The organism is Streptomyces sp. NPDC059080, from assembly GCF_042739975.1.
GTDB classification, from domain to species: domain Bacteria; phylum Actinomycetota; class Actinomycetes; order Streptomycetales; family Streptomycetaceae; genus Streptomyces; species Streptomyces benahoarensis.
The window spans coordinates 23,153-78,419 of the sequence record NZ_JBHYGX010000002.1 but is presented as its reverse complement, the minus strand read 5'-3'; the positions used below and the strand labels follow the sequence as shown (position 1 = coordinate 78,419).

General features: G+C 70.4%; 55 protein-coding genes and 4 pseudogenes (1 of these 59 only partly in view). 27 read left to right on the top strand and 32 right to left on the bottom strand.

The features are described from left to right. The 6 genes from ACFWWQ_RS01695 to hypE all read left to right on the top strand — a co-directional run. On the top strand, nt 1-361 hold the 3' portion of the coding sequence (locus tag ACFWWQ_RS01695; protein WP_384588381.1) for a hydrogenase maturation nickel metallochaperone HypA. Its footprint begins 77 nt before the window's first position; the window shows 361 of its 438 coding nt (coding positions 78-438); the start codon falls outside the window, past its left edge; the stop codon is at nt 359-361. 4 nt (nt 362-365) lie between these two features. Next, nucleotides 366-1,115 carry a hydrogenase nickel incorporation protein HypB gene (gene hypB / locus ACFWWQ_RS01690; protein WP_384588378.1) on the top strand — a complete coding sequence of 250 codons (750 nt, stop codon included), beginning with the start codon at nt 366-368 and terminating at the stop codon, nt 1,113-1,115. Then, the gene (hypF, locus tag ACFWWQ_RS01685) at nt 1,112-3,505 is read left to right on the top strand and encodes a carbamoyltransferase HypF (RefSeq protein ID WP_384588375.1); all 2,394 of its coding nucleotides are present in this window, start codon (nt 1,112-1,114) and stop codon (nt 3,503-3,505) included. Before hypB ends, hypF begins: the two co-directional genes overlap by 4 nt. Before the next feature lie 32 nt (nt 3,506-3,537). Continuing rightward, nucleotides 3,538-3,897 (top strand): HypC/HybG/HupF family hydrogenase formation chaperone, encoded by a 360-nt coding sequence (locus tag ACFWWQ_RS01680; protein ID WP_384588372.1) that lies wholly within the window; start codon nt 3,538-3,540, stop codon nt 3,895-3,897. Then, nucleotides 3,894-5,021, top strand: coding sequence for a hydrogenase formation protein HypD (gene hypD, locus ACFWWQ_RS01675; protein WP_384588369.1), 1,128 nt, complete (start codon nt 3,894-3,896; stop codon nt 5,019-5,021). The genes ACFWWQ_RS01680 and hypD overlap by 4 nt, the downstream gene beginning before the upstream one ends. 88 nt (nt 5,022-5,109) lie before the next feature. Further along, on the top strand, nt 5,110-6,099 hold the full coding sequence (hypE, locus tag ACFWWQ_RS01670; RefSeq protein WP_384588852.1) for a hydrogenase expression/formation protein HypE: 990 nt from the start codon (nt 5,110-5,112) through the stop codon (nt 6,097-6,099). A 393-nt stretch (nt 6,100-6,492) separates the two neighbouring features. Here the strand turns inward: hypE and ACFWWQ_RS01665 are convergent, their stop codons facing one another. Genes ACFWWQ_RS01665 through ACFWWQ_RS01645 form a run of 5 tightly spaced genes read right to left on the bottom strand, consistent with a single transcriptional unit; the run spans nt 6,493 to nt 10,302 of the window. Then, nucleotides 6,493-6,849: a hypothetical protein gene (locus tag ACFWWQ_RS01665; protein WP_384588367.1), complete on the bottom strand. Its 357-nt coding sequence runs from the start codon at nt 6,847-6,849 to the stop codon at nt 6,493-6,495. Then, nucleotides 6,846-8,054: an MFS transporter gene (locus tag ACFWWQ_RS01660; protein ID WP_384588364.1), complete on the bottom strand. Its 1,209-nt coding sequence runs from the start codon at nt 8,052-8,054 to the stop codon at nt 6,846-6,848. The genes ACFWWQ_RS01665 and ACFWWQ_RS01660 overlap by 4 nt, the downstream gene beginning before the upstream one ends. Before the next feature lie 12 nt (nt 8,055-8,066). After that, nucleotides 8,067-9,380: a peptide ligase PGM1-related protein gene (locus ACFWWQ_RS01655; protein ID WP_384588361.1), complete on the bottom strand. Its 1,314-nt coding sequence runs from the start codon at nt 9,378-9,380 to the stop codon at nt 8,067-8,069. Next, entirely contained in the window at nt 9,380-9,523 is a 144-nt protein-coding gene (locus ACFWWQ_RS01650; protein WP_384588358.1) for a hypothetical protein, read from the bottom strand. The genes ACFWWQ_RS01655 and ACFWWQ_RS01650 overlap by 1 nt, the downstream gene beginning before the upstream one ends. Then, nucleotides 9,517-10,302 carry a radical SAM protein gene (locus ACFWWQ_RS01645; protein ID WP_384588355.1) on the bottom strand — a complete coding sequence of 262 codons (786 nt, stop codon included), beginning with the start codon at nt 10,300-10,302 and terminating at the stop codon, nt 9,517-9,519. Before ACFWWQ_RS01645 ends, ACFWWQ_RS01650 begins: the two co-directional genes overlap by 7 nt. 325 nt (nt 10,303-10,627) lie before the next feature. Between ACFWWQ_RS01645 and ACFWWQ_RS01640 the strand changes: the two genes are divergently transcribed. The 4 genes and pseudogenes from ACFWWQ_RS01640 to ACFWWQ_RS01625 all read left to right on the top strand — a co-directional run bounded on the left by ACFWWQ_RS01640 (nt 10,628) and on the right by ACFWWQ_RS01625 (nt 13,465). Beyond that, entirely contained in the window at nt 10,628-11,167 is a 540-nt protein-coding gene (locus ACFWWQ_RS01640; protein WP_384588352.1) for a winged helix-turn-helix domain-containing protein, read from the top strand. Beyond that, a pseudogene (locus ACFWWQ_RS01635) lies at nt 11,164-11,550 on the top strand (transposase); the annotation flags it as partial. The gene ACFWWQ_RS01640 and the pseudogene ACFWWQ_RS01635, both read left to right, overlap by 4 nt. 687 nt (nt 11,551-12,237) lie before the next feature. Continuing rightward, complete coding sequence (locus tag ACFWWQ_RS01630; protein WP_384588349.1) at nt 12,238-12,648, top strand: hypothetical protein; 411 nt, start codon at nt 12,238-12,240, stop codon at nt 12,646-12,648. A gap of 136 nt (nt 12,649-12,784) precedes the next feature. Beyond that, complete coding sequence (locus ACFWWQ_RS01625) at nt 12,785-13,465, top strand: hypothetical protein (RefSeq protein ID WP_384588346.1); 681 nt, start codon at nt 12,785-12,787, stop codon at nt 13,463-13,465. Between the two features lie 89 nt (nt 13,466-13,554). On the opposite strand, the gene ACFWWQ_RS01620 is transcribed toward ACFWWQ_RS01625, so the two are convergent. The 3 genes and pseudogenes from ACFWWQ_RS01620 to ACFWWQ_RS01610 all read right to left on the bottom strand — a co-directional run bounded on the left by ACFWWQ_RS01620 (nt 13,555) and on the right by ACFWWQ_RS01610 (nt 15,676). After that, on the bottom strand, nt 13,555-14,046 hold the full coding sequence (locus ACFWWQ_RS01620; RefSeq protein WP_384588343.1) for a hypothetical protein: 492 nt from the start codon (nt 14,044-14,046) through the stop codon (nt 13,555-13,557). Nucleotides 14,047-14,086: 40 nt separating this feature from the next. Next, nucleotides 14,087-15,346, bottom strand: a pseudogene (locus ACFWWQ_RS01615) (putative T7SS-secreted protein); the annotation flags it as partial. A gap of 27 nt (nt 15,347-15,373) precedes the next feature. Then, nucleotides 15,374-15,676: a hypothetical protein gene (locus tag ACFWWQ_RS01610; RefSeq protein WP_384588340.1), complete on the bottom strand. Its 303-nt coding sequence runs from the start codon at nt 15,674-15,676 to the stop codon at nt 15,374-15,376. Nucleotides 15,677-16,198: 522 nt separating this feature from the next. Between ACFWWQ_RS01610 and ACFWWQ_RS01605 the strand changes: the two genes are divergently transcribed. After that, nucleotides 16,199-17,203: an SDR family NAD(P)-dependent oxidoreductase gene (locus ACFWWQ_RS01605; protein ID WP_384588338.1), complete on the top strand. Its 1,005-nt coding sequence runs from the start codon at nt 16,199-16,201 to the stop codon at nt 17,201-17,203. A gap of 548 nt (nt 17,204-17,751) precedes the next feature. Here ACFWWQ_RS01605 and ACFWWQ_RS01600 read toward each other — a convergent pair. The 12 genes from ACFWWQ_RS01600 to ACFWWQ_RS01545 all read right to left on the bottom strand — a co-directional run bounded on the left by ACFWWQ_RS01600 (nt 17,752) and on the right by ACFWWQ_RS01545 (nt 30,532). Continuing rightward, the gene (locus ACFWWQ_RS01600; RefSeq protein ID WP_384588335.1) at nt 17,752-18,579 is read right to left on the bottom strand and encodes an alpha/beta fold hydrolase; all 828 of its coding nucleotides are present in this window, start codon (nt 18,577-18,579) and stop codon (nt 17,752-17,754) included. Nucleotides 18,580-18,742: 163 nt separating this feature from the next. Continuing rightward, nucleotides 18,743-19,771 (bottom strand): SDR family oxidoreductase, encoded by a 1,029-nt coding sequence (locus tag ACFWWQ_RS01595; protein ID WP_384588332.1) that lies wholly within the window; start codon nt 19,769-19,771, stop codon nt 18,743-18,745. Nucleotides 19,772-19,802: 31 nt separating this feature from the next. After that, nucleotides 19,803-21,053, bottom strand: coding sequence for a beta-ketoacyl-[acyl-carrier-protein] synthase family protein (locus tag ACFWWQ_RS01590; RefSeq protein WP_384588329.1), 1,251 nt, complete (start codon nt 21,051-21,053; stop codon nt 19,803-19,805). Further along, nucleotides 21,050-21,328, bottom strand: coding sequence for an acyl carrier protein (locus ACFWWQ_RS01585; protein WP_384588326.1), 279 nt, complete (start codon nt 21,326-21,328; stop codon nt 21,050-21,052). The genes ACFWWQ_RS01590 and ACFWWQ_RS01585 overlap by 4 nt, the downstream gene beginning before the upstream one ends. A gap of 20 nt (nt 21,329-21,348) precedes the next feature. Then, the gene (locus ACFWWQ_RS01580; RefSeq protein WP_384588324.1) at nt 21,349-22,596 is read right to left on the bottom strand and encodes an aspartate aminotransferase family protein; all 1,248 of its coding nucleotides are present in this window, start codon (nt 22,594-22,596) and stop codon (nt 21,349-21,351) included. Nucleotides 22,597-22,637: 41 nt separating this feature from the next. After that, nucleotides 22,638-23,084: a type II toxin-antitoxin system RatA family toxin gene (locus tag ACFWWQ_RS01575; RefSeq protein WP_384588321.1), complete on the bottom strand. Its 447-nt coding sequence runs from the start codon at nt 23,082-23,084 to the stop codon at nt 22,638-22,640. Between the two features lie 42 nt (nt 23,085-23,126). Beyond that, nucleotides 23,127-24,266, bottom strand: coding sequence for a GNAT family N-acetyltransferase (locus ACFWWQ_RS01570; RefSeq protein WP_384588318.1), 1,140 nt, complete (start codon nt 24,264-24,266; stop codon nt 23,127-23,129). Between the two features lie 4 nt (nt 24,267-24,270). Further along, the gene (locus ACFWWQ_RS01565) at nt 24,271-25,404 is read right to left on the bottom strand and encodes an acyl-CoA dehydrogenase family protein (RefSeq protein WP_384588315.1); all 1,134 of its coding nucleotides are present in this window, start codon (nt 25,402-25,404) and stop codon (nt 24,271-24,273) included. Then, complete coding sequence (locus ACFWWQ_RS01560) at nt 25,401-26,666, bottom strand: cytochrome P450 (RefSeq protein ID WP_384588312.1); 1,266 nt, start codon at nt 26,664-26,666, stop codon at nt 25,401-25,403. The genes ACFWWQ_RS01565 and ACFWWQ_RS01560 overlap by 4 nt, the downstream gene beginning before the upstream one ends. 472 nt (nt 26,667-27,138) lie before the next feature. Then, on the bottom strand, nt 27,139-28,860 hold the full coding sequence (locus ACFWWQ_RS01555; RefSeq protein ID WP_384588309.1) for a flavin reductase: 1,722 nt from the start codon (nt 28,858-28,860) through the stop codon (nt 27,139-27,141). A 65-nt stretch (nt 28,861-28,925) separates the two neighbouring features. Further along, nucleotides 28,926-30,146 carry a styrene monooxygenase/indole monooxygenase family protein gene (locus tag ACFWWQ_RS01550; RefSeq protein ID WP_384588306.1) on the bottom strand — a complete coding sequence of 407 codons (1,221 nt, stop codon included), beginning with the start codon at nt 30,144-30,146 and terminating at the stop codon, nt 28,926-28,928. Between the two features lie 206 nt (nt 30,147-30,352). After that, nucleotides 30,353-30,532, bottom strand: coding sequence for a hypothetical protein (locus tag ACFWWQ_RS01545; RefSeq protein ID WP_384588303.1), 180 nt, complete (start codon nt 30,530-30,532; stop codon nt 30,353-30,355). Nucleotides 30,533-30,663: 131 nt separating this feature from the next. Between ACFWWQ_RS01545 and ACFWWQ_RS01540 the strand changes: the two genes are divergently transcribed. The 5 genes and pseudogenes from ACFWWQ_RS01540 to ACFWWQ_RS01520 form a co-directional block, all read left to right on the top strand. Continuing rightward, nucleotides 30,664-31,644 carry an AraC family transcriptional regulator gene (locus ACFWWQ_RS01540; protein ID WP_384588300.1) on the top strand — a complete coding sequence of 327 codons (981 nt, stop codon included), beginning with the start codon at nt 30,664-30,666 and terminating at the stop codon, nt 31,642-31,644. 233 nt (nt 31,645-31,877) lie between these two features. Further along, entirely contained in the window at nt 31,878-33,422 is a 1,545-nt protein-coding gene (locus ACFWWQ_RS01535) for an FMN-binding glutamate synthase family protein (protein WP_384588297.1), read from the top strand. 364 nt (nt 33,423-33,786) lie between these two features. Next, nucleotides 33,787-34,191 carry a PucR family transcriptional regulator ligand-binding domain-containing protein gene (locus ACFWWQ_RS01530; protein WP_384588294.1) on the top strand — a complete coding sequence of 135 codons (405 nt, stop codon included), beginning with the start codon at nt 33,787-33,789 and terminating at the stop codon, nt 34,189-34,191. Next, nucleotides 34,187-35,152: pseudogene (locus ACFWWQ_RS01525) on the top strand (acyl-CoA dehydrogenase family protein); the annotation flags it as partial. The gene ACFWWQ_RS01530 and the pseudogene ACFWWQ_RS01525, both read left to right, overlap by 5 nt. A gap of 24 nt (nt 35,153-35,176) precedes the next feature. After that, nucleotides 35,177-35,293: pseudogene (locus ACFWWQ_RS01520) on the top strand (electron transfer flavoprotein subunit alpha/FixB family protein); the annotation flags it as partial. A gap of 27 nt (nt 35,294-35,320) precedes the next feature. On the opposite strand, the gene ACFWWQ_RS01515 reads toward ACFWWQ_RS01520, so the two are convergent. The 11 genes from ACFWWQ_RS01515 to ACFWWQ_RS01465 all read right to left on the bottom strand — a co-directional run bounded on the left by ACFWWQ_RS01515 (nt 35,321) and on the right by ACFWWQ_RS01465 (nt 41,930). Further along, the gene (locus ACFWWQ_RS01515; protein WP_384588291.1) at nt 35,321-36,226 is read right to left on the bottom strand and encodes a Rieske 2Fe-2S domain-containing protein; all 906 of its coding nucleotides are present in this window, start codon (nt 36,224-36,226) and stop codon (nt 35,321-35,323) included. 166 nt (nt 36,227-36,392) lie between these two features. Continuing rightward, a complete protein-coding gene (locus ACFWWQ_RS01510; protein WP_384588288.1) occupies nt 36,393-37,343 on the bottom strand; it encodes an SRPBCC family protein in 951 nt (316 codons plus the stop codon). A 5-nt stretch (nt 37,344-37,348) separates the two neighbouring features. Then, on the bottom strand, nt 37,349-37,930 hold the full coding sequence (locus ACFWWQ_RS01505) for a hypothetical protein (RefSeq protein ID WP_384588285.1): 582 nt from the start codon (nt 37,928-37,930) through the stop codon (nt 37,349-37,351). A 116-nt stretch (nt 37,931-38,046) separates the two neighbouring features. Continuing rightward, on the bottom strand, nt 38,047-38,454 hold the full coding sequence (locus ACFWWQ_RS01500; protein WP_384588849.1) for a gas vesicle protein K: 408 nt from the start codon (nt 38,452-38,454) through the stop codon (nt 38,047-38,049). Then, nucleotides 38,444-38,689, bottom strand: a complete 246-nt coding sequence (locus tag ACFWWQ_RS01495) for a gas vesicle protein (protein WP_384588282.1) — start codon at nt 38,687-38,689, stop codon at nt 38,444-38,446. Before ACFWWQ_RS01495 ends, ACFWWQ_RS01500 begins: the two co-directional genes overlap by 11 nt. Continuing rightward, nucleotides 38,686-39,501 (bottom strand): GvpL/GvpF family gas vesicle protein, encoded by an 816-nt coding sequence (locus ACFWWQ_RS01490; protein ID WP_384588279.1) that lies wholly within the window; start codon nt 39,499-39,501, stop codon nt 38,686-38,688. Before ACFWWQ_RS01490 ends, ACFWWQ_RS01495 begins: the two co-directional genes overlap by 4 nt. Beyond that, nucleotides 39,498-39,935: a gas vesicle protein gene (locus ACFWWQ_RS01485; protein WP_384588276.1), complete on the bottom strand. Its 438-nt coding sequence runs from the start codon at nt 39,933-39,935 to the stop codon at nt 39,498-39,500. Before ACFWWQ_RS01485 ends, ACFWWQ_RS01490 begins: the two co-directional genes overlap by 4 nt. A 31-nt stretch (nt 39,936-39,966) precedes the next feature. Beyond that, nucleotides 39,967-40,230 carry a gas vesicle protein GvpG gene (locus tag ACFWWQ_RS01480; RefSeq protein ID WP_143939554.1) on the bottom strand — a complete coding sequence of 88 codons (264 nt, stop codon included), beginning with the start codon at nt 40,228-40,230 and terminating at the stop codon, nt 39,967-39,969. 10 nt (nt 40,231-40,240) lie between these two features. After that, nucleotides 40,241-40,954, bottom strand: coding sequence for a GvpL/GvpF family gas vesicle protein (locus ACFWWQ_RS01475; protein ID WP_384588273.1), 714 nt, complete (start codon nt 40,952-40,954; stop codon nt 40,241-40,243). A 3-nt stretch (nt 40,955-40,957) separates the two neighbouring features. Further along, nucleotides 40,958-41,413 (bottom strand): gas vesicle structural protein GvpA, encoded by a 456-nt coding sequence (locus tag ACFWWQ_RS01470; protein ID WP_384588270.1) that lies wholly within the window; start codon nt 41,411-41,413, stop codon nt 40,958-40,960. Between the two features lie 127 nt (nt 41,414-41,540). Further along, nucleotides 41,541-41,930, bottom strand: a complete 390-nt coding sequence (locus ACFWWQ_RS01465) for a gas vesicle protein (protein WP_384588267.1) — start codon at nt 41,928-41,930, stop codon at nt 41,541-41,543. 220 nt (nt 41,931-42,150) lie between these two features. On the opposite strand from ACFWWQ_RS01465, the gene ACFWWQ_RS01460 reads away from it, so the two are divergent. Both ACFWWQ_RS01460 and ACFWWQ_RS01455 read left to right on the top strand, forming a co-directional pair. Continuing rightward, nucleotides 42,151-42,501: a 2,4'-dihydroxyacetophenone dioxygenase family protein gene (locus ACFWWQ_RS01460; protein ID WP_384588264.1), complete on the top strand. Its 351-nt coding sequence runs from the start codon at nt 42,151-42,153 to the stop codon at nt 42,499-42,501. A 73-nt stretch (nt 42,502-42,574) separates the two neighbouring features. Beyond that, nucleotides 42,575-42,871 (top strand): hypothetical protein, encoded by a 297-nt coding sequence (locus ACFWWQ_RS01455; protein WP_384588261.1) that lies wholly within the window; start codon nt 42,575-42,577, stop codon nt 42,869-42,871. A 375-nt stretch (nt 42,872-43,246) separates the two neighbouring features. On the opposite strand, the gene ACFWWQ_RS01450 is transcribed toward ACFWWQ_RS01455, so the two are convergent. After that, nucleotides 43,247-44,677 carry an aldehyde dehydrogenase family protein gene (locus ACFWWQ_RS01450; protein ID WP_384588258.1) on the bottom strand — a complete coding sequence of 477 codons (1,431 nt, stop codon included), beginning with the start codon at nt 44,675-44,677 and terminating at the stop codon, nt 43,247-43,249. Nucleotides 44,678-44,735: 58 nt separating this feature from the next. Here ACFWWQ_RS01450 and ACFWWQ_RS01445 point away from each other — a divergent pair, with 58 nt between their 5' ends. From ACFWWQ_RS01445 to ACFWWQ_RS01405, 9 genes are all read left to right on the top strand, one after another. Beyond that, complete coding sequence (locus ACFWWQ_RS01445; protein WP_384588255.1) at nt 44,736-45,392, top strand: TetR/AcrR family transcriptional regulator; 657 nt, start codon at nt 44,736-44,738, stop codon at nt 45,390-45,392. Between the two features lie 536 nt (nt 45,393-45,928). Further along, entirely contained in the window at nt 45,929-47,356 is a 1,428-nt protein-coding gene (gene lpdA / locus ACFWWQ_RS01440; protein WP_384588252.1) for a dihydrolipoyl dehydrogenase, read from the top strand. 651 nt (nt 47,357-48,007) lie between these two features. Then, on the top strand, nt 48,008-49,174 hold the full coding sequence (locus tag ACFWWQ_RS01435) for an NAD(P)/FAD-dependent oxidoreductase (protein ID WP_384588249.1): 1,167 nt from the start codon (nt 48,008-48,010) through the stop codon (nt 49,172-49,174). Nucleotides 49,175-49,341: 167 nt separating this feature from the next. Next, nucleotides 49,342-49,668, top strand: coding sequence for a (2Fe-2S)-binding protein (locus ACFWWQ_RS01430; RefSeq protein ID WP_384588246.1), 327 nt, complete (start codon nt 49,342-49,344; stop codon nt 49,666-49,668). Beyond that, complete coding sequence (locus ACFWWQ_RS01425) at nt 49,649-51,127, top strand: NAD(P)/FAD-dependent oxidoreductase (RefSeq protein ID WP_384588243.1); 1,479 nt, start codon at nt 49,649-49,651, stop codon at nt 51,125-51,127. The genes ACFWWQ_RS01430 and ACFWWQ_RS01425 overlap by 20 nt, the downstream gene beginning before the upstream one ends. 148 nt (nt 51,128-51,275) lie before the next feature. Then, nucleotides 51,276-52,184 (top strand): dihydrodipicolinate synthase family protein, encoded by a 909-nt coding sequence (locus ACFWWQ_RS01420; protein ID WP_384588240.1) that lies wholly within the window; start codon nt 51,276-51,278, stop codon nt 52,182-52,184. A 191-nt stretch (nt 52,185-52,375) separates the two neighbouring features. Beyond that, on the top strand, nt 52,376-53,377 hold the full coding sequence (locus ACFWWQ_RS01415; protein ID WP_384588237.1) for a proline racemase family protein: 1,002 nt from the start codon (nt 52,376-52,378) through the stop codon (nt 53,375-53,377). After that, nucleotides 53,374-54,318: an ornithine cyclodeaminase family protein gene (locus tag ACFWWQ_RS01410; protein ID WP_384588233.1), complete on the top strand. Its 945-nt coding sequence runs from the start codon at nt 53,374-53,376 to the stop codon at nt 54,316-54,318. Before ACFWWQ_RS01415 ends, ACFWWQ_RS01410 begins: the two co-directional genes overlap by 4 nt. Before the next feature lie 88 nt (nt 54,319-54,406). Beyond that, a complete protein-coding gene (locus tag ACFWWQ_RS01405; protein WP_384588231.1) occupies nt 54,407-55,135 on the top strand; it encodes a GntR family transcriptional regulator in 729 nt (242 codons plus the stop codon). The last annotated feature ends 132 nt before the right edge of the window (nt 55,136-55,267 follow it).

The following is a 55,267-nucleotide window of genomic DNA, read 5'->3' as shown; positions in this document are numbered from 1 at the left end:
CGACACCGTCCGCCTCCAGGTCGGCGAACTCGCCGGAGTCGTCGCCGACGCCCTGCACTTCTCCTTCACCCTCGCCTGCGAGGGAACCGCCCTCGAAGGCGCCGCCCTGCACATCGACACCGTGCCGGGACGCGCCCGCTGCACCCCGTGCGGACACGAATGGGCCACCGGCATGCCGCCCCACCTGCACTGCCCGGCCTGCCACGGCACCGCCGCCGCCCTCGTCGCGGGACGGGAGCTGCAGATCGTCAGCGTGCACCGCACCGACCACGGCGTCGTCCCCGCCCCCGCCCCCGCCCCCGCTCCCGCCCCCGCTCCCGCTCCCGCCCCCGCTCCCGCATCCGCATCCGAGGAGAACTGAAGCCATGTGCCGCGTCGTCGACCTCCAGCAGGCCGTGCTCGCCGAGAACGACCGGCGCGCCCGGGCACTCCGTACCGAACTCACCGCCCGCGGCACCACGGTGGTCAACCTGCTGTCCAGCCCGGGCAGCGGCAAGACCGCGCTGCTGGAGGCCGAACTCACCCTCGCCCGCTCGCGCGGCATCCCGGTCGCCGCCCTCACCGCCGACCTGGCCACCGAGAACGACGCCCGCCGTCTGGGCCGCTCCGGAGCGCCGGTGAAGCAGGTCCTCACCGACGGGCTGTGCCATCTGGAGGCGGACATGCTCCGGGGCCACCTCGACGGCTGGCTGCCGGACGGCACCCGCGTCCTGTTCGTCGAGAACGTCGGCAACCTCGTCTGCCCGGCCACCTATGACCTCGGCGAAACGCTGCGGGTGGCGCTCTGCTCGGTCACCGAGGGCGAGGACAAGCCGCTGAAGTACCCGACCGCCTTCGGCCTCGCCCACCTGGTCCTGGTCACGAAGAGCGACCTCGCCGACGCCGTCGGCTTCGACGAGGCCGCCTTCCGCGCCCATGTCCAGCAGATCAACCCCGGCGTCGAAACCGTCCTCACCTCCACCCGCACCGGCGAGGGCGCCGGAGTCCTGCTGGAGCACACGCTCGCCGCCCACGGCAACGCCCCCGCCCACCGGCCCGTCATGGCCCGGCAGGTCCTGCCCCGCGAACACGGCCACACCCACCACCACGACGGCGTCGCGCACAGCCACTCATGACCGTGCCCCGGGAAGCGGTCGCGGCGCCGCCCGCGGCCGAACGGCGCCGGGTCACCGTCCGCGGCGTCGTCCAGGGTGTCGGCTTCCGCCCGTTCGTCTTCACCCTCGCCGCGGAGCTGGGGCTGACCGGCCAGGTCGCCAACACCGGGGACGGCGTGGTCGCCGAGGTCGAGGGCGCGCCCCGCGCGGTCGCCGCGTTCTGCCGCCGGATCGGCACCGACGCGCCGCCCCTCGCCGTCGTCGAGTCCGTCGCCCACCACCCGCTCCCGCCGGGCGGCTCCACCGGCTTCCGCATCGCCGCCACCCGCACCGGCGACCGCGCCCGCACCCTCATCGCCCCCGACACGGCCACCTGCGCGGCATGCCTCGCCGAACTGACCGACCCCGGCGACCGCCGCCACCGGCACCCCTTCCTCACCTGCACCCACTGCGGGCCGCGCTTCACCATCGTCACCGCCCTGCCCTACGACCGGGCCGCCACCACCATGGCCGCGTTCCCGATGTGCGCCCGCTGCGCCCGCGAGTACGCCGACCCCGCCGACCGGCGCTTCCACGCCCAGCCCATCGCCTGCCACGACTGCGGCCCCCGGCTGACCCTGCGCCGCCACCCGGGAACCGCTGGTGCCGCTCCGGCCGATCCGGTCGCCGCGGCCCGGCGGATGCTCGCCGACGGCGCGATCCTCGCGGTCAAGGGCCTCGGCGGCTACCACCTGGCCTGCGACGCGTCCCGCGAGCGCAGCGTGCGGCTGCTGCGGGAGCGCAAGGCACGCGGCGGCAAACCGTTCGCCGTCATGGCCCGCGACCTCGCCGCCGTCGAAGGGCTCGTCCACCTCTCCGCCGCCGAACGCGACCTCCTCACCGGTGTCCGCCGCCCCATCGTGCTGCTCCGCAGGCGGGACGCGGCCGACCGCCCGCCGCCCGCCCCGGCCGTCGCCGACGCCGTCGCCCCCGGCAGCCCCGACCTGGGCGTCATGCTGCCCTACACCCCCCTGCACCACCTGCTGTTCGGGCTGCCGGGCGACCCGCCGGGGCCCGCGCTGCTCGTCATGACCAGCGGCAACCGCGGCGGGGAGCCCATCGTCACCGACGACGCGGACGCCTTCGCCACCCTCGCACCGCTCGTCGACGGCTGGCTCACCCACGACCGGCCCATCCATGTGCCGTGCGACGACTCGGTGGTCCGGATGATCGACGGCGCGCCGGTGCTGCTGCGCCGCTCCCGCGGCTACGCGCCCGACCCGCTGCCGCTGCCCGTGCCCGTCACCCCCGCGCTCGCCGTCGGCGGCGACCTCAAGAACGTCCTCTGCCTGGGAGAGGGCCGACGCGCCTGGCTGTCCGCGCACATCGGCGACATGGACGACCTGGCGACCCTCACCGCCTTCGACCGCGCCGCCGGCCGCCTCGCGGACCTCACCGGCGTCCGCCCCCGACGGGTCGTCGCCGACCGGCACCCCGGCTACCGCTCCCTGGGCCGCGCCCGCCGCGCCGCGGGCACCGACGACGTGCGGCGGGTCCAGCACCACCACGCCCATATCGCCTCCGCCATGGCCGAACACGGCCTCGACGGCAGCCGGAAGGTGATCGGCGTCGCCTTCGACGGCACCGGCTACGGCGACGACGGCGCCGTATGGGGCGGCGAATTCCTCCTCGCCGACTACGACGGCTTCCACCGCTTCGCCCACCTCGCCTACGTCCCGCAGCCCGGCGGCGACGCGGCCGTCCGCCACCCCTACCGCATGGCCCTCGCCCACCTGCACGCCGCCGGTCTGCCCCGCGACCCCGACCTGCCCTGCGTACGGGCCTGCCCGCCTGGCCAACTCCCGCTGCTGGAAAGGCAGTTGGCCCGCGGCGTGAACTGCGCCCCCACCTCCAGCATGGGCCGCCTCTTCGACGCCGTCGCCTCCCTCACCGGCGTCTGCCACACCGCCGGATACGAGGCCCAGGCCGCCGTCACGCTCGAAGCGGCGGCCTGCCGAGCCGAGGACCCCGCACCGCACGAGCCGCCGCCGGGCTACACCTTCACCCTGCGCGACACGGCGGCGGGCCCCGTGGCCGCCGACCCCGCGCCGCTCCTCGCCGCCCTCGCCGCCGAGGTGCGCGCGGGCGTCCCCGCCGGGCGGATCGCGGCGCACTTCCACCACGCCGTCGCCACGCTGGTCGGCCGGGTCTGCGCCGCCGCCCGCGACCGGCACGGGCTGGACACCGTCGCCCTGACCGGCGGCGTCTTCGCCAACCGGCTGCTCTCCGCCTCCTGCGCCCGCGCACTGCGCGCGGACGGCTTCACCGTGCTGCGCCACCGGCTGGTCCCGCCCGGCGACGGGGGACTGGCGCTCGGCCAGCTGATGGTCGCCGCCCGCACGGACCCCCGCGGCGCGACCACCGCCCCCTGACCCCCCCGATCCCGCAGAGCGAGGAGAACCCCATGTGTCTCGCGGTACCCGGCAAGGTGCTGGAGATCCGGCAGCGTGACGGCACACGCATGGCCACCGTCGACTTCGGCGGCGTACACAAAGACGTCTGCCTGGAATATCTGCCGGATCTCGCGGTCGGGGAGTACGCCATCGTGCACGTCGGCTTCGCCCTCCAACGGCTGGACGAGGAGTCGGCCCGGCAGACCCTCGCCCTCTTCGAGGACCTCGGCCTGCTGGAGGAGGAGTTCGGCGACCCGTGGGAAGCGGCCGCCGAGCAGGGGAACGCCGGGGGCGAAGCCCTCGGGAACGGCACCGGCGCGCCGCCCGGCGCCCGGTCCACCGCCGACGCGGCGCGGGAGGCACAGCGGTGAAGTACCTGGAGGAGTTCCGCAACCCTGACCTGGCGCGGCGGCTGCTGGACGACATCCACGCCACCGTCACCCGGCCGTGGGCCCTGATGGAGGTGTGCGGCGGCCAGACGCACACCATCATCCGTCACGGAATCGACCAACTCCTGCCCGACCAGGTCGAGTTGATCCACGGCCCCGGCTGCCCGGTCTGCGTCACGCCGCTGGAGACCATCGACAAGGCCCTGGAGATCGCCTCCCGCCCGGACGTGATCTTCTGCTCCTTCGGCGACATGCTGCGGGTCCCGGGCACCGACCGCGACCTCTTCCGCGTCCGCAGTGAGGGCGGCGACGTCCGCGTCGTCTACAGCCCGCTCGACGCCCTCAAGGTCGCCCGGGAGAACCCCCGCAAGGAAGTCGTCTTCTTCGGCATCGGCTTCGAGACCACCGCGCCGCCCAACGCCATGACCGTGCACCAGGCGCACCGACTGGGCATCCGCAACTTCAGCCTGCTCGTCTCGCACGTACGGGTGCCCCCGGCCATCGAGGCGATCATGCGCTCCGGCGACTGCCGCGTCCAGGGCTTCCTCGCCGCCGGACACGTGTGCAGCGTGATGGGCGTGGACGAGTACCCGGAGCTGGCCGCCCGCCACCGCGTGCCCATCGTCGTCACCGGCTTCGAACCGCTGGACATCCTCGAAGGCGTCCGCCGCGCCGTACAACAGCTGGAGCGCGGCGAGCACCGCGTCGACAACGCCTACGCCCGCGCCGTCCGCCCCCGGGGCAACCCCGCCGCCCAGGCGATGATCGCCGACATCTTCGAAGTCACCGACCGCTCCTGGCGCGGCATCGGCACGATCCCCGACAGCGGCTGGCGGCTCTCCGCCCGCTACCGCGACTACGACGCCGAGCACCGCTTCGCCGTCACCGGCATCACCACCGAGGAGCCCGCCGCCTGCCGCAGCGGCGATGTGCTCCAGGGCCTGATCAAGCCCCATGAATGCCCGGCGTTCGGCACCGACTGCACCCCGCGCACCCCGCTCGGCGCCACCATGGTCTCCAGCGAGGGCGCCTGCGCCGCCTACTACCTCTACCGCCGCCTCGGCACCCCCACCGCACCACCACTGGAGGCGACCCCCGTTGTCTGACACCACCCTGCACGAGGCCGCGCCACCGGCCCCGGACTTCGCCGGCTGGACCTGCCCCGCCCCGCTACGCGACCACCCCCGGATCGTCATGGGGCACGGCGGGGGAGGAGTGCTCTCCGCCGAACTCGTCGAGCATGTTTTCGCGCCCGCCTTCGGCGGCCCGGTGCTCTCCTCGCTCGCCGACTCCGCCGCGGTGACGCTGGGCGGCGCGCGGCTGGCCTTCTCCACCGACTCCTACGTGGTGCGGCCGCTGTTCTTCCCCGGCGGCAGCATCGGCGACCTCGCGGTCAACGGCACCGTCAACGACCTCGCCATGAGCGGCGCCCGCGCCGCCTACCTCTCCTGCGGCTTCATCCTGGAAGAGGGCGTGGAGACCGCGCTGGTCGCGCGGGTGGCCGAGGCACTGGGCGCCGCCGCGCGGGCCGCGGGCGTGGAGGTCGCCACCGGCGACACCAAGGTCGTCGAGGCCGGTCACGGCGACGGCATCTACCTCAACACCGCCGGTATCGGCCTCATCCCGGACGGCGTCGACATCCGCCCGCAGCGCGCCGCCCCCGGCGACGTCGTCCTCGTCAGCGGACCCATCGGCGCGCACGGTATCGCCGTGATGAGCGTGCGGGAGGGGCTGGAGTTCGACGTCGGTGTCGAGAGCGACTGCGCGGCGCTGGGCGGGCTCGTCGAGGCGATGCTCGCCGTCACCTTGGACCTGCACGTCCTCCGCGACCCCACCCGTGGCGGTCTGGCCACCGCCCTCGGCGAGATCGCGGCCGCCGCGTCGGTCGGCGTGGTGGTCGACGAACGGAACCTGCCGGTCCCGGAACCGGTGGCCAACGCCTGTGCGGTGCTGGGCCTCGACCCGATGTACGTGGCGAACGAGGGCAAGCTGGTCGCCTTCGTACCCCGCGACCGGGCCGACGCCGTACTGGAGGCGATGCGCGCCCACCCGCTGGGCACCGGCGCCACCGTCATCGGTGAATGCGTCACCGACCACCCCGGCATGGTCGTCGCCCGCACCGGACTCGGCGGGACCCGCGTGGTCGACCTCCCGCTCGGCGAGCAACTGCCCCGCATCTGCTGAACACTGCGGCCGCGCCCGGGACCCGTCGTCCGGAGGCGGGGCCCGGGCGCGCCGGCGTTCCGCCTTCCGTTTGCGCTCACCAGGACTGTGCGTTGCCGCGCGCCATCGGCGCCGCACATGCACGAGGCGTCACACTGCCCACGGTGGGGAGAGGCGCGGAGAAGGGACCGGAACCGGACGTCTTTCCCTTCTCACCGGGCGCCATGGGGCCTCATGGAGCGGGGGAATTCCCGCGAGGGGCGAGAGAAGAAGCCCGGGACCCCCTTGCTCCCACGGTATTCCGAGCGGCGCCGGAGAAGCGCCTTCCCGCCCCCGGATACGCCGGGGGAAGGGCATGGCCGGGGCCGGCATCCGCAGGCCGGTCGTGGCCTGCGGGGCGGGGTGGGAGCCGGGTCAGCTGCCGCAGGAGCATCCGGCGGCGCCGGCCGTGACCGTCTCGGCGTCGGCGGTCTGCTCGCCGCCGCCGACGGCGCTCTTGCCGAGCTGATCGGCGTCGGCCTTGACGACGTAGACCTCCCAGGGCTCCTTGCCGGGGCCGTGGACCCAGACCTTGTCCTGGAGGGCGTAACAGCAGGACCTGTCGTTCTCCTCGAACGTCGCCAGGCCGGCGTCCTTGAGACGGGTGGTCGCGGCGGTGACCTCCTTGGTGGACTTGACCTCGACGCCGAGGTGGTCCAGGCGGGTCTCCTCGCCGGGGCGCCCTCGATCAGGACGCGCTCGGCCTGTACGCGACTGGGGACGTACTCTCACCCTTCCTCAAGGAGAGGGGCGTCCTGCCGCTGGATATCCGCAGACCGCTGCTTGTCCTTCGGGGTCCTCCGCCTGAGCCACGTCGCTGCGGTCAGCAGGAACGTGGTGCCGGTGGCGACGAGGACGGCGGTGTCGGGAGTTGTGACGGTGAGGAGGAGACCAGTGGCGGCAGCGCTGATGCCGTAGCCGATGCCGCTGCCGGCGTACAGGACGGAGTAGCCGACGGGGTGAAGGTCGGCGGGCAGTTGTTCGCGCAGGGTGAGGTTACGGGTGATCAGTACGGCTGCCTGCAGAAGACCGGTGAGAGCGAGGAGAGCGGCGATCACGGCCCAGGTGGAGGCCAGTGCGGTGGCGGCGACGCCCGCGATCATGATGACGAGCAGAAGGGTGCTCTGACGTTGCACACTGCCGGGCCAGGTGCGCGCGCCGTAGACGAGGCCACCGAGGATACTCGCGAGGGCGAAGCCGGTGAGGATCGGGCCGCTGTAGGTAACGGGCAGCTTCCGGTGCTGGAGCAGGGCAGGCAGTGTGAGCTCGATGCTGGCCAGCAGGTACATGGCGGCGATGCTGGTCAGGTAGACGGGCCAGGCCGTCAGGGCTTGTTTGAGCGGGGCGCGCTGTCCGTCGTCCGTGGCGCCGGTTTTGTCGGGCAGCAGCCACAGCGCGGCGGTGGCGCCGAGCGTGGCGAGCGCGGCGAGGAGGAACGGGGTCTGCGGGGCGGACTGGAGCGCGAGTAAGGACACCAGGGCCGGTGAGGCGGCCCAGGCGGCCATGTTGAGCGTGGATTCCAGGCTGAGGGCGGCGTGGAGGCGCTTTTTGGGTGCGAGGTCCTCGGCCATGGTGCGCAGTGCGCCGGGTGCGGCGGCCGCGGCGGCGCCGGCGATCGCGGCGAGGATCACGGCGAGCACGGTGCCGGGGGTGGGAAGGAAAGCGAGCAGGGCGAAGGCGACGGCGGACAGTCCGAGTCCAGCGGTGATTTCCCGGCGGTAGGGGCGCGTGCGCAGGCGCATGCTGAGAAGCGGGGCGCCTACAGCTTCCGCGATGGCGTACGCGGCGGCCATGGCGGCGCCGCCGCTGTATCCGGCGTCCGTACCGCGCCCGTAGAAGAGGAAGGCGAGTGGCGCCATCGCCACCGGCAGGCGGCTGGCCGCGACGACCGCGGCCCAGATCGAGACGTGCTGGGTGAACAGGCCGCGGTACGCCACGCGTAGTGATCCTTAACTGTCGTGCTGGGCCAGGAGGCCGGTCAGTTGGTCTTCGAGGGCGCTGGCTTCTTGGTGGTTGTGCGCCAGGACGACGTACTCGAGGTTGCCGGTGGCGGCGGTGTCATCGGAGGCGATGACGATGCCATGACCGTGCCGGGAATCCCAAGCGAGCCCGTGTTCTCGCATGGCGCGCAGAAGATGGGCGAGCGCGGGTGCCCGGACGTTGAACCTGCTGATCAGGACATGGCTGTCCGTCCAGTCCGGGCCGACAAGAGTCTCGGCGATGTGATGCAGGTGGGTACTGCCGCCCAGCCGCGCGTTTACCTCGTTGAACCATACGTTGCCGGCCTGGTCGATCACGGCGTCGATGCTGGCCAGACCGCGATAACCGAGGCTCTGCATGAAGCGGGCCATCCGCAGGGCCTCGCTGGTGAAGTGCTCCCACGCCGGTCCGGGCACGCTCCGGGGCGGCAGTGCGAGTCCGGCGAGGACCGGAGGATGCTGGTCCGTACGAAGCTGTCCTCCATTGAGTACGACAGCTTCGCCGTGTTCGGGGCAGTTCACCTCCACGTACACGGACGTGCAGCCTGGGTGGAACACCTCCGGGACGATCTCTCCCTGCGGGGCATGGGTGGTGGTCAACCCGGCTTCTTTGAGCACCTGTTCGTCATGGGCCGGATCGTCGAGGACGATCGTGCGCTGGGCTCCTGCGCCTTCCAGGCCAGGGTCGGTGGTGATCACGGTGTTGCCGTGGCCGCCGACGGCGCGGTCACGTTTGAGGATGACGGCCGGGTGCGCGGCCAAGAGCCGATGCAGCGTGCGCAGCAGATCCTCAGTGGTGCGGCACGGTATGCCGTCGGGGACGGCGAACCCGGCCCCCGCGGCCAGGGCACGGAAGACGACTTTACTGTTGAGCAGTTCCGCACCTCCTTCCGCGACGAACCGTGATCCGGTGACAAGGCCGAGCTCACGCGCGAACACCTCGGCGCCCCGGTCGTGGATGTACGGACAGAACTCCCAGTCAGGAGTGACCAGTTCCCTCAGACGGCCGAGGATCCCCTTGGAGTGGAGCAAGTCCTGGGTGAGGAGGTCCGCGTCCGGCGCGATCACGTGGATGCGGTCCGGGGAGATACCCGTGTGCTGGGCGACGTGATGCAGGAAGTCGTCAGGCACCGGTCGGGGCAGGACGAGGGCATCGCCGTCCCGCATCAGCCACACCAGGCGCTTCATGGCGAACAGGATGCCGTCGAAGTCATTCTGCGTGAGCAGGTCCATGCGGTCGACCATGTGCTCGGTGCAGGCGTTGCCGAGCCAGAGGCGGGGCATCAGAACTCGGCCTTTCCGCCGATAGCGTCCAAGTACCACACCTGCAGAAACCCGTTGTCGTCGACGCGGGCATTTCCGGGAAGCTGCCAGCCGGGGACCCAGGACATCCTCTCCTCGTACCGGTAGGCGGTCTGTATCAGCATCCGGTTGTGCTCGTCCCGGCCGATGATCGACCCCCCCCGTACAGCGGCACCTTGCAGACATCCGTCATCAGCGTGAAGTGCGGGCGTATACGGCCGGACGTCAGCCCCGAGGCTCCCAGCTGGCGGTGCAGTTCGAGGCCCTCCTCGACGGACGTGCGATGGTGGTCCATGCCGCGGATCGGGACGCAGTGGAACAGGTAGTGCGCCTCGATTCCCATGTAGCGCAGCTCGTCGAAGAGCCCGACGAGGGTGTCGAGGCTATCGTTGAGCCCGCGCAGCAGGACCGTCTGGTCGTAGATGCGTGCCCCGGCCTCCTGCAGCGCCGTATACGCCTCCCTGACCTCGGGAAACAGCTCGCCTTTGTGGTTGATGTGCGTGGCGATCTCGACCCGGAACGTCGAACGGCGTCGCAGGGCGTGCTGCATACGGGCATCGACCCGGCGCGGGTCCTGGAGCGGCACCCGGGTAGCGATGCGCACGATCTCGACCTGGGGTGCGTGTTCTTCCAGCGCGTCCAGCAGCCATTCGATCCGGTCGACCAGGATCAGCGGGTCACCACCGGTTACGAGTACTTCACGAACATCCTGGTTCTCCGGATCCGTCCCGCAGTAGCGGGCAATGAGTTCCAGATCCTCACGCGAGAGCGTGGCGGTGTCGTACTGCCCGCGGATGCACCAGCGGCAGTGGGCGGCGCAGATCGTCGTGGGCTCGACCAGCAGGGTCCGCCGGTACAACTTTTCGATGCCACGCACTTCACGGCCCTCGAAGAGGGTGCTCATCTCCGACTGGTAGTGACGGGCGACCTCGGTCAAGGGCAAGACGTGCAGGCCCACTGAACCGGATTGGGTGGCCGGTTCGGCAGCCTGACTGTGCGGCAATCACCCTGCATGTCAGGTTGATGACAGGAAGTTACCGGCGGCCCATCAGAACACATGTCCGGTGCACCGGATATGGCGTACATCACGTTCGTAGCGTTGAGGAGTTGAGTGCAAGCAATAAGTGGCCGAGTGGGGGCGTTCAGGCTGCCCAGGCCCGGTTACTGAGGTTGAACTCGTGGTGTCGTAGGGGCTGTCGGGTGTCGGCTGCCTGGGGTACGACCGAGGTATGCGGTATCCACAGGGTGGCGGGCTGACCGCCGAACGGCGTCAGTTCCGCGAGGAGTTACGGGGGCAGGCCGCAGAGCGCTTCGCCCGGGGTGAGGCGAGTTTGGTGATTGCCAAGGATCTACGTGTCAGTGTCCGGTCGGTCCAGCGGTGGCGGCGGACGTGGGAGGAAGGCGGTCCGCGGGCCCTGCGCTCGCAGGGCCCGGCGTCGCTGCCCAGGTTGAGCGAGGAGCAGTTCGCGCAGTTGGAGGCGGAGCTGGTCAAGGGGCCGGCCGCGCACGGCTGGGAGGACCAACGCTGGACGCTGGCACGCGTCAAGACAGTGATCGGCCGACGCTTCCACCTGACCTACACGATCCAGGGTGTGCGCAAGCTCCTGGTGCGAGGCGGCTGGTCCTGCCGGACCCCGGCCCGACGCGCGATGGAGCGCAACGACGAGGCTGTCGCTGGGTGGGTCAAGGAGGTGTGGCCCTGCGCGGAAGCCTCGCGGCGGCCCATGGAGCCTGGCTCGTCTTCGAGGACGAAGCCGGCTTCTCCATGACGCCGCCGCAGGCCAAGACCTGGTCACCACGTGGCCGCACCCCGGTGGTGCGAGTCCGCGGTCGCTCGCGCAGACGGGTCTCCATCGCCGCGCTGACCTGCTACAAACCAGGCCAGCGGTCGAGGTTGATCTACCGGCCTCGCCGCGACGACGGCCGTCGCGACGGGCGCAAGAGCTTCTCCTGGCGTGACTACCGAGACCTGCTCATCTCCGCACACCAGCAACTCGGGGGCCCCATCGTCCTCGTCTGGGACAACCTCAACGTCCACAAGGCCACCGGCCTGCGGGAGTTCGCCGAGGCCCGGGACTGGCTGCCCCTCTACTACCTGCCGCCCTACGCACCCGACCTCAACCCCGTCGAGGGGATCTGGTCGCTCCTGCGTCACGCCCAGCCGACCGCAAAAGGAATCAGTAATCATTTTCAAGGCGCCTTCTGACCCGAGGCGCCAAAGGGGGAAATTAAGTAATGAAGCGTTTCGGTAAAGTTTCAATTGCCGCCGCTGTGGCGCTGGCATCGACGATTACGACAGTCACGCCGTCGGTGGCCGCCAACCGAAATGAAGATTCCTGTCTTAAGTCTTACGAAGTGTCAGTGTCGACCCGCAGCAATACCGAAACGCTCACGGGTGGAAAGGGTGGGGGGGTAAGCGCAAGCGGCTGGGACTGGGGCAGTGCGACCGTATTTTCTTTCGGCAACCCCAGTACCACAGCGGGCAGTCAGTACGGTCGATTCACGGGGCAAATTCATTAAGGGAGCAGTGTCAAGAAAACCTTCGCCTGGGGCTTCAAGCTGCACAAAACTACTGCCGCAGCAGCCAAGGGGATGATGTCTGAATCAGCAAGGCTCTATTTGAACGGAAAGGCCACAGGCTACAAAGATACTCACCCCGCGGTTGCGGCGAACTACCTGGTTCACTCGTCCACCAAGGTGGTCGTGAACAAGCCGTACACGCTAGTAATCGACGAGAAATTCCCGATCACCCGCGGAGGCACGCGGCACATCAGGACGGAATTTGATTTCATCGTCCACACGATGTGACGCGTTCCCAGGGTCGGCACGAATCGCTGATATGCTGCGTCTCACGCTCAAGAGTCAAAGCATGGGAGAATATGGGATGACACGGCTATCCGCGCTCGTGGCTCAGGTTCTGCATGACCTCGACCCTGGAGGAAAGATGTACGCCCCTACTGTCTCCTATCTTCCAGGTGACACCGAGAGCTATCTTGATGTCCTCATCGAAGATGACACAGGCATGAAGTGCGGCTTCAGTGTGGATGCTTCATGCAGCGACCATGAGGTACTTTACGAACTCGCCGATCGATTGCCTACAGCATTCGTGGAGCTCTACGCCGTCGGACTTCCGTTGGTGCCGGGAACGCAGCGGCCGGCGACACCAGAGATCATTGAAAATGCAGTGATCTGGAAGGACCCGGCTGGCCGTGTCGATTGGACATGTCCGGTAGGGCAATACACGGCATAACGCCATAGCGAGTCATCTGGTCACCTCAAGAGCGTCTGTCGTTTTTTTCACCGTGCACCGGGTGAAATGCGCGCGGCCTGACCGGGTTTGGTCCGGGGATTTGCTTCACGGTCCGGAGTCCGGCATGCTCAGGCGCATGAAGGTGTGGGAAATGCTTGTCACTGCTGGCGCGTACCTGTTCGCGGCCGGAATCTTCGGCCTTGCGGGCTATATGTGGTGGTGGGGGAAGAGAACATTCGAGCGAAGCGAACGGAATAAGGAGGAACTCGTCCAGCTCGTGGAACAGCGTGGATGGAGCTACACCCCGTCCACGCAGGGCAAGGGGGATGCATATTTCGCCGGAAATACCGTCAACGAGCCCATCTATGACTACGTTTCCGGTGAGTTCCGCGGACGTTCCTTCTGCTGCTTCGAGCACCGTTACCGCGGAGCCAACCCGTCGGAAAAACCGCATCTCACCGTCCTGTTCGCGGTGAACATACCGAGCTCCTTGCCCTATACAACCATCAAGCGGCGTCGCCCCCTGGACACGGTAGAGACTCGCCTGTTCCGCCACGGCAAAGTTGTCGAGCTGGGCATTCCCGCATTTGACGAGGCATTTCGCGTCATCAGCACCGATGAGACCGCTGCGCGGCACATACTGACCGATGGCCTGGTGCGCTTCCTCACCTCCGACCCCCGGGCCAAGGAGGAGCCGCTCCGCTTCCAGCGGAACGCCGTGGTCCTCTCGTACCAGGGGCGGCTGCGCCCGGAGCATATCGAGGCGAAACTGGATTACCTGTGCGACGTGTTGGACCGCCAAGGCACGATGCCGTGAGCGCGCGCCGGCCGGCGTACTCATGAGTGAGCTCCGCACCGATCAATTTCGGTGTGGAGCTCACTCATGAGCGCCGCGGCGCACGGAAATCATCCGGCGGAGGAATCCGCCGGGCGAAGTGACCGGACGAAGTCCTTGAAGTCCTCCTCGACCTGGTCGATCTGCGTCGACTTGGCCGTCAACACCAATTCGATCACCGCGTGTGAGGCCGGGTCGTGAACATCCTGTACCACCAGATAAACCTGGCTCTGGACCAGGTCCAGCAGCCGCCCGTGCAGCGAGGTGGAGATGCGCAGCGTCTGGGTGAGCGCAGGCGCCTCGGGGGTTCCCACCTCGGTGCGATTGGCGACGCTCACCGTCGCTGCCTCGCGCAGCCGCTGAACCGACTCGTCGCCGATTGCCGCTAGGTCGATGGTGTCCCGCATTTTTCCGGCGATGGTGATGTTTGCGGTGAATCCGTCGCGCGATGCCGGATGGAGTGCGATGAACGCGACTCCGGGCGCGCCCACCTCATCGGGGGGCGCCGGTTGCCAGCCGTCCGGCAGCGAAAATTCGATCTTTACCGGCAGAGTGGTCGCCATGGTGAAATCAACTCCCTGATGTATGGAACCGAGGCTACTGTCAGCCGAAGGGATTGAGCGATTTCAGACCGTCGCCCACCGCGTCGAGACCGTCGCCGATCGCGTCCGCGGCATCGCTGACCGTGTCAACGACCTTGTGCGGGTCGATCTCGATCTGTCCGCCGACCTTGCCGCCGACTCCGAGTCCGACACCCACCGAGCCGCCGATGACGAACTTGCCGTCCTTCATCCCGGCATCCACGTGGGCCTCGGCGCCGGCCCCGGCCCATCCTTCGGCGGTGACACCCGCCCCGATACCGCCGACGTCCGCATGCCCGCTCGCTGTCGCTTTGGCGCCCGCGAAAGCCTCGGCACCCAGGTGCGCGCCCTCCTTGCCCACGGCCGCCGTCGCCGATGCGTCCAGTCCGGCGAAAGCCGAGGCATCCCCCTTGGCCGCGAAGGGGCCGTTCTCGTAGCCGCCTTCGGCGGATGCTTTGGCGAGGTAGGCGGTCCCGCCGACTTTCGCCTCGAGATTGCCATCCTTGTAGGACGCCCCTACGGTTCCCTCGGCCCCGAGGAGCTTGAGCCCGGCCTTTCCGCTGAGCTTTCCGTCCCCGACCTGCTTCTCACCCTGGGCCTCGGCACCCCAGACGCTCGCTTCGCCCTTCCGCTCCCACAGCTTGACCTCTGGCTTGTGCTTATTGTCGACGGGTTGGTCAGGGCTTGTACCGAAGGGCCTGTTTCTGGCCCACCCCGTGCCGGGTTCAGTCACCGAATCGGTGCTCTTCTCCCAGGAGGTCTGGCTGCCTTTTCCCGATTCCTTCTGCTGCTCGGCGACTTCCCCGGCTTTGGTCAGCCAGACCGGTGCATCGGAGGCGCCACCGGCCAGATCGGCCAGCTTCTTCCCCGCAGTACCGGCCTCTTCCTTGAGGGATTGCCGAGCGGCGTTCAGGACGGTTCGGGCCTGGGCTTCGTCGCCGCTCTCCCAGAGGTCGATCGCTTCCGCTGCCTGCTGCTGCGCTCCACTGAGCGCTGAGGCGTACTTGCTCACCGCCGAGGCCGCATCGGACATGGCGTCGGCGGCGTAGAACCAGTTCTTCTTCTCAGTCGAGAATTTCTCCCAGAACTGATCACTGGCCTTTCCGGACCAGCCGGATATGCGTACGCCGCCCAGCCGGGTTCCGGTGTCCTCGAACTTCCCCGACGCTTTTCTCAGTGAATCTGCGACGTTTTCCAAGTCCCCTGTGTTGCCAGGAATAAGTTCCTTGGGGTCCTTGGTTTCCCCGAGTTCCGCCGCCACGCCTATCCCCGTTTCCTGCCCATTGTTCTTGCCCTTTTGTGTCGTGCCCTATGAGTGCAGGCGTCCGTTCGCGTAGGCATCCGTCTGCTCGTAGTTGCGGGCCATGGTCTTGAGATGTCCCGCAGCGTCGACCGAACGGTCACCGAGGCTCAGGTAGGCCACGGTCCATGTGCTGCAGAATTTTTGGAACTTCCCGGACAGGATCACGTCGCTCTGCCCGGAACCGTCGAAACCCTTGGACATCGCATCGAAGTCGACACCTTCTGCCGGTTTCAGGCATTTCAGGATCTCCGAGGCGCCACCCCTGAGCTCTTCCGGTTCGGCGCTGAAGCCGTCGCCATTGATAGTCACGCTTGAATCACTGCCCCTTGAACACAGGCCAACAGGAAGGGAGTTGGCGCTGCCGTCGAAGGACCGTATCACTTTCTGTGCATCGATCGAAGGCGTAGCGTGGTGGGGTGTTACCGGTGGCTTGTCTTAAATATCGGGAAAGCTGCGGAAGTCGATTATTGGCGGATGGGTCGGCCTGGTTGAGTTCCGCACTTGTGGAGGTCGGCGCAGCGGGAAATATCTGTTGCCTTTCGGCCGTGAAGCTCGGGCCGCACAGAGGCGCCGGGTGCCCCGGAGCGGCACGGTTGCCCGGCCGAGGGGCGTAGGTCCCGGCTCTCGTCCTCCGCGGAACAGGCGTGGGTCGCGCGTCGCCCGAACGGGAGGCGTCGAGGCCCTCCTTCACCCGGACTTGGGCAGGTTCGTCGGCAGGCAGAGCTGTCGGTGATCTGTAGGCGAGGTGTCGGTGGCCGCTGGAACCGTGGAGGCCGAGTTGCCCCGCGGAACAGCCGCAACCGCCTTCCACTGCAAGGGAGCCCCGCCGCCATGTCGTCCAAGCCCTCCACGTCCGCGCTGCCCTGGGATGTTCAACGGCTGCCGCGTGCCGATGACAGCATTTTCCTGGTCACCGGCGGCAATGCGGGCATCGGCTACTTCGCCGCGGAGCAGTTGTCCGGAACCGGAGCCGTTGTCGTGCTGGGCAGCCGGAATCCCGCGAGAGCCGAAGTCGCCGTGGCCTCGATCCGCTCGCGGGTTCCTGGCGCGCGGGTGCGGGCCGTACGGCTGGACCTCGCCGACCTCGCGTCGCTCAGAACCGCGGCGGAATCACTGGAGGTGGACCACCTCGACGCGGTGGTCCACAACGCCGGCGTCGCGCTCGACGACCTGCCGCGCAGGGAGACCGCGGACGGTCACGAGCTCATGTTCGGCACGAACCACCTCGGGCACTTCGCGCTGACGTACGGGCTGATGCCGTTGCTGTCGGCCGCACCGGCGGCCCGCGTCGTGACCATGGGCAGCTTCGCAGCGAAGTCCGAGCGACTCGACCTGGACGACCTGCAGTCCCGGAAGGACTACCGGCCCAAGCGCACCTACGGACGTTCCAAGCTGGCGCAGATGTACTTCGGCCTCGAACTCGACCGCCGCCTGCGCGCCGCCCGCAGCACGGTGGCGAGCGTAGTGGTCCATCCCGGCGGCGCACTGGACTCTCTGACCCCGTCACGGCCGGCGGTCCCTGCGCGGACCGCCGGCGCGCGGCTCTGCGGGGCACCAGCCGCTCTCCTCGTCCAGGGCAAACACGCCGGCGCATGGCCCGCGGTCCGGGCGGTGCTCGACCCGGATGTGCGCGGAGGACAACTATGGGGTCCGCGCGTCTTCGGCCTGCGCGGCAAGCCCCGACGGGAACCGGTGTGGAACCACTTGGCCGACACCGTGACCGCGACGCGGTTGTGGGACGCAAGTGGTGAGGTGACCGGAGCCGACCTCGGCGCCATCCCCGGACAGCCGCGGGCGCGCGATGGCGACAAGCGTGCTCAGGTGGGCCAACCGTGACGCTCAGTCACCGCTGGCAGGCTGCGTAGCCAGCGGATGGATCACGAACCGTCGGTCGGCGCCGTCGCCCTGCCGGGCTCCGGTACGGGCTCCTCGTCCGGCTCCGGGGACGGCTCGGGCACCGGATGCATCGGATCCTGCGGGCCCGGAGGCGGCGGGTGCGGCGCGTCCGGATCCGGCTGGAGGGGCGGCTCGCGGGGCGGTGTGGGCCACGGGGATGGCGCCGGTTGCGCAGGGCCCCCGGCGATCGGGACGGGCAAGGTGCGGCGCATCTCTCCTCCTGTCCGGGACGGGCGGCACCGTGTGCGGGGCACCGGACCGCGTACGGGCCGACGGGACGGCTGCCTCCGGTTGCACCGGGGCCCGGCCCTCTTCCCACTGTGCGGCACCCGGCCCGAGCACGCGACAAGGGCACCGGGCCCGGGCCCCGGCCCCGGCGAGGCCGCGCCGGGGCGGGGCGGGGGCGCACGGCCGGGGCGCACGGCCGGGCCGGTTCGGCCGGGACCGTTCAGCCGCCGAGGAAACCCATCAGCCGGTGCGGAAATCCGTCACCCGGCCAGGAAGTCCAGCAGATCCCCGGTGAACTTCTCCTTGTCCCCGGGCACGAGCGCGATGCCGTGGGAGCCGCCCTCGTAGACCTTGAGCGTGGCGGCCGGGACGAGCTGGGCCGTCTTGCGGCCGGTCGCGTCGAGGGGCACCACCTGGTCGTCGTCGCCGTGCACCACGAGCGTGGGGACGTCGAACTTCTTCAGGTCCTCGTGGAAGTCGGTGGCCGCGAAGGCGTCCACGCAGGCCACCCCGCCCTCGATGGTCGCCTGCATCGCCATGTACCAGAACGCGTCCTGATTGCCCTGGGTGACCTTGGTGCCCTGGCGGTTCGCGGAGAAGAAGCCGACGGCGGTGGACTGCCAGAACTGTGAGCGCTCGTGGAGGATGCCGTCCTTGATGCCGTCGAACACGCTCTGCGGGACGCCCTCGGGGTTCGCCGGCCCCTGGAGCATCAGCGGCGGGATCGCCGACAGCAGCACGGCGGACCGGATCCGGCCGGTGCCGTGACGGCCGATGTAGCGGGCGAGTTCGCCGCCGCCCATCGAATGCCCGACCAGCGTGACATCGCGCAGGCCGAGCCCGGTGATCAGGTCGTTGAGGTCATCGGCGAAGGTGTCGAAGTCGTAGCCGTCCCACACCGGGTCGGAGCGCCCGTGCCCCCGCCGGTCGTGGGCGATGCCCCGGAAACCGGCGTCGGCCACCGCCTTGAGCTGGTCCTGCCAGGCGTCGCCGTTGAGCGGCCAGCCGTGGAGGAAGACGACCGGGCGGCCCTGCCCCCAGTCCTTGTAGAAGATGTCGACACCGTCGCGCGTCGTGCAGACAGGCATGGTAGGTCCCCTCAGGTGGACGGGCCGGACGGGCGACGGCCACCGCCGTGGCTCGCCCCGGCACGGGAGGGCACACCCCTCCCTCCCGCCATACTGCGAGCCGGCCACCCGAGCGGCAAAAGGGGAGGAGCCCGGCCGCGGAACGCCCGGGCCACGTCCGGCCCTACGCCCCGACGAGCGTCCACGGGCTGGGGTCGGCCAGCGCCTGCCGGGGCCTGCTCCGGGCCCAGTGGCGTACGGACGCGGCCAACACCTCACCCGGATCGCGCACGGGCCGGGTGGGCGCGAAGGGCTCGGCCATGCCGGTGTAGCTCTGGAACATGGCGAGCAGGTTGACGGCCTGCTGCTGCACCGGCGAGAGCCACTGCTGTGCCAGCGGCAGGAAGAAACGGTTCCAGCTGTCGGTGGAGACCGTCGGGGGGACGGCGATGGGACCGGCGCCGTGGGCGGCCCGGAAGGCGTTGATGGTGTCGCAGCTGATCCGGACGAGGGCGCCCAGGCGCAGGCTGGCCGCACCGGCGGCGAGGGTTTCGGTGTGCGGGGCGGCCGGCGCGGGGCCCAGGGCCGCCGCCACGATCGCATCGGCGACCTCGTCGAGCGGGCTGATCTCGGCGTAGCCGTCCGGGTCGCCGACGACGACGGCGGCGAGGCCGGAGACCAGGGCCGGGAAGAGGGTGTAGGGCCCGGAGAAGCGGGAGATCCGGCCGTCGGCCCGGCTGCCCACGATCAGCGGCGGGCGGATCACGGTGACGGGCCCGGGATGCTCGGTGGTGACGATCTCCTCGCAGACGGCCTTGGACCACTCGTAGCCGTTGCGGTAGCCCTCGAATTCCGGGCCGCGCAGATCCTCGGGGTTGCGTACGCCCCCGACATAGGCGGTGGAGACATGGACGACATGGGTGTCGGGACCGGCCAGGTCCAAAACGGCGCGCAGGGGGCGGATGTTGGCGTCGGCGGCCTCGGCACGGGACAGGGTCCAGCGCGTCGACGCGGCGGTGTGCACGATGACATCCCAGGGGCCGGAAAGCTCCGACGGCACCGGTTCGGCGCCGATGTCCCAGCGGACCAGGGGGTTCGGGGCGCGGCGGCGTGCGACCCGGACGAGGTCGGTGCCGCGGGGCGCGGTGGTGCGCAGGCGGTCGGTGACTTCGGTGCCGACGATGCCGGTCGCCCCGGTGAGCAGGATGCGCATGACAGATCTCCTTGGCGAGGAGGCGGGTGGGTCAGTTCCCGGGGGTCAGCACGAGGCAGGCGTTCTGCCCGCCGAAGCCGAAGGAGTTGGACAGCACGGGGGCGAGGGCCACCTGCCGCGGCGCACCGGCGACCACATCGATGCGGTCGGCCTCGGCGCAGGTGGTGAGGTTGGCGACGGGCGGCACGGTGCGGCGCCCGGCGCAGACCAGGGCGACCGCGGCCTCCAACGCCCCGGAACCGCCGATGAGATGGCCGGTGACGCCCTTGACCGACGTCACCGGCGGTGCCTGACCGGCGAAGCAGCGGTGGAGGGCGACGGCTTCCGCGCGGTCGTTGAGCCGGGTGGCGGTGCCGTGCGCGTTGACCTGCCCGATATCGGTGGGGCGCAGCCCGGCGTCGGCGATCGCGTGGGCCATACAGGCGGCGGCAGCGGCGCCCTCCGGATGGGGCGCGGCGATGTGGAACGCGTCGGAGTTGGTCGCGTACCCGGCGACCTCCCCGTGGATCCGCGCGCCGCGGGCGAGTGCGGCGTCGCGCCGCTCCAGGACGAGGAGGGCGGCGCCCTCGCCCATGACGAAGCCGTCGCGGTCCGCGTCGAAGGGACGGCTGGCCCGGCCCGGGGCGTCGTTGCGGAGGGACAGGGCCCGCATCCGGGCGAAGCCGCTGAGCATGATGGCGGTGATCGCCGAGTCGAAGCCGCCGGTCACCGCCGCGTCCAGCTCACCGTGCTGGATCCTGCGCAGCGCCTCCCCGATGGCGTTGGTACCGCTGGCACACGCCGTGGTGTGGGTGAGGCAGGAGCCCCGGAAGCCGTGGCGCATCGCGATGCGGGCGGCCGCCGAGTTGGCCATGGTCCGGGGAACGGTGTGCACGGGCATGCCCATGGGATCGGCGCCGTGGTCGAGGGCGGTGGCCTCCATGGACGGCAGCCCGCCGATGCCGGTGCCGAGGTGGACGCCGACGCGGTCCGGGGGTATCGGCGGCAGTCCCGCATCGCGTACGGCGTCGACGGCGGCGCACAGGGCCAGTGCGGTGGGCCGGTCGATCTGCCGGAGTTCGCGGCGGGTGAGGTACGGCTCCAGGCCGAAGTCCGGCACCCGGCAGGCGAAGCGCACCGGCGCCTGCCGGTCGACCAGTTCGTCGACGAGGGCGGCGGCGGTGGACTCGGCCGACATGACCGCGGCGACCACCTCGTCGAGGGTGTTCCCGGCCGGGGTCTTGACACCGATGCCGGTCACGACGACGCGGGGGCGGTCTGCGGGGCGCGGGGGAGACGTCACCGGGCGGCCTTCCGCTCGGTCAGGAGGGCGATGGCGTGACCGACGTTCTCGGCGCGCATCAGGTCCTCGGGCGCGATCTGCACACCGAGGGCGCGTTCGAGCTGGGCGCCGATGGCCATCAGCTCCAAGCTGTCGATGCCGTGGTCGGCTTCCAGGTCGGTGCTGTCGGAGATGTCGTCGGGCGTGGTGCCCAGGACGTCGGCGATGGTCGCGCGGACGATGTCGGCCAGCGCCGGTCCGGTGGCGGGGCCCTGTGGGGCTGCGGGGTCGGTCACGTCGTTCTCCTGGGTCGGGGTCAGTCGGCGGTGAGGGCGCGGCCCGCGCCGTCGAGGGCGGCGTCGAGGATGCCCAGGGCCTCGTCCAGCTCGGCGGCCGTGGTGGTCAGCGAGGGCAGCAGCCGTACGGTCGTGGGGCGGCTCAGACAGGGCGAGACGAGCAGTCCGGCGTCGGCCAGGCCGACGACGACCTCACCGGCGGCCCCCGGCGAGGTGAAGTCGATGCCCCACAGCAGGCCCCGGCCGTGGAAACCGCTCATGACCTGCCCGTGGCGCGCGTGGAGGGCGCGCAGACCGGCGGTCAGCCGGTCGGTCAGCAGACGGCCGTGGCCGGTCAGCTCCTCCACGGCCGTCAGCGCGGCGGGCAGGGCGGCGCAGCTGAGCGGGTGCCCGCCGAAGGTCGCCGAGTGCAGGAACGGGTCGGCAGCCAGGGGCGCGTACAGCTCCTCCGAGCACACCATCGCGGACAGCGGCACGATGCCGCCGCCGAGCGGTTTGCCGACGAGCACCGCGTCGACGGGCAGCCCTTCAGCGAGGGCGACCGAACGTTCACCGCAGCGCCGCAGGCCGCACTGGATCTCGTCGGCGATCACGAAGGAACCCTGCGCGTGCGCGTCCCGCGTCCACCGCCGCAGCACCTCGGGGGAGAGCGGTACGGCGCCGTTCTCGCCCTGGACGGGCTCGAAGACCAGCGCGGCGACCGGGCCCCGGGCACATTCTCCGCGGACCGCGTCGGGGTCGTCGGGGTCGAGGTGGACGACGTCCGTGGTGCAGCCGCGCAGCCCCTTGCGGAACAAGGGGCTGTGGGTGAGCGCCAGCGCGCCGATCGTCTTGCCGTGGAAGCCGCCGCGCACCGCCAGCACCCGGTCCCGGCCGGAGGCGAGGCGGGCGAGCTTGACCGCGATCTCCACGGCGTCGGACCCGTTGAGCCCGAGGTGGACCTTGGGCAGGGCGCCGCCCAGATACTCGGCGAGGACAGCGGCAGCCTCGGCGCTGACGGGGTTGGCCAGGCTCCGGGTGGAGGTGGGCATCACCTCCAGCTGCCGCTGCACGGCGGCGGCGACACCGGGGTGGCGGTGGCCGAGCAGGGTGACCGCGTACGAGCCGAAGTCCAGGACCGAACGGCCGTCGGAGAGGGTGACCCGCGAGCCCGACGCGGCGGACTCCACGGCACCCCGTCCGGCGAACTTGCCGGTGAGGGCGAGCTTGGGCGACTGGTGGCGGCGCAACCGCTCGAACACCGCGGCGGCCTGGGACGGGTCGGTCATGTGCGGCCTCCTGGACAGGGACGGGCGAGGGGCGGTGCCGGTCAGACGGAGCCGGTCAGGCGGCGCTCCAGCGCGGTGAGCATCTGCTCGGCGTTCTCGCGCAGCGCGGTGGCCGCGACGGGGTTCAGCATCTCGGCGAGCAGCGGGATGCCGATGTCGAACTCGACATGCAGGGACACCAGGCTGCCGCCGTCCTCGGCCGGGCGGATGGCCCAGTGGCCGACGAAGTGCGCCAGGTCGCCGCTGACCTGATGGAAGTCGAAGCGGCGGGCCTCCTCGTCGATCCGCTCCGCCTCGGTCCATTCGAGGACCGACCCCTTGAGATGGACGGACCAGGCGGTGGTCCGCTCCCGCGGGCCGTTCCGCGCGACGACCGTGAGGGACCGGACGTTCTCCATGCAAGCGGGGTAGCTCTCGACGTCGACGACGGCGGCCCAGCTCCGGTCCGGCGGGGCGGCGATATGAAGCTCTACTTCGACGCGGGGCATGACGGCCTTTCCGTGAGGGGAATGGAGGATGCGGCGGCGTGCTCACGACCGGGGCGCGAGCGTCCGGGCGAGCGCCGTTTCGAGCGCGCGCGGGAGCAGTCGGCGCAGCACCGCGCGGGGCAGCGGGCGTACATGGGTCAGGGCGTAGCGCTGCTCGACCAGCGCGCAGCCCAGCTCCCGTTTGGGCTCGTAGGCGGTCTGCGCGAACCGGATGTGACGGCACCCGCGGCCGATCGCCAGCTCGATGGCCGCGTAGTGGACGTGGTGGTAGAGGTGCGCCTCGTGGGCCAGCCGGTAGTCGAGCCCGATACGTGCCCCGATCGCGCCCTCGCCGCGGAAGAGACAGAGCAGATAGGCGACGAGACGGTCCCCCTCGAAGCAGGCCACCAGCCGCTGGTCCGGGCCGCCGGGCCGGTGCAGCGCCCGGAGGAACGACGCGTCGAGGACGTCGAGCGTCTGGTCGGCCCGGTCCATCACCTGCCGGTACAGCCCCAGCATGGCGGGGACGAGGCCGGCGAAGTCGGCAAGCACCTCGATCCGCAGGTCGCCCCGGGCGTGGAACTTGCGCAGCTTGCTGCGGACGTTGCGGCGCGCCTTGGCGGGCAGTGCGGCGACGTACGCGTCGAACGAGTCGTACCCCAGGGCCAGTTCGGTGTCCGGCATGCTCGGCACCTGGAAGAAGCCCGCCGCCTCCAGGGCCGGTCGCAGGGTCGCCAGCTCGCCGGGGGCGAAGTCCTTGAGGACGACGGTGCCGAGCCGGTGGCGCCGCGCGTGGTCGAGCACCGTACGTACCAACAGCGCGGCGACCGGCCCCGGCAGCGGTTCCCGGCTCAGGACGTGCCCCTGGCCCAGGAAGTTGCCGCAGAACAGCATCGGCACGCGCAGCAGGCCGGGGCACAGCCGCCGCACGGGAGCCAGCAGCCGACGCTCCCGCTCCCCGACGACCTGGTCCAGGCGCAGCCCGCGGACGGCGGCCAGCGGCAGGACCGCGACGGTGCGGCCCGCCTCACGGACCACCGCGTAGGCGTAGCCGTCCGGACCGATGGCACCGTGCTCCATCGCCGCGAACACCTCCCGCCCCCACATGGGGTCGTGCGGCGGGGCCAGCTCGTCCCACGTCCCGGCGGGGAGGGCGTCGATGCCGGGCAGGATCTCGACGGTGGGGCCTGTCGCTGCGCTCATCCCGTCACCCGACCCGCAGCGCTTGGCCGTCCACGGCCGCGCACAGCGCCTCGGCCGTCCTGCCCCGGGACGGCGGATGGAAGGCGAGGCCGGCCGCGGCCGAGGCGAGGTAGGTGCCCTCGTCGGAGCCGATGAAGGACATCCCACCGAGCGCGGCCAGCGCGACCGGCGTGGCGCGGGCGATGGCGCCCTGCGCGGCGTAGCGCGCGGTCAACGCCCTGACCAGCAGGGCCTCGCCCCACTCGGTGGCCTCGCCCATCTCCCGGGCCACGGCCTCCACCGCCAGCATGGCGGCGTCGAGTTCGGTGATCAGCGTGGCCCGGTCGGCGGCCGAACCCCCGCCGCGTCGCAGCACCCGCTCCGCCAGGGCGCTGGCCGTGCCCAGATATCCGGCCGTCATCAGCAGCTCGAACCAGAGGAAGCCCGCGATGTGCAGCGCGTCCAGCGCGGATCCGGCGGTGACGTCGGTGGTGACGACCATCTGCGGGTCCAACGCGACGTCGGTGAGGACCACTTCCTCGCTCTCGGCACCGGCCAGCACGGAGTTTCTCCAGAAGGGCCGTACGGACACGCCGTCGGTCGTCGCGGGAACGATGGCCACCGCCAGGCGCTCGGTGCCGTCCCCGTCGGTCATCGTCACGGAGGCGGTGAGGACGTCCATGGAGCGGGCGAGACTGCACGGCTTCTTGCTGCCGTTGAGCACGATGTGGTCGCCGCGCCGTTCGGCGGTGATGGCCGGGCGCAGGACGGACTGGCCGGTGCGGCCCTCGGCGAAGCCGGACGCCAGCAGCAGCCGGTCGTTGACGACGGCCTCCAGCAGCATCCACGCGAAACCGCCCCCGTGCCGGGTGGCCTCCACCAGGCCGGCCACCGAGAAGTGGTGCATGGTGGTGGCGACGGCCAGCGAGGGGCAGCGGGCGCCCATGGCCCGCTGGAGCCGGACGGCCTCCAGTGGGCGCGCGCCGATGCCGGTGTTCTCCCCGGGCACCAGCAGGGCGGTTCCCCCGGCATCCCGGAACGCCGCGACGGCGGGGCTGCCGGGCCGCTCCAGCGTGGCCAGCGGGTGACCGGCGAGCGCGGCGTCGAGGCCGGGCAGCAGTCGTTCGAGCACCTCGCGCTCGGTGTCCAGAAAACTCATGCGGCGGCCTTTCCGGAGTGCGTGACGGTCGGTACGGCGGCGCCGTGGCGGACGGGCAGATCCTCGAAGACGCGCAGGCTGAAGGACTCCCGCCGCACCGGGTCCCCGGCAGGCGCCAGCCGGGGGAAGCGGGCGAACAACCGGCGCAGGGCGACCGCGCTCTCCATACGGGCCAGGGCGGCGCCCAGGCAGTAGTGCGGCCCGCCGCTGAAGCTGAGCACCTTGGTGCCGGTACGGGTCACATCGAAGCGGTGCGGGTCCGGGTGCTGTGCGGGGTCGCGGTTGGCGGCGGTCAGCACGATGGTGACGTTGGCGCCCTCCGGGACCGGCACCCCACCGATGACCCCGGCCCGGCCGGCGATGCGCTCGGTCATCTGGACGGGCGTGTCCCAGCGCAGCGACTCCTCGACGGCCTGCGGCACCAGGCGGGGGTCGGCCGCGACCAGGGCCAGCTGGCCGGGGTGGTTCAGCAGGGTGTGCACGGCCATCCCCAGCAGCCCGGTGGTGGTCTCGAACCCCGCGACGAACACCAGCAGCAGCATGTCGACGAGTTCGTGCTCCGTCAGCGTCCCCTCGCTCTCCAGGGCCAGCGCAGTGGCGAGATCACCGGCGGGCTCACGCCGACGCCGCCCGGCCAACTCCCGGAAATATTCACGCAGTTGCTCCACCGCCCCATCGGCCCGCGCCCAGTCCTCCGGAGTACGTACCGGCTCCAGCAGCCGACTGGCATCGCCGCCGAGCGACCGGAACCGGGCCTGGTCGGCCTCCGGCACACCGATCAGCTCACCGACCACGGCCACGGGGAGCGGGTAGCCGACAAGGTCCTGGAAATTGGCCGTGCCGCCGTCCGAGGTGGCGTCGGCGAGGTCGTCGAGCAGGCCATCGGTGATCTTCTCGATGGCCGCCTGCAGCGCGGCGACCCGGCGTGGCGTGAAGCCCTTTCCGGCGAGCCGCCGCAGCCGGGTGTGGTCGGCGCCACCGGCCCGCAGCATCGAGGAGTAGAAGAAGTCGGCCGCCGGGTGCTCACGCCAGTCCGGCAGATTCTCCTCGCACCAGGCCAGGTCGGGGGCGCGGTAGGCGGCGTCGGCGAGGACGGCCTGACAGTCCGCGAAGGTGGTCAGGAAGAACGTGTCCAGATCCGGGTCGTGGTACACGGGCGCGGTCTGCCGCAGAGCTTCCAGCGCGGGGTGCGGGTTCTCCCGCCCTTCCGCTGTGAACAGCGAGAAGAGCAGTGTCTGTGCCTGCGGTGTCGGCGAGTTCACGATGCGTACCTCGGCGGTCGACGGGTCCCGGCACGGCCGGACGGCGCTCACGCCGCCGATCCGCCGCCTCGGACGGACACGTTTCTCCCCGTGTCCTCAAGCGACGCTATGTCGCTAAATGACGGGGGTGCAAGAGCGCGAACCGGAACGGCGCGGGACTCCGGGGCGCCCGCTCCGGCGTGCCCGGCGGCGGAAGCCTTCCTGGCCCCTTCGTGGCGGGGATGGCAGCGGCCCGGCCCTCATCCGTGCCTGGTCAACCACCTCATGGCGACGCGCCACGAACCCACCAACGACTCGCCGACGTGAGGGATACGCCCTGGGTCCGGTCGTCTCCATCCGGCCGTCCGAAAGGGCAACTTCTCGTCATTCGAGGCGAGTGCGTTGGGGCGGCACCGTCCCGGACTGCGCCACGCGCCGCGCACAGCAGAAGGCGTGCGCCTCCGTGCGAGAGGAGCCGCGCCCGGCGGCCGTTTCACAGATCCGGGTGCTTCGTCGCCACGTGGTAGTACCCCGAGTGGAACACCAGCGGGGTGCCGCCGTCGGACTCGTACTGTTCGACCTCGCCGAGGAAGACGATGTGGTCACCGGCGTCGAGGCGCTGGACGGTCCGGCACTGGAATCGGGCGACCGCGCCGTCCAGGAGGGGAGTGCCGGCGATACCGGGGGTGGTCGGCGTACCGCGGAATTTGTCGTCGGACGGGGTGGCGAACTGGCGGGAGAGATGGTGCTGGTCGGCGGCGAGTACGTGGACGGCGAAGTGCGAGGCGTCGGTGAAGTCCGGCAGGCTCGGGCTGTTCTTACCGGGGCACCACAGGACGAGGGGCGGGTCCAGGGAGACGGAGGTGAAGGAGTTCGCCGTCATGCCGACGTTGCGGCCGTCGGGGGCGCGGGCCGTCACCACGGTCACGCCGGTGGCGTACTGGCCCAGCGCGCGGCGCAGTTCGCGGCCGTCGAAGCGGGCGGCGTGCTGGGCGCGCTTCTCGGCGAGGAAACGGTGGGCCTCCGCCTCCTCGAACCACCAGCGGTAGAGGGTGCGCGGATCGTCGAACCCGGCGGCGAGAGCGCCCGCGACCGAAGGGATCTCGGCCGCCGTCGTCAGGATCTCGCGGTGATGGGGACCCAGGTCGGTCAGCAGCGAGTTGGTCCAGCCGACGGCCCATTGCGCCCAGCCGCGCCAGAAGTTGTCGAAGGTGCGCTGCATCCACTGCGCGGTGAACTCCGCGGTGCCGTGGCGGAGGATGCTGTCGAGGTAGTGCGTCGCGGCCTGCGCCGCGTTGTTCGACCCCTGGCCGGTGATCGGGTCGTTGAGGACGACGGCGTCGGCCATGCCGAGGACGTGACGGCCGGAGGCCAGACGGGCGACGGGATGCCGGACGGTCGGGGTGACCCTGCCGCGCAACACGCCGCCGTTGTCGGTGAGCTGGGAGTGCCGGTGGCGCTCGAACTCGTCGGGGAAGAACCGGTGGAGGATCTCCAGGGACCGGGTGAGGTGGCCTTCGGGCGTGTGGACGTCGTCCCAGCAGTCCATCGGGCCGCCGGGGACGCCCTCGAAGACCATGATCTCGCAGGGCCCCGTCGTGGTGAGGGCGGGGAAGGAGAAGTACTCGCCGACGCCGGGAACCAGCCGGTAGTGGACGGCGGCCTCCCCCTCCCGTGGCGCCGCGCCCGTGACGTACGTCAGCGCCAGCGCCCGGCGCGGGAGGTCGTACGGGGAGAGTTCGGAGTTCCGCGGGAAGAGGCGGCTCAGCTCGCCCTTGCCCGTGGAGACCACGACGAGATCGTGCGTACGGGCGTACCACTCAAGGTCGTTGACGCCCGCCTCGTGCAGCACGATCTCGCCGTGGCCGTCCGCGAACTGCTCTATCCAGGCCGCGCACTTGACCCGCTGGTCGACGGAGTGCGCGGGGCCCTCCAGCGGCGCGCGCCAGGAGACGTCCGGAGTGCCGTGCGGACCGATGAGGGAGAACGCGATACCGGAGATGTCCGGGGCCTGCTCCTCCCAGTGGTGCAGGCCGAGTTCGCGCTCGTTCTGCAGCGCGGTGTCGAACATGCACTGGCTGGACATGACCGGACCGCGGCGTATCTCGTCGGGGCTGCGGTCGGTGACCAGGGTGACGTCGTAGCCGTGCGCCTGGAGCCCCAAGGCGAGTTGGGCGCCCGCCTGCCCGGCGCCGATCACCGCGATCCTTCTCATGTCCTGCTGTCCTGCTCTCGTGACGTGTGTATCGCTGAGGTGCCGTCAGATGTCCCGACGTGCGCTCAGGCGCTGACCTCGGCCAGGTAGTTCTGCGCGGCGGCCGGGTCCATGAACCAGTGGAAGAAGTCGCGCGGGTCGTCGAAGCCGTTGACGAAGCGGGCGGCGACACGGGGGTTGACGCTCGCCGCGCCGAACAGCTCCAGGACGTGCTGCGGCGGGGCGCCGAGCATCGCGTTGGTCCAGGTGGTGGCGGACTGCGCGGTGTCCCAGAAGCGGCCGAAGGCCAGCTCCATGAACGCCGCGTCGTACGGGCGGTCGCCGTGGTCCAGGATGCTGGCGAGGTAGGAGGCCGCGCACTTCGAGGCGTTGTTGGAACCCTGGCCGGTGACCGGGTCGTTGAGGACGACGACGTCGGCGAGGCCGAGGATCTGCGCGCCGGAGGGCAGCGTGGCGACGGGCTTGCGGACGGTCGGCGCGAAGCGGCCCGCGAGGGTGCCGTTCCAGTCGGTGAGCGCGACATCGGTGCAGCGCTCGGCCTCCCACGGGACGTACGTCCGCAGCAGCTCCAGGAACTTCGCCAGCTGCTGGTCGGGGGCGAGCCCGTCGAAGCAGTCGAGCGGACCGCCCGGGACGCCCTCGAAGAACATGATGTCGCAGGGGCCGGTGGTGGTGAGGCTGGGCATGGTGAAGTACTCGCCCGCACCGGGGATGACGTTGAAGCTGACGCCGGTGCGGTGCGGCAGCGGCGTCATGCCGGTGACGTACGCCAGGGCCAGCGCGCGCTGCGGGGCGTGGTACGGGGAACGCTGCGCGTCCCGCTCGAACAACCCGGCGATCTGGCCCTTTCCGGCCGCGACGATCACCAGGTCGGACTCGGCGGCGTAGCGCTCCAGGTCCCCGATCCCCGCCTCGCCGAAGTCGAGGCGGCCGCCGCGGCGCGCGAACTCACCCATCCAGAGCGGCATCTTGACGCGCTGGTCGATGGAGCGGGCGGTGGCCTCCAGACGGGCGTCGAAGGAGATCGCGCGGCCGCCCTGGCCGTCGGCGATGTTCACGCCGAGTCCGGCGATCGCGGGGCAGGCGTCGCCCCAGAAGTCGAGGCCGAGGTTGCGCTCGTGGGCCAGCGCGGTGCCGAACATGGCCTGGCTGGACATGACCCGGCCCTCACGGATCTGGTCTCCGGTGCGGTTGGAGACGATGGTGACGTCGTAACCGTGGTCGATCAGGCCGATACCGAGCTGGAGACCGGCCTGACCGGCTCCGACGATGGTGATTTTGCGCATGAAGGGGCCTCCGGGGTGCGGATGGTGTGCGGTAGGGAGCGGTGCCGTGCGCCGGTACAGCTTTTTTCGGCGACGCGGCGGCGTCAGCGGGTGAGCGTGCGGTGGTGCGGAAGGCGACTGCCCGCCGACGGGGGGATTCCGGCGGGCAGCCGAGGGAAGCCGGTTCACCCGGGGGCCAGAGGAGGGGTCCCGGGTCACCCGGCGGGCTACCGGGGCCCGGCCGGCCCGGCGAACCGGGGCAGCAGCGGCAAGGGCGCCGCGACGTGCGGGGGTACGGCCTCGGCGGCTCTCGCCGCGCCGGTCACGTGCGGCGAGCGGACGACGGACTGTCCGCTGGGCGGGACGCCGCCCTTGGCGAACGCGGTCCGGCCCGGCACTCCCTGCATCGTTGAATTCCCTGGTTTCCTTCTCGGGTCCGCGGCGGTCGGGGACCCACCTTGGTATGGCAAGATCATCTGCGCTATCCGGATCACGCGGGTCGCTGTCCCGATCGCGCATCTCGGCGGGGGAGGTTCCTATGTCCGCTGAAGAGCCCCTGCTCGCAAATCACCAGCTGTTCCATACAGCGGACATTTGGGAGGCGCGGGCCGAGGTCGGCCGCGCCTTCTGCCCGCACGACCTGCGCATCACGCAGCGCTCGGCGACACTCGACGCCCGGCTGCACGGCACCCCCTTCGACCGGACAGGTCTGTATTACCTCGATTACGGAACGGAAGTCCGGATCACGCCGGGCGACCTGGAGAGCTTCTTCCTGGTCCAGATACCGCTCGCCGGATACGCCGAGATCACCTGCGGCCGCGAGGAGATCATTTCCTCCCCCGAACTCGCCTCCGTCCCCTCTCCGACCGGAAAGCTGGACATGCGCTGGGGCGGCGGCAATCCGCAGCTGATCGTGTGGTTCGACCGCTCGTCCCTCGAAGCGCACCTGGGCAGCCTGCTCGGCCGCACCGTGCGCCGCCCGATCCGCTTCTCACTCGGTATGAACCTCACCACGCCGGGCTCCCGCTCCTGGCTGAACATCGTCGAGCTGATGCGCCGGGAAGCGGAGGACCCCGGCGGCATGACCAGCCGGCCCCTCGTCACCACCCAGCTCGAATCGCTCCTCATGACCCAGCTGTTGATGGCCCAGCCCCACACCTACACCCCGGCACTCCTCGGCGAGCAGCCGCGCGTCGCCCCGCTCGCGGTCCGCCGCGCCATGGAGGTCATCGAGGGGCACGCCGCCGAACCGCTCACCGTCGCGGAGATCGCGGAATGCGTCGGCGTCGGCGTACGGGCCCTCCAGGACGGCTTCCGCCGCCACCTCGACACGACACCCCTCGCCTACCTGCGCGAGGTCCGCCTGGACCGCGTCCGCACGGAACTCCTGGCCGCCGACCCGGGCGCCACGACCGTCACGGCCATCGCCTCCCGCTGGGGTTTTCTGCACCCGGGCCGCTTCTCCGTCGCGTACCGCCGGCAGTTCGGGGAATCGCCCTCGGAGACGTTGCGGTCATAAGCGGAGGCGTGAAGGCGGCGCGACCGGCACCGGGCGGAACAGTGCAGACCGGCGCGGAGGATCGCCCCCGACGACCCTGACCCCATGCCTCTTCGCGCGGGCCTCTAGTATCACTTCGCGTTCTCCGGCGGGCGCTGACGCCCGCTTGGCCATGCCCGCCGCCCAACGCCCGACACGACATGACGACGCCCACCGCATGGCGAGGGAGTCGAGCACCGAGGAGAGGAACGATCATGCGCGCCCGGAGCATCGGGGCGGCCGCCGCCACAGCATTGGCTGTGGTGGCCGCCCGCGACCTCATCCAGAAGAAGCACGCACTGCTCAGGAACTTCCCGGTGATCGGGCACGCCCGGTACCTGCTGGAGACGATCGGGCCGGAGCTGCGGCAGTACATAGTGACCTCCAACGACGAGGAGCGCCCGTTCAGCCGCGACCAGCGCACCTGGATCTATGCGTCGGCGAAGGGGGAGAACAACTACTTCGGCTTCGGAACCGACAACGACGTCGAGCACATGCAGGGGCACGCCTACGTGAAGCAGCGCACGTTCGCGGGTGCGCTGCCCGATGTGCACGATCCGCAGGCCCCGCTGCCCTCCGCCAAGGTGCTGGGCGGGCCGCGCGGGCGCGCCAAGGCGTTCCGTCCGGCGAGCGTGGTGAACATCTCGGCGATGAGCTTCGGCTCGCTCTCCGGCGCGGCGATCACGGCGCTCAACGAAGGCGCGGCGCTGGCCGGCACGATGCAGAACACGGGCGAGGGCGGCCTCTCGCCGTACCACCGCAACGGCGGTGACCTCATCCTCCAGATCGGCACGTCGTACTTCGGCTGCCGCAACGAGGACGGCACCTTCAGCCTCGACAAGCTGAAGGAGGTCGTCGCCGGGGCCCCGGTCAAGGCGCTGGAGATCAAGCTCTCCCAGGGCGCCAAGCCCGGTCTCGGCGGGATGCTGCCGGGCGCGAAGGTGACCCCGGAGATCGCCGGGATCCGCGGCATCCCGGTGGGCGAGGACTGCGCCTCCCCGTCGCGGCACACCGCGTTCCACGACGTCGACTCGATGCTCGACTTCGTCGAACTGCTCGCCACCGAGACCGGCCTGCCCGTCGGGATCAAGAGCGCCGTGGGGGAGATGGAGTTCTGGCAGGAGCTGGCCACGCTGATGGCGCGCGGCGACCGCGGGGTCGACTTCGTGACCATCGACGGCGGCGAGGGCGGCACCGGCGCGGCGCCCCTGATCTTCTCCGACTCGGTGTCGCTGCCGTTCCGGATGGGCTTCTCCCGCGTCTACGGCACCTTCGCCGAGCAGGGGCTGACCGACGACCTCACCTTCATCGGCTCCGGCAAGCTGGGCCTGCCCGAGAACGCCGCGGTCGCCTTCGCCCTGGGCGTCGACATGATCAACGTCGCCCGTGAGGCGATGCTGTCCATCGGCTGCATCCAGGCGCAGAAGTGCCACACCGACAAGTGCCCCACCGGCATCGCCACCCAGGACCCGTGGCTGGTCCGCGGCCTCGACCCGACCTCGAAGGCCACCCGCGCCGCCGTCTACCTGCGCACCCTGCGCAAGGAACTGCTGAAGGTCTCGGCCGCCGTCGGCGTCGCCCACCCGGCACTCATCACCGCCACCGACATCGAGATCCTGAACGGCGACTACGACGCCCGCACCCTGGCCGGTGTCTACGGCTACAAGGACGGCTGGGGCGAACTCGGCCCGCAGCTCGCGGAGGAGATCACGGCGTTGCTGACGGCGGGACCGGCCTCTTCCGGGAAGCCGGGGGCCTGACGCGGGAGGGGGCGGGCACCGGGCTCGCTGCGCTCCACGCCCGGCGGCCGGTGCCGTGGCTCGGCTCCGTGCGGTACGGAGCCGAGCCCGCCCGCCTCCCGAAGGTCCGCGCTCAGCCGGGCGACGGTGCCCGGGGACTTCGCGTCCCACTCCCGCAGCATCTCGGTCAGCGTGGTGCCCGGTGCGAGGGCGTTGACGCGGATGCCCTCCCACGTCGAGCCGCCCGGGCTGAGCGGTCCGGGGCCCGTGCGGGCGTCCCGGCCGGAACTCCGTCGGTGGACTGGCCCCGCGGAGGACCGAGGCGCCGGCCGCCGGATCGAGCCCCCCGTTCCGCCACCACCCCGCCCTGTTGCACAATCGCCGCGTGCCTGTCTCCGTTGCCGATCTGCTCGCCGAACCCTCCTTGCGGCTTCGGGCGCTGAGCAGCCACTGTCACGATGCGGACCGGCGGATCGGGTGGGTGTCCACGACGGAGCTGCCGGATCCGTTGCCGTTCCTGCGCGGTGACGAGCTGGTGATGACGACGGGCATGCTGGAGCGGGACGACGCCGGATGGACCCGGCTGGTCGAACGCCTGGCGGAGCTGCCGGTGACCGCGCTGTGTTTCGGCACCGGGCTGGTGCACCAGGAGGTGCCACCCGCCGTCGTCGAGACCGCCGGGAGAACGGGGCTGGCCCTCGTCGGTTCGCCGGTCGAGGTGCCGTTCGTCCAGATCAGCCGTTGGGTGGCCGACCGGATCTTCGCGGAGCGGTACGACGCGGTGCGGTGACGGGGTCGACGCCCTCGCCGCGGCCATCGCCGTCGAGGAGGTCGCCCGCGTGTGCGCCTCGTCCTCCACCATCCAGACCTCCAACAAGCTCGGGGTCGTACCGCTGCTGCTGGCCGGGACGGAGGAACAGCGACGCCGGTACCTCCCCGAAGTCGCCGCGGGCGAGGCGCTGATGGCGTACGCGATCAGCGAGCGCGAGGCGGGCAGCGACGTCGCCGCGATGCGCTGCCGGGCGGCCGCCGACGGCGACGGCTGGGTGCTGGACGGCGTCAAGACCTGGATCACCTCGGCCGGGGTGGCCACCTACCTCATCGTCTTCGCGGTCACCGACCCCGACGCCGGCTCCCGCGGCATCTCGGCGTTCGTCGTGCACGCGGACGACCCCGGCATCGGCTACGGCGAGCCCGAGCGGAAGATGGGCCTGAAGGGCTCGGTCACCCGCGAGGTGTACTTCGACGGTTGCCGGATCCCCGGCGACCGCCTCCTCGGCGAGCGGGGGAGGGGACTGCGGGTGGCGCTGGGGACCCTCGACCACACCCGCGTCTCGGTCGGCGCCCAGGCCCTGGGCATCGCGCAGGGAGCCCTCGACACCGCGGTCGGTTATGTGCAGGAACGCCAACAGTTCGGCAAGGCCATCGCCGACTTCCAGGGCGTCCAGTTCATGCTCGCCGACATGGCGATAAAGGTGGAGTCGGCCCGGCAGATGGTCTACGCCGCCGCGGCCCGCAGCTGTGCCGCTGCCCCCGACCTGACGTACTTCGGCGCGGCCGCCAAATGCCTGGCGTCCGACGTCGCCATGGCGGTGACGACCGACGCGGTGCAACTGCTCGGCGGTTACGGCTACACCCAGGACTTCCCCGCCGAGCGCATGATGCGCGACGCGAAGATCACCCAGATCTATGAGGGCACCAACCAGATCCAGCGGATCGTGATGGCCCGGAAACTGCTGCAGAAACGGTGAGCGGGCCGTCACATCGACCGGGCAGCGATCAACAAGGACGCCGAGGCCCCGATCTTCGAGCTGGTCGACTACGGCGTCGTCGGCGACCTCTTCCACGTCGTCCCGGCCCTGACCGAAGAGGTCAAGACCCGCAAGGGCTGAAGCCGGTGAGGGGGCGCGGCCCGCGTGTCACCTGGCGTCGGACGGGGCCACGCACACCTCACCGCCCGGGCGGACCGTGACCCGGAAGGACGGCTGCGGGGCGGTCGCCGGTCCGCGTACGACAGCGCCGTCCGTCAGCCGGAACACGCTGGCGTGCCAGGGGCACTGCACACATCCGTCGAAGAGCCGCCCGCCCGACAGCGGCCCGGCGAGGTGGCTGCACCGGTCGGCCAGGGCCAGGATCCGGCCGTCCGTCTCCCGGACGACGAGGACGGCCACCTCGCCCACCATGCGGCGTACCGCCTGCCCCGGCGGGAAGTCCTCCAGCTGCCCGATGGGGTACCAGCGGTCCGCCACCAGATGGGGCACCGGCGCGGCCTTGTTGGTGCCCGCGCCCTGCCGGTAGGCCAGGTGTCCGCCCAGCATGCCGCCCGCCCCGGCCGCTGCCAGCCCGAGGAAGCCGAGCGCCTTGCCCCGCACCGGGTGGCCGCGGCCGCGCTGCACCCAGGAGGCCGCGTACAGCCCGGTCGCCGTCGCGCCCGCGACCGCGTGCACCAGGCCCGTACGCCGTTGCTCCGCGTGCAGCTCCGCCCAGTCCACCCACCCGGCCAGTGCCGCGGGCGCCGCGGCGAGCACTCCGGCCCCCACCAGGAACCGGGCCTCGCGCCGCGCCCCGGGCAGGGTGTCCAGCGCCGCGGCGGACAGCCAGGTGCCGAGCGGCAGTTGGACGAGCAGCGGATGCAGCGGGTGGCCGAGCGGCAGCCCGTGCGCGATATCGCGGAAACGCCCCAGGGGGACGGCCCGCACCACGCGCGCGAGGGGAGTGGCCACCAGGTCGAGGCCCCTCACCTGCCCTATGCGGTCGAGGGCCCGCACCACGGTGGCGGAGAGCGGCGGCCGCTCGGACACCTCCGCCGCCTCGCGAACCCGCACGGCCCGGTCATGTCGAACGGTCGTCCTGCGCACTGTCGCTCACCCTTCCGCCGCGGCGGGGTCCCGTCTCTTCCACCATAGGGACCGGCATGGACGCCCGCATGACCGGCCGAGCGGCTCCGGGCCCCGGCTGTCAGCACCGTGGAGGGAGCGCGTCCGCCGGACTTCACTCCTCCGTTTCGTCCTCGGGCTCCTCGTCCTCTTCAAGATCCCCCTCGGCTTCGCGTGCGTCGTAGTCGTCGTCCTCCTCGCCTTGCGGTTCTCCGTCTTCCCCGGCACCTCCGGCTTCGTCCTCGTCGTCCTTGAGCCCTTCTTCGTGGCTGCGGACGACCTCTCCTCCACGGATCTCGCCGCGCCAGCCCTCGGCTTCCTCGTCATCGGTGAGGGTGACGTACCGCTGGAAGTGCTTGAGGTCCAGACGCAGGCGGCGACCCTGAGCACGCCAGATGTTGCCGGTTTTCTCGAAGAACCCGGAGGGGGTGTACTCGACGACGGCGATGACGCGCGTCAGGGCCGGCGCGAGTTCATGGAAGCTGATGGCGCCGTGCGTTGTCCCTTTGGCGCCCTCGGACGTCCACACGATGCGGTCATCGGGCACCTGCTCCTGCACGGTCGCCTGCCAACTGCGGTGGGAGAAAGCAACTTTCAGCTTCCAGTCACTGGCGACCTCGTCTCTCCGGGAGACGCCGGTGACACCCTTGGTGAAGGAGCTGAACTCCTCGATCTCGGTCCACCGGTCATACACCGTACGCAAGGGCATCCCGATGTCGACGGCCTCAACGATATTGGTCACCTTGACGCTTCCGGACTTTCCGCTGCCGCCCCCGAAGGCACTCGTGACCGAATCCACGACCTTGTCCTTCATCGTGCCGGCCTTTTCGCTCATGAATGCCTTGACGGGATTCTCGCCACCAAGCACCCGCTTCCCGACGTCGAGGAGATCACCCCCGCCGCCTCCAGCCGTGTTTTCGAGGCCCTGTGCGAGGTCGGTCAGCTTTCCGGTGGCCGACTCCATCATTCGCTGTCCCTGGGCCGCAAGATAGGCGGACAACTGCTCCTTTACCTGGTCCAGGCCGGAGGCATTCCTGTCCGTGGGGCTGCGCTCCTGTTTGGCCATGAGAGCTACCTCCTACGGCTGTTGGGGTGCGGGCGATTCTTCGCGGCTGCCTTCTTGGGGGACTTCTTGGCCGCCGCCTTTTCGGCCGGCTCCTTCTTCGCGGTAGTCTTCTTCGCCGCTCCGGCCGGTCGCTTCTTCGGGCGACGACGCGGTTCTTCCCTTTCTTCCTCCTCTTCCGGCTCCTCGTCTTCTTCCCACTCCCCCTCTTCTACCTCTTCGTCCGCTTCGTTCTCCTCTTCTCCTCCGTCTTCTCCTCCGCCTTCTGCTTCCCGAGGCTCCAGCAGTGTGTGGGTGCGCTGCTCAAGGGCGTCGGCAACGGCTTCGAGGCGGCGGTTCGCGGTGGCCGACAGGGCCGTGCGCCCGGCTTCCAGCACCTCGCCCCGAGCTTGCTCGATGAGGGGCGCGAACTGCGGGTTCTGCGCCAGTTTATGAACGCCCAGGCTGACGATTTCCCGTGGACTGAGTGGCAGTTGCTGGCCCGCCGCCAGGGATGCGAGGCCGATGGCCAGCTTTCCCTTCTTGGTCCTTCCCAGGACGTAGCCGGCCGCTACAGCGGCGATGAGAGAGACTTTCGTGCAGTGATCCATGAGTGCCTCTCAAGGACGGAGAGAACCGGTCCGAGAACGCCCCGGCGGAGTGGGTGTACTTCCTCCGCCTGAGCCTTGGCCCGACTTCCTGGATTTTTTGGCCCTCCTTTCACCGTCTATTCCTGTGGTGGCAACAACGGCCCGAGAGGCCCCAGGTCCAGATTGAGGTCCTGCATCGACAAATCGTATTGAGCGCACAGTTCCACCATGCGGCTGTGGAGGATCATCAATGTCGAACCCAGTCGCTCTTCCTGTTCCTCGGTGAGGTCTCCGGCCTCCACCCGTTGCAGGGCTTGGCGTTCCATGAGCTGCCGCAGAAGCTCGACGAGAGTGAGGACAAGCTTGATCAGGTCCCGTTCGACGGTATCGGGGTCGGCGGTGACCCGGTGTGCGGCTCTGTGTGCGTCCGGACCGGTGGAGGGGGCGATGTCCTGGGGTGCTGCCGGCAGGAGACGGAACGCGCGAGTGGCCGCGTCGGCGACATCGTCGAAGCGATTGCGGGGGGCGCGGCCTTCACCCCTCATGGTCGTCACGTACTGCGGGGACGGCGGCCCACGGGGCGGGGTTCTGCTCGCTGATGGAGACGATCAGCGCATTCAGGGAGACACGTACCAGGTCGATGTCGGCAATCGACAGCACGAGGTCACCGGTGAGGACCACGCCACCGCTGAGCAGCCGGTCCAACAGGTCGATCAGCGCGACCTGCCGGTCGGGCAACGGCTCTGCCGCCGTGGCCGGCGGCCCGTTCGCCGTTCTCATGGCGTGGCCCTCTTCACCGGCTCGGCGCCGAGGGAGGCGGCGAAGGAGTACGGGGCCCAGGGCCCGGTGGCCTCGACCCGCACGCCGGAGGCCCCGTCCGCGGTCCGCAGCACATCGGTGCAGAACCCGTCCGCGGCCTGCTGGGGGACGAGGTAGGCGTCATTGACGACGTTCTCTCCCGGCCCGCGGGCAAGGTCGCCCTGCTGCGGCCGGTGCTGGACCCGGGCGACCGCATGGCGGCGGGCGGCGGCCTCCACCTCCCGGCTCACCTGCTCGGCCTCCCGGTACGCGTCCTCGCGGGCGTGCCGCTGCGCCCTGCGGTGGCTGAGGTAGGCGCGCCCCGGACTCAGGCCCGCTTCGGTGGACGGCGCGGCGGGGCCTTCGGCGGCCGGGGGGTCTTCGACGTAGATCTTGACGCCCCACTCCACCAGCCCGGCCATCTCGGACAGCCGGGTGGAAAACGCCTCCCGGCTTTCCCCGAGCATCAGCCGCACGCGTTCCTCGTCGAGGTAGACCGTGGCCAGACGGAGCGGCAGGACCGTAACGCGGACCGCCAGCGCCTCGATGACGCGGTGATGGGCGCGGGCGACCGTCTCCAGCCAGTCCATGTCCTCCAGATGGGCACGCAGCGCCTCCTCCCGGAAGTCCTGTGCGGGCACCTGGCTCACCGCGACCACTACGTCATCGCCCTGCCCCGCCCGCACCAGGCGCACCGGCGCCTCCGCCACGCCGGGCAGCCCGGACAGCTCCGCCTCCAGTGTTCCGTCGTCGTCCCGCGCGACGGCGTACGCATACGTGACGGCCTCGGTCATGCCTCATCCCGCCTCGTGCCGCGCGTGCCGGTCCCGGCCCACTCGCCGCGTGATGCGTGGGACGTGAGGGAGTCGAGTTGACGGGCCTGGCGGCCCTCCGCATCCTCGGCCGGTGGCAGCTCGGTGCCTTCCCGCAGCGCCTCGACCTCGGCGCGCAGCCGCTTGTTCTCGTCGGCGAGCGAGCGGGACCCGTCGGAGGCCCGCGAGGAGAGCGCGGGGTCGTGCTCCCACCAGTCGATGCCCATCTCCTTCGCCTTGTCCACCGAGGCGACCAGCAGACGCAGCTTGATGGTGAGCAGCTCGATGTCGAGGAGATTGATCTGGATATCGCCCGCGATGACGATGCCCTTGTCCAGAACCCGTTCCAGGATGTCGGCGAGATTGGCCGACGAACCCTGGCCGTACGGGGCGGCCCTGGACGGGGACTCGCTCATTCTCCTGGGGACTGGCGATGTCACGGCCACATCACCTTGCATCGTGGTCAGGGTCGGTCTGGAAATGCGCCCTGATCTCTTCGAGCTGGTCCAGCAACTCGTCCTCGCGCCGGTCGAACTCCTCCTCGTCGATGTCACCCGCCAAGAACTGCCGCTCCAGTGCGACAAGTTCCCTTTCGACGGGCTCGGGGTCGTAGTAACGCTCCTCCGCGGCCTCGACCGCGCGTTCCATGATCCACACCACGCCACGCACCGGTGCCAGCGGAAGGGTGGCGATGTGCGTCAACAGGCCCATGAGAGGCTCCCTAGACGAAACTGTAGACGGGCAGCGGACCGCGCAGCCGTAGAGCGAAGTCGTCGCCCAGTTCCGCTGCGAGTTTCCGCACCGAGGTACGGAAACCCTCTTCGTTGTCCCGGGCCACCAGGAAGGACACGCTCAGAAAGTCGTTCCCGGCCGCCTGCGACGTGCTTTCCTCGCGGGCGAAGGGGCGCAACGCCTCGACAACGGAGGCGGCGAGCCGGCCCTGACGTATCTGAACCTCCTGCGCGACCAGTTCACCGAGGGCGAGCGGCAGTTCCGGGTTGTTCGCGCCGCTTCTGATCTGCTCGTTGAGTGCCCGTGCCTCGCCGGATTCCTCAAGAACCTGACGCAGCAACGCATCTTCGTCCTGGGCGGCCTTGAGGTGGTATTCGATACAGCCTTCCACGGCTCGCAGCCGTTCGGAAAGCGCGTCGGCGCGCTCCTCCAGTACCGCACGAACGGCATCGTCATCCGTGGTCGTGAAGCCGAACTGGAGGGGAAGGACCGGGCCGTCGGCCATCAGACGCTCCTGAACGTCCTGGTGCGCGGCGAGGTCACGGCGTTTGGGACGGAGATCCTCCGGGGCGTCGCTGACCACTGCCGACAGCTTTCCGCCGCGTACCGTGCGCAGCGTGGCCGGTGGGTCGCCCACACCCGGAAGGCCGTCCAGGCGTTGCGGGTGCGTGGTCGCGACAACGGAGTAGACGTACACGGCCATGGCTCACCCTTCTCGGTGCCGCGCCGGCCGACGCGTCGGCCGGGACTGCTTCCGTGCGGGTTCCCTTTCTCGTTCCTCCGGCTCCTCGCTGTCTTCGTGCCCTTCCTTGAGGGCCCCGGAAATTGCCTCCGCGGCTCCGCTCAGGGCTCCCTTGGCCTTGCCGTGCGCTCCGCCCTCGGTGATGTTGCCGACGAGATCCGTCAGCCCCTCGGGCTTCTTGGCACCGGCTTCCAGGTCGAGGCGGTTGCACGCTTCCGCGAAGCGCAGATAGGTGTCCACGCTCGATACGACAATGCGGGCGTCGATCTTGAGGATTTCGATGCCCACCAGCGATACGCGCACAAAGACATCGATCACCAGGCCGCGGTCCAGGATCAGATCGAGGATGTCGTACAGATTTCCAGAACTCGCCCCACCTCCTCGCGCCACGGTTCCTCCGCTTTGCGGCACGACAGTCACGGTGGCTCCCTTCCGCGGGCCCGTCCAGGTCTGGTTGGCCGCGTCGTCCACGTCCTGAACGGACCGTCCACGTCCTGAACGGACTGTCCACGTGGTGAACGGGCCATCGGGATGACCAGGGCAGGTCCTACATACGCGGGTCGATTTGTCCTCGGGTGTAGCGGCGGACACGCTCGTAGGACACCAGCTCACCCTCTTCGTCCAGGGTCACTCGGTAGCTCGCCAGCACGCTCGTGGTGCTGGGAACGCGCTCCAGCTCCAAGACCTCCACGGCCGCCTCCCAGCCCTCGTCGGTCGGCTTGACCGTGGAGACGCTTTCGGGGGCTCGCCCCAAGAGCTCCTGTAGCTGCTCGACCGCGTACCGCATGGCGTGCGCGGCCGTTACGCGGCCCTTCGCGGGTTTCCCGCCGGCGTCGTCAGCTCGGCTGTCGGCCTCGGCATCGCCGGACTGCTTGGCGACCCTTTTGCCGGAGGGCCGCCGGACTCGCCCTGTCTCGTCCTCTTCGTCTGCGGCCATGCTCCCGCTCCGATATCGGAGACGTCAGATGCCTGTATCAAAATACCTGCACCAAAGTATCTGTACCAAAATACGCAAACACGCCATTCCATGATACTCCGGCGCGTGCTGCGCTTCTCCGGCGCCTCAGGGGAAGGCGCTGTCGCGTCGGTCGCGTCGGGCGCGTGGAACACGCGTAGGCGTGCGAGCCCGCCCCACACCGACAGGAAGGACGCCAGCCATGACGACCAGCCCGCCCCCGGGTGCGGACAGTCCGACCGCGATCGAAGCGAGGACCGACCGGAGCCGGGACCGGTACGCGCTGCCCGAAGGCCATATCGCAGAGGCGGCCTCACCGTGGCTCCCGTTCGGCCCACAGGTGATGATCAAGCACCTGACGTTCGACATCCGCAGCAACTCGGCCGCGAACGTGCTGTGGGTGCAGGCCGGCGGACCGCTGGGCCGCCACCGTCACCGCGGCCCCGTCTCCGGCTACGTCCTCGACGGCAGCTGGCGCTACCTGGAGTGCGACTGGGTCGGCCGGCCCGGCGACTTCATCCGGGAAAGCCCAGGACGCACCCACACCCTGTGACCCCGGCCCCCAGGGCCAGTCCTTCCGGCGCGCCGCCAGCGGGAGGGACAATCCACACCGGTCCGGCACCGGGGTGGCGGCGTCCGGCCATGGGTGGTGGAAGAAGGGGAACTGCAGCAACGACCGCGCCAAGGTGTTCAACTGCCTTTACGGGTGGTACACGGACAACAGCTGGCGTCAGCAGGCGTGTTCACGCACCGAGACGCTCAAACCCGGTGGCGGGAGCACCCACCGCACGGCGGCCCGTCGTGACTGCCGTGGTACCGAGCGGACGTCGTGGCGCAACCACGTGGACGTCGACGTGATCGGCGAGATCGACACCGCCGAGAAGCCGATGAACCAGGCTGATGTGAACTGCCGGGCGTACTGAGGGACCGTGCCGGCTGCCTCTGAGGGGCAGCGGACCCGGACGGCGCGCCGACGCCGCCGTTCGACGACAGTTTCTGGAACGGGCCGCCCCAGCACGGCACGACTCTCACCGGCGAACTCGTGGAGTGGTCGTGTGAGGCGGTCGGCTGGCTGGCCGAAGCCGTCGCCGACTCCGCCGCCGGCCTCGGTGTCCACGCGCCCCTGCTCCTCACCGTCACACGGACCTGAGCCGGGCAGTTCTTCGCGCACGCCTCTCACCGGTACGGCACTTCCTGCTCCACGCTGACCAGGAAACCCTCCGCGGCGCATCCGCCCGGCCCCCGTGAAGAGCGCCCGGCGAGGCCGGTGCCCGAGCGGCAGGGGAGCCGCACCGTCATCAGAGGAAGCGGCGCAGGAGCCGGGACTTACGGGTGGTGAAGGGCGGGTAGGCGACGCGGAGGGGATCGGCGCGGAGGGGCTTGTCGAGGACGGACTTGGTGTGACTGAAGGTGTCGAGGGAGTGCTCGCCGTGGTAGCTGCCCAGGCCGCTCCCGCCGACGCCGCCGAAGGGCAGGCCGGGGACGGCGAGGTGTGCATTGGGGGCGCCGAAGGAGAGGGCGCCCGAGGAAGTCTCGGTCGTCAGGCGGCGCTCGGTGGCGGGCGAGGCCGTGAAGGCGTACAGGGCCAGGGGCTTGTCGCGGGCGGTGATGAAGGCGATCGCGGCGTCCAGGTCGGGGACGCGGACGATCGGCAGGACGGGGCCGAAGATCTCCTCGCGCATGACCGGCGCGTCCGGGTCCACGTCGGCGAGGACGGTCGGGGCGAGGTAGCGGTCGGCCCGGTCGTGGTCGCCGCCGGTGACGATCCGGCCGTCCGCGAGGAGTGCCGTCAGCCGGTCGTGGTGGCGTTCGTCGACGATGCGGCCGTAGTCGGCGCTCTGCGCCGGGTCGGTGCCGTACATTTCACGGATCGCGGTGGTCAGGTGCGGCTCGATCGCGGCCCCGGCCTCGCCGATGGCGAGGACGTAGTCGGGGGCGACGCAGGTCTGGCCGGCGTTCATGAACGTGCCCCAGGCGATGCGTCGGGCGGCGGTCGCGAGGTCGGTGCCCGGCTCCACGACGGCCGGGCTCTTCCCGCCCAGCTCCAGGGTGACCGGGGTGAGGTGGCGGGCCGCGGCGGCCATGACGATGCGGCCGACCCTGCCGTTGCCGGTGTAGAAGACGTGGTCGAAGCGCTGCTCCAGCAGGGCCGTGGTCTCCGGTACGCCGCCCTCGGCCACGGCCACGGCCTGCGGGTCCAGCGCGCGGGGCAGCCAGTGGGCGAGCGCGGCCGAGGTCGCCGGGGCGAGTTCGCTGGGCTTGACCACCGCGCTGTTGCCCGCGGCGATCGCACCGACCAGTGGCGACAGGGCCAGCTGCAGCGGGTAGTTCCAGGGGCTGATGATCAGGACGGTGCCGAGCGGCTCGCGCACCGTGCGGGCCCGGGCGGGTTGCAGCCCCAGCGGCACCGGGACGCGCCGCGGGCGCAGCCAGCGGTCGAGGTGGCGCAGGGTGTGGTCGATCTCGTTGAGGGTGAACCCGATCTCGGTGGTGTACGCCTCGGTGGCGTTCTTGCCGAGGTCGGCGTGGAGCGCGGCCGTGAAGGTGTCCTCCCGTTCGACCAGCAGGCGTCGTAGGGCGCGCAGCTGGTTCTTGCGCCAGGCCAGGGGCTTGGTGCGGCCGGTGGCGAAGGTGGCGTTCAGGCGGGCGACGGTGGCTGCCGCGTCGGCGGTCACCGCCTCGGTCGTCGGGGTGGACACGGTCTCCGTGGTGTCTGGGGAAGCACTCATACCGACGACGATAAACGAAACGAAATGTTTTCGTTTCGTATGGTGCTACGGTGGCGATATGGCCCGCACCACATCTGCATCTCGACCCGCCGGGACCGCGCCCGCGCCCCCTCGGGGCCGTCCCCGTGACGCCGCCCGGGACCGGGCCCTGCTGGACGCCACGCTGGCGGTACTGGCCGAGAGCGGATACAGCGGCCTGACCACCGCCGCCGTGGCCGCCCGGGCGGGCGTCTCCACCGCGACCCTCTACCGGCGCTGGTCGTCCAAGGAGGACCTGGTGGTGGCCGCAGCCGCCACCTTCACCGAGGACCCGCAGGGGCCGCCGGACACCGGCAGCCTCGAAGGCGACCTGCGCGTGGTGCTCCGTGACAAGGCCGCCGCCATGACCGGTGAGGGCGGTCGGCTGATGCGGGCCCTGATCGGCGAGGCGGCGCGCAACACCGTCCTGGCCCAGGCGCTCACGGCAGCCTTCCTGGAGCCGGTCCACCGGCGGGTGGCCGAGGTCGTGCGGCGCGCCGTCGAGCGGGGGGAGATCCCGCCGGCCGAGGATGCCGACCTGCTCGGAGAGGTGGTGGTCGGCCCCGTGATGAGCAGGTTCATTCTCACCCCCCGACCGCCGGAGCAGGTCGGCGCGGCCGCCGCGCAGGAGGCGGCGGACCGCTTCTTGCCCTTCGTCCTGCGCGCCGTGGGCGGCGGTGGCGGGCAGCCCACCTGAGGGATACGCCGGAACGCGTCCCGACCACGTCGTCGAGCCCCTCGCGAACGGCACCCGCTCCCTCCGGACCGTCGACTTCGAACCGAGCCCCCGCCTTCGCGCGGCCGACGGCGCCGACCGGCTTCCCGTGCACGGCCTTGCACGGTCTTCATGAAGCAGCTGGTCAACGAGGTGAGGCGGCGCTTCGGCGCGGCCTGACCGGGGACGGCCCGCGGCGCGGTGCGCGCCTGCGCTCGTTCACCGTGCGTGCGTGGGTGCGGCAGGCGGCCCCCCGGAGCCGTCGGGCCGGTCGAAGCGTTCGGACTCGACACGCTCCGCAGCGGCTGCGCCGACATCGGCCTGCCGCCGGTGTGAGATGTCCCCATGGCCACCGATCGGCCTCGCCCGGCCGTGTGGCCCGCCCGCCACACAAGCGGCGGGCGCCGTAGGAGCGGCGGGCGACCCGCTGAACACCGACGAACCGCTGAACACCGACGAACCGCTGAACACCAACGAGCCGATGAAGACCGACGAAGACCGAGGAAGAGGACGGGATCATGGTCGAGCAGGACGAGGTCGAGCAGGACGAGCGATTCGACGTTGTCGTACTCGGCGCCGGGCCCGGTGGCTATGTCGCCGCCGTCCGCGCCGCACAGCTTGGCAAGCGGGTCGCTGTGGTGGAGGAGAGGTACTGGGGCGGCGTCTGCCTGAACGTGGGCTGCATCCCCACCAAGGCCCTGCTGCGCAACGCGGAACTGGCCCACATCTTCACCCGGGAGGCGAAGACCTTCGGCATCAAGGTCGACGGGCAGGTCTCCTTCGACTACGGCGAGGCGTTCCGCCGCAGTCGTAAGGTCGCCGACGGCCGGGTCAAGGGCGTCCACTACCTGATGAAGAAGAACAAGATCACCGAGGTGAACGGCCGCGGCACCTTCCTCGACCCGCACACCCTCCAGGTCGCCGACTACGACGGCAACACCCGGACCATCGGTTTCGGGGACTGCGTCATCGCCACCGGCGCCACCCCCAAGCTGCTTCCCGGCACCAAGCGCAGCGCGCGCGTGGTGACCTACGAGGAACAGATCCTCGCCGAGGAGCTCCCGCAGTCGATCATCATCGCGGGCGCCGGGGCCATCGGTATCGAGTTCGCCTACGTGCTGCACCACTACGGCGTGAAGGTCACGGTCGTCGAGTTCCTCGACCGCATGGCACCCCTGGAGGACGCCGAGGTATCGGCCGAACTCGCCCGCCAGTACCGCAAGCTGGGCATCGGCGTCCTGACCTCCACCCGCGTCGAGACCATCGACGAGTCCGGCCTCCAGGTCCGCGTCACCGTCACCGGCCAGGACGGCGCACCACAGATCCTTGAGGCCGACAAGGTCCTCCAAGCCATCGGCTTCGCCCCCAACATCACCGGCTACGGCCTGGAGAACACGGGCGTGGCGCTCACCGAACGCGGCGCGATCGCCGTCGACGGCCGCTGCCGCACGTCCGTCCCGCACCTCTACGCCATCGGCGACGTCACCGCCAAGCTCATGCTCGCGCACGCCGCCGAGGCCATGGGCGTCATCGCCGCCGAGACGATCGCCGACGCCGAGACCATGGAACTCGACTACGCGATGATCCCGCGGGCCACCTACTGCCGGCCCCAGATCGCGAGCTTCGGCTACACCGAGTCCCAGGCCCGCGACCTCGGCCACGACGTCAAGGTCGCCACGTTCCCGTTCACCGCGAACGGCAAATCCCACGGCCTCGGCGACACCGCCGGCTTCGTCAAACTCGTCAGCGATGCCACGCACGGCGAGCTCATCGGCGGCCACCTGATCGGCCCCGACGTCACTGAACTGCTGCCGGAGCTGACCCTGGCCCAGCAGTGGGATCTCACGGTGCACGAGGTCGCCCGCAATGTGCACGCCCACCCGACCTTGGGCGAAGCCGTCAAGGAAGCTGTGCACGGCCTGGCCGGTCATATGATCAACATGTGACCAGCGAGGTCCCGTGACCTGCCGCGTCTGAGGCCCCGTGACCTGCCGCGTCTGATGGCATCGCACTGCTGAACTGCGCAGATGATCTTTCGGGTGTTTCCCGCTCATACCTCGTTGATGCGGCCGGAAGTCCCAGAAAAGTCCCAAGGGACTCCCACTGCCGGCGGCCACCCCACCCGCCGCCCTCGCACCCCTCCAGGCCCGGGTCCTCGCCCAAAGCAGCGAACCCGAGAGCAAGATCAAGACAACGTGTTAATGATCTGCGAGCCCTTATAGGTGTTCGGGCGGGGGCCAACGCGCGCCGTCACCGTGGGAACGCTTCAGAGGCCCGTTGACTCCCGCCCCTCTCTGTGCCTCCCGCCCCTCTCTGTAATGGGGGCAGCGCGCGTGGCGGCGGCATGGTGCGCGGGTTGTCCTCTCGGGCGTCCACCTACTCGAAACCGTTGACGACTGAGGCGCCTGCAAGTCGGAACTTGCACGCTTCGTGAGCGTCGCTGCTCCTTGGGAGCGGCGCATGGGCGGCGTTCCTGGCTCCACTTCCTCAGCGGCGGAGTAGGCACTCCTGTGAATGACGCGAAGGCGTGTGACGTTTGATCAACTGGCTCTGCATGCACCCTTGGCGAGCCCAAAGCAATGTGACATATTACCGCCGTGCTCATGAGACAGCCCTTGGATGTCGTCATCGTCGGGGCCGGAGTGGTCGGTGCCGCCTGCGCCTACTACGCCTCCCGGTCCGGACTGTCCGTCGCCGTCGTTGACCGCGGGTCGGTCGCCGGAGGCACCACCGGAGCGGGGGAGGGAAACCTCCTGGTCTCCGACAAAGTGCCGGGACCCGAACTGGAACTGGCTTTGCTCTCCGCCTCCTTGTGGTGCCGACTGTCGGAGGAACTGCCGCCGGACATCGAGTACGAGCTCAAGGGCGGCCTGGTCGTGGCGGCGTCCGAGGAGTCCCTGACGGTCCTGTCAGCGACTGCGGCGGGTCAGCGGGGAGCCGGAATCGAGGCGTGCCACGTCACATCCGACCGGCTTCGCGATGTCGAGCCCCACTTGGCACCGGACCTCGCCGGTGGCTGCCACTACCCGCAGGACGCTCAGGTTCAACCAGCCGTGGCAGCATCCGAGTTGTTGCACGCGGCTGGCCGCGCGGGGGCACGCCTGTGCCCGGGACAGGAGGTCATCGGGATACTCAAGGACCGGGAGGGTGCGGTGCTCGGGGTGCGCACCGCACGGGACGAACTGCGTGCCCCCGTCGTCGTCAACGCGGCGGGCGCCTGGGGAGGTGAGGTGGCCAAACTGGCCGGGGTGGACGTGCCGGTCCTGCCGCGCAGAGGGTTCGTTCTCGTCACCGAGCCGTTGCCGCGGCTGATCCGGCACAAGGTCTATGCGGCGGAGTACGTGTCCGATGTGTCGAGCGGGTCCGCGGCGCTGCAGACCTCGCCCGTGATCGAGGGGACCCCCTCGGGGCCGGTGCTGATCGGGGCGAGCCGCGAACGGGTCGGCTTCGACCGGACATTGTCCGTGCCAGTGGTCGCCAGGCTGGCCGCCCAGGCCGTTGGGCTGTTCCCCGTACTGACGGACGTGCGGGTGCTGCGCGCCTACCACGGATTCCGCCCCTACTTGATCGATCATCTGCCCGCGATCGGCCCGGACCCCCGGGTGCCCGGTCTCTTTCACGCCTGTGGCCATGAAGGGGCCGGGGTCGGGCTGGCCCCTGCGACCGGACTGCTGATCGCCGACGCGATCCGTGGGCGGCAGCCCGTACTCGATCTCGGCCCCTTCGCGCCCGACCGGTTCGACACCACATGCCATGTCACATGACGTGACAGTAGGGGGCGCGTGCGTTCCCAGAAGGGGGCACCGCGCCCTGTGAGAGGAACTCGGCGCCCCAAAGGTAGATCCCCCTTGGTGTGCCGGAAGAAGATCTCCGTTTCCCAGGAAAGGAACTTTGTGCCTGTTGTGCTTGATGCGTCCCAGGAGGGTTTCCTGTGAGACGCCCCCGTGCGCGTACCCCGGTTGAACTCGTCGCAGCCGAGCCCGAACCGGAATTCCAGCTGACGTTCGACGGACACCCGATTCCGGGACTGCCGGGTCAGAGCATCGCCGCCACCCTCTGGGCGGCGGGCATCCTGACCTGGCGCACCACACGGGTCCACGGCCGGCCGCGGGGCGCCTTCTGTGGCATCGGCGCCTGTTACGACTGCCTGGCCACCGTCAACGGCAGGCCCAATCAGCGCGCCTGCCTGATTCCCGCCCGCCCCGGCGACGCCATCACCACGCAGGAGGGCGACGGGCATGCCGCACTTGAGAGATGAACCTCGGTCACGGGACGGGGACCGCGCCGAACTCGCCGTGGTGGGCGCGGGACCGGCCGGTCTGGCCGCGGCCGTCGCAGCGGCCGATCACGGGCTCGATGTGGTTCTGCTGGACGCAGCCGTCACCCCCGGCGGTCAGTACTACCGCAGCCCGGCCGACGGACTCGGCGCCACCCGGCCCGGGGCCCTCCATCACGGCTGGCCCGTCTTCGCCGAACTCTCCGCGCGACTCACGACGCACCGCGCCTCCGGCGCGATCCGGCAACTCGCCGACCACCAGGTGTGGACGGTCGAACGAGCCGGGGACAGCAGCTGGACCCTGCACGCGGTCACCGGAGCCGGCGAACAGCATCACTCCGCTGTCCGCGCACGCCGGTTGCTGCTGGCTACGGGCGCCCACGAACGCCAGCTGCCTTTCCCCGGCTGGACACTTCCGGGTGTGGTGAGCGCGGCCGGCGCCCAGGCCATGCTCAAGTCCGGACTGGTGTTGCCGGGGAGCCGGATCGTGGTCGCGGGAAGCGGGCCGCTGTTGCAGGCCGTCGCCCTGTCGCTGACGCGCGCCGGTGCGAACGTTCCGGCACTGATCGAGGCGTCCGGTTACGGGGCCTACGCGCGCGCTCCCCGAGTACTGGCCGTCAACCCCGGCAAGGCGGCGGAAGGGGTCCGGTACGGGGCAGCACTGGCCCGCGCCGGAGTGCGCATCCTCAGCCACCGAGCGGTCACCGAGGTCCACGGCGACGACCGGGTGGAGGCGGTGACCGTCAGCCGGATCGACCGTCGCTGGCGCCCCGTGCCGGGATCCGGTCGCGAGATCGCCTGCGATGCGCTCGCAGTGGGACACGGACTCGTTCCCCAGCTGGAACTCGCCGTGGCGGCGGGCTGCCGTACGCGCGTGTGCGCCGACGGCACGCATGCGGTCGCCCTCGACGAGCAGCTCAGGACCACGGTGCCGGGGGTCTGGGCGGCCGGCGAAACCGGCGGCATCGGTGGCGTGGAACTCGCCTTGTGTGAAGGAGAGTTGGCGGCGTTCTCCATAATTCGCGCGGTGCGGGGCGGGGTACGGAGGAGCGCGGCGCGCAGAGCGATCGTTCTGCGCCGTTCCCGGCGTCGTCTGCGGGCCTTCGCCACGTTGAGCGGTGCCGTGCATCGGCCGGGGCCGGGGTGGAGCGAGTGGCTCACGGCCAACACGGAGGTCTGCCGTTGCGAAGAGGTCACCGCGGGCCGGATCCGTACCGCGTGCGAGGAGCTCGGAGCGGGTGACACCCGGACCGTCAAGCTGCTCACCCGTGCCGGAATGGGCTGGTGCCAGGGCCGGACCTGCGGATTCGCCGTCCGTGAACTGGCCGGCGCGCACGGACCCGGACCCGGCACCGGTGCGGAGCCGGACGGCCCCGACCGACGCCCGCTGGCCTGCCCCGTAAAGCTGTCCACGCTCGCCGACCTGGACGACTCCGGGTAGCCCACAGCCACTCTCCGACCACCCCGACTCCCCGGCATTGCCGACCGGCACTCCGACACGCCTCTGCCACTCCTCGGCGCCGCGCGCAGCCAGGCGCCGCCCACTCATCCGCTACACCGCGAAATACCACACCTCTCAAGGAGCCGCGATGCAGACGAACACCGACCCCCGCACCCGCCCCTGGCGCGGTGTCATGGTCGCCACCCCACTCACCCTGCGCGATGACCACACGATCGACTACGACGCCTATGCCGCGCATGTCCAACAGCTCATCGCGGCGGGGTGCGACGGCGTGGTGCCCAACGGGTCGCTGGGGGAGTACCAGACCCTGACCGATGGCGAACGCGAGCAGCTCGTCCGGGTCGCCGTCGAGGCGTCGGGCGACGGCAGCCGCGTCATGCCGGGCGTCTCCGCCTACGGCAGCGCGGAGTCACGGCGCTGGACGGAGCAGGCAGCGGAGGCGGGCGCCGGCTCCGTGCTGCTCCTGCCGCCCAACGGCTACCGCTGCGAAGATGCGGCGGTCCGCGCGCACTACGCCGATGTCGCCCGGGTCGGCGTCCCGGTCGTCGCGTACAACAACCCGTACGACACGAAGGTGGATCTGACGCCGAACCTGCTCGCCGCACTCCACCAGGAGGGCAGCATCGTGGCGGTCAAGGAGTTCAGCGGCGATGTCCGGAGGGCGTACGAGATCGCCGAACAGGCACCCGGCCTCGACCTGCTCGTGGGAGCCGACGACGTACTGCTGGAACTGGCGCTCGCCGGGGCCGTCGGCTGGATCGCGGGCAGCCCGAACATGCTGCCGTCCTGCTGCGTCGAGCTGTACCGGGCCGCTGTGACGGGTGACATGGCAACCGCCCTGCCTCTGTACCGAGAGCTGCATCCGCTGCTGCGGTGGGACTCCAGGCCGGAGTTCGTCCAGGCCATCAAGGCATCCATGGACGTCGCCGGACGCCACGGCGGCCGAGTCCGTCCGCCGCGCCTTCCCCTGTCCGAAGACGACGCGGCCGCCGTACGTGCCGCGACGGAGAAGGCGCTGGCCGGGGGCCTTGCCTGAGATCCTGTCGGGTGCCCTTCGGCCGGGGAACGGACGCGGCACGGCACGCGTGCGATTCCAAGCGCCAGGATGGCCTCGGATGAGGTCTTCGAGATCAGCCGTCGGGCATCAGGCCATCACCCATTCAGGCCCGCTCTTGCCCAACTACGCGGTCTCCACGTTCATTTCACCGTGACGAACCAGGGGGAGCCTTGCAGACACGTCACATATTCCATGCAGTCGACTCACACACCGAGGGGATGCCCACCCGCGTCATCACCGGCGGCATCGGCACCATTCCCGGGGCCACGATGGTTGAACGGCGCCGGTACTTCCAGGAGCACCGGGATGCCGTGCGCACCCTGCTCATGTACGAACCGCGTGGCCATGCCGCCATGAGCGGCGCGATCCTCCAGCCACCCACCCGGCCCGACGCGGACTTCGGCGTCCTCTATATAGAGGTTTCCGGATTTCTGCCGATGTGCGGGCACGGCACCATCGGAGTGGCGACCGTTCTGGTGGAGACCGGCATGGTCGAGGTCACCGAACCCGTCACCACCGTACGGCTGGACACTCCGGCCGGACTCGTCAGCGTGGACGTCCAGGTGAGGGACGGCGCGGCCACCGCCGTCACCCTGACCAACGTTCCGGCGTTCAGCGTTGCTCTCGAACGGACGGTGGACGTACCCGGCTACGGGCCGATGCGCTACGACCTCGCCTACGGCGGCAACTTCTACGCGATGGTGCACCTATCCGACCTCGGGCTGCCCTTCGACCGGGCACGCAAGGACGACATCTTGGCAGCCGGACTCGCCCTGATGGACGTGGTCAACGCCATCGATCGGCCCGTCCATCCGGAGGATCCCGGCATTCACGGACTCAAGCACGTGCAGTTCATCGCCCCCGGATCCGATGCCCGCCACTCCCGGCATGCCATGGCGATCCACCCCGGGTGGTTCGACCGGTCGCCCTGCGGAACTGGTACGTCGGCACGCATGGCGCAATTGCACGCACGCGGTGAACTGCCCCTGGGCGCCGACTTCGTGAACGAGTCCTTCATCGGGACCTCCTTCACCGGGCGGCTCGTCGAGAAGACCACCGTGGCCGGGCTGCCCGCTGTCGTCCCGACCGTCACGGGCCGCGCCTGGATCACCGGCACTGCACAATTCTTCCTGGACCCGTCCGATCCTTTCCCCGAAGGGTTCCTGCTGTGAATCTGCCCCTGCTCGGCGCCGACGACATCGAGGCATTGGGGCCTTCCGGAGCCGTGGACGCCCTGGAGGCGGCGCTGAGCGGGGGACTCGATCCGGAGAGGTCCCCGGCCCGGCACCATGTCAACGTGCCCGGCGGGGAACTGCTGATCATGCCCGCCGCCACCCGACAGGTGACCGGTGTGAAGATCGCTGGAGTCGCCCCCGGCAACCCGGCACACGGCCTGCCTCGGATCACCGGAAGCTACCTGCTGCTCGACGGCCCCACCCTGCTGCCGCTCGCCCTGCTCGACGGGCCCGCGCTCACCACGCTGCGCACGCCGGCGGTGTCCGCACTCGCGATCCGGCATCTCACCGACCCCGTCCTGCACCATCTGGTGCTCTTCGGAACCGGACCCCAGGCGTACGGACACCTTGCCGCGGTGCTTGCGGAACGGCGGGTCGAACGGGTCACCGTGATCGGCCGCACCCCGCACCGGGTCGCCGCGCTGGTCGAGCAGGCTCGCCGGCTCGGCGTGGATGCCCGTGCGGGCGAGGCGCAAAGGGCCGCGGAGGTGGCCACGGCCGATCTGGTGCTCTGCTGCACCGCGTCCGCAACCCCGCTCTTCGACGGCGCTCTCGTACCGGACGGGGCGACGGTCGTCGCGGTCGGCTCGCACACCCCGGGCGCCCGGGAGGCCGACACCGCTCTGGTGTCACGCTCCGCCGTGATCGTCGAATCGAGGGCGGCAGCCCTGTCGGAGGCGGGCGATCTGCTGATCCCGATGGCGGAAGGAGCTTTCAGTGCCGAGGGCATCGCGGGCAACCTCGCGGACCTGGTGGCCGGCCGGGTCCTCGGTGTGAAGACGACTGTCTTTGAGGGCCCCCGGTTCTTCAAGAGCGTCGGAATGGGCTGGGAAGACCTCGTGGTCGCCGCGGCGGTGCACCGGAATTCAGCGCCCTGACCGAGTTGTCCACAGGCAGGGAACGGCAGGCCCCAGTGGAAACGTGACATTGTATTCTGAGGGCCCGTACGGCGCTGGAGGAACACATATGGCCCGCCTGGCGACGCTCAACGCCATCTCGGCGCAAGAGCACTTGCGCGACAGAGTGGCGAATGCCCTCAGAGCGGCCCTGATCGCGGGGGACCTCCGTCCGGGCGTGATCTACTCCGCTCCCACTCTCGCCGCAGAGTTCGGGGTGTCCGCCACCCCGGTCCGTGAGGCCATGCTCGACCTGGCGCGTGAGGGCCTGGTCGAAGCGGTCCGCAACAAGGGCTTTCGGATCACCGAGTTGACCGAACAGGACCTCGACGACTTCACCGAGCTCCGCGCCATGATCGAGGTACCCACTGTCGGTCGCATCGCCCGGATGGGCAAGACCAGGGAGCTGAAGGCGCTACGGCCGCTTGCCCTGGCGATCGTCACCGCGGCCGCCGAGCACGACATCATCGGCTACCTGGAGGCGGACCGTCGCTTCCATCTCGAACTGCTCGGATTGGCCGGCAATCGCAGGCTGGTGGAGGAAGTGAGCAGCCTGCGCAAGCGGTCGCGCCTCTTCGGGCTGAACCGGCTCGCAGAAACCGGGCAGTTGACCGCATCGGCCGAGGAACACGTCCAACTGCTCGACCTCGTGATCGCTGGTGACGCCCAGCGTGCCGAGACCTGCATGCTGACCCACATGTCACATGTCAGGTCGCTCTGGGCCGACGAGGAGGACGCCGACACGGGCGCGGAAGGTATCCGGATCAGAGGGGTGTCGTTGCCGGCCGCCGAGGCATGAACCGCCGGCCCGGCTCCGGAGCCCCGGGGGCTCCCGCCCCGGGGGGGGGGGGGGGGCCCCCGCGGCGGGGCCCCCCGGGGGGCGGGCGGGGGGCGGCGCTGGGGGCGGGCGGGCGCGGGCCCACCGACAGGA

Bases quoted from the DNA above. Each gene is read 5' to 3' on its own strand.
- hypB (WP_384588378.1), top strand. From the start codon at position 366: ATGTGCCGCGTCGTCGACCTCCAGCAGGCCGTGCTCGCCGAGAACGAC.
- hypF (WP_384588375.1), top strand. From the start codon at position 1,112: ATGACCGTGCCCCGGGAAGCGGTCGCGGCGCCGCCCGCGGCCGAACGG.
- ACFWWQ_RS01680 (WP_384588372.1), top strand. From the start codon at position 3,538: ATGTGTCTCGCGGTACCCGGCAAGGTGCTGGAGATCCGGCAGCGTGAC.
- hypE (WP_384588852.1), top strand. From the start codon at position 5,110: ATGGGGCACGGCGGGGGAGGAGTGCTCTCCGCCGAACTCGTCGAGCAT.
- ACFWWQ_RS01655 (WP_384588361.1), bottom strand. From the start codon at position 9,380: ATGCCCCGCCTCTGGCTCGGCAACGCCTGCACCGAGCACATGGTCGAC.
- ACFWWQ_RS01650 (WP_384588358.1), bottom strand. From the start codon at position 9,523: ATGCTGATACAGACCGCCTACCGGTACGAGGAGAGGATGTCCTGGGTC.
- ACFWWQ_RS01645 (WP_384588355.1), bottom strand. From the start codon at position 10,302: ATGAGCACCCTCTTCGAGGGCCGTGAAGTGCGTGGCATCGAAAAGTTG.
- ACFWWQ_RS01640 (WP_384588352.1), top strand. From the start codon at position 10,628: ATGCGGTATCCACAGGGTGGCGGGCTGACCGCCGAACGGCGTCAGTTC.
- ACFWWQ_RS01630 (WP_384588349.1), top strand. From the start codon at position 12,238: ATGCTGCGTCTCACGCTCAAGAGTCAAAGCATGGGAGAATATGGGATG.
- ACFWWQ_RS01625 (WP_384588346.1), top strand. From the start codon at position 12,785: ATGAAGGTGTGGGAAATGCTTGTCACTGCTGGCGCGTACCTGTTCGCG.
- ACFWWQ_RS01620 (WP_384588343.1), bottom strand. From the start codon at position 14,046: ATGGCGACCACTCTGCCGGTAAAGATCGAATTTTCGCTGCCGGACGGC.
- ACFWWQ_RS01605 (WP_384588338.1), top strand. From the start codon at position 16,199: ATGTCGTCCAAGCCCTCCACGTCCGCGCTGCCCTGGGATGTTCAACGG.
- ACFWWQ_RS01600 (WP_384588335.1), bottom strand. From the start codon at position 18,579: ATGCCTGTCTGCACGACGCGCGACGGTGTCGACATCTTCTACAAGGAC.
- ACFWWQ_RS01595 (WP_384588332.1), bottom strand. From the start codon at position 19,771: ATGCGCATCCTGCTCACCGGGGCGACCGGCATCGTCGGCACCGAAGTC.
- ACFWWQ_RS01580 (WP_384588324.1), bottom strand. From the start codon at position 22,596: ATGACCGACCCGTCCCAGGCCGCCGCGGTGTTCGAGCGGTTGCGCCGC.
- ACFWWQ_RS01575 (WP_384588321.1), bottom strand. From the start codon at position 23,084: ATGCCCCGCGTCGAAGTAGAGCTTCATATCGCCGCCCCGCCGGACCGG.
- ACFWWQ_RS01570 (WP_384588318.1), bottom strand. From the start codon at position 24,266: ATGAGCGCAGCGACAGGCCCCACCGTCGAGATCCTGCCCGGCATCGAC.
- ACFWWQ_RS01565 (WP_384588315.1), bottom strand. From the start codon at position 25,404: ATGAGTTTTCTGGACACCGAGCGCGAGGTGCTCGAACGACTGCTGCCC.
- ACFWWQ_RS01555 (WP_384588309.1), bottom strand. From the start codon at position 28,860: ATGAGAAGGATCGCGGTGATCGGCGCCGGGCAGGCGGGCGCCCAACTC.
- ACFWWQ_RS01550 (WP_384588306.1), bottom strand. From the start codon at position 30,146: ATGCGCAAAATCACCATCGTCGGAGCCGGTCAGGCCGGTCTCCAGCTC.
- ACFWWQ_RS01545 (WP_384588303.1), bottom strand. From the start codon at position 30,532: ATGCAGGGAGTGCCGGGCCGGACCGCGTTCGCCAAGGGCGGCGTCCCG.
- ACFWWQ_RS01540 (WP_384588300.1), top strand. From the start codon at position 30,664: ATGTCCGCTGAAGAGCCCCTGCTCGCAAATCACCAGCTGTTCCATACA.
- ACFWWQ_RS01535 (WP_384588297.1), top strand. From the start codon at position 31,878: ATGCGCGCCCGGAGCATCGGGGCGGCCGCCGCCACAGCATTGGCTGTG.
- ACFWWQ_RS01510 (WP_384588288.1), bottom strand. From the start codon at position 37,343: ATGGCCAAACAGGAGCGCAGCCCCACGGACAGGAATGCCTCCGGCCTG.
- ACFWWQ_RS01505 (WP_384588285.1), bottom strand. From the start codon at position 37,930: ATGGATCACTGCACGAAAGTCTCTCTCATCGCCGCTGTAGCGGCCGGC.
- ACFWWQ_RS01500 (WP_384588849.1), bottom strand. From the start codon at position 38,454: ATGAGGGGTGAAGGCCGCGCCCCCCGCAATCGCTTCGACGATGTCGCC.
- ACFWWQ_RS01495 (WP_384588282.1), bottom strand. From the start codon at position 38,689: ATGAGAACGGCGAACGGGCCGCCGGCCACGGCGGCAGAGCCGTTGCCC.
- ACFWWQ_RS01490 (WP_384588279.1), bottom strand. From the start codon at position 39,501: ATGACCGAGGCCGTCACGTATGCGTACGCCGTCGCGCGGGACGACGAC.
- ACFWWQ_RS01485 (WP_384588276.1), bottom strand. From the start codon at position 39,935: ATGAGCGAGTCCCCGTCCAGGGCCGCCCCGTACGGCCAGGGTTCGTCG.
- ACFWWQ_RS01480 (WP_143939554.1), bottom strand. From the start codon at position 40,230: ATGGGCCTGTTGACGCACATCGCCACCCTTCCGCTGGCACCGGTGCGT.
- ACFWWQ_RS01475 (WP_384588273.1), bottom strand. From the start codon at position 40,954: ATGGCCGTGTACGTCTACTCCGTTGTCGCGACCACGCACCCGCAACGC.
- ACFWWQ_RS01465 (WP_384588267.1), bottom strand. From the start codon at position 41,930: ATGGCCGCAGACGAAGAGGACGAGACAGGGCGAGTCCGGCGGCCCTCC.
- ACFWWQ_RS01460 (WP_384588264.1), top strand. From the start codon at position 42,151: ATGACGACCAGCCCGCCCCCGGGTGCGGACAGTCCGACCGCGATCGAA.
- ACFWWQ_RS01450 (WP_384588258.1), bottom strand. From the start codon at position 44,677: ATGAGTGCTTCCCCAGACACCACGGAGACCGTGTCCACCCCGACGACC.
- ACFWWQ_RS01445 (WP_384588255.1), top strand. From the start codon at position 44,736: ATGGCCCGCACCACATCTGCATCTCGACCCGCCGGGACCGCGCCCGCG.
- lpdA (WP_384588252.1), top strand. From the start codon at position 45,929: ATGGTCGAGCAGGACGAGGTCGAGCAGGACGAGCGATTCGACGTTGTC.
- ACFWWQ_RS01425 (WP_384588243.1), top strand. From the start codon at position 49,649: ATGCCGCACTTGAGAGATGAACCTCGGTCACGGGACGGGGACCGCGCC.
- ACFWWQ_RS01420 (WP_384588240.1), top strand. From the start codon at position 51,276: ATGCAGACGAACACCGACCCCCGCACCCGCCCCTGGCGCGGTGTCATG.
- ACFWWQ_RS01405 (WP_384588231.1), top strand. From the start codon at position 54,407: ATGGCCCGCCTGGCGACGCTCAACGCCATCTCGGCGCAAGAGCACTTG.